A 57671-nucleotide genomic window follows, 5' to 3' on the forward strand; every position below is an offset into this window, starting at 1 on the left:
GCAAGAATACACAGTGTTGGCGCAAAAATACCCAAAGATGGCACAAAAATACACAGCGGAGGCGCAAGAATGCACAGCGATGGCGCAAAATATAATAAATTCTTTACAATCAACTCATCAACCTAAAAATATATCAATTAATTTAACTACAAAAACTATTCCTGATTATTTCACTGGAGGAACAAAATCAGTTCCATATTGTGAAGTCACTTATGATTTACAAGAATTAAAAGACTTTATTAACAAATTAGACTTATCAAACAATTCTCACTTACAAAAAATAAGACAATTTGTAAATGATTATACACAACCAGTGAGTAAACCCATAGAAGAAGGTGATAACGACATGATGTAATTAAAAAGACTAGATTTAAAACCTAGTCTTTTTTAATATGTAAAAAACGCATTTAAAAGGCCTTTAATGGCCTTGTAGATGATAATTAATATAAAATCTAAATTAAAAAAATAAAAGCGATAATTATTTGTAATTTTAAATTAATACCAAAAAAACTCCAAACTGTCAAAAAGAAAAATTAAATAACAAAACTTGACAAGAAAAGAGCAAGGAGTGACAAAAAAAACAAAGAAACTAAAAAAACTAAAACATTATTATAAATATGTAACAAATATTTTTTCTGATGATTGGTATATTGACGGACATACATGCGGGACTGTTTATTATAATTTTTTAGATACTACATCTCCACCAAAAAAACCCAAAGAATTAGAATAATTTTTAACTACAATGTCCTAAATGGTTACTCGAAGAAGACAAAGACTTTTTCATGGATGAAGTTAATTGCCCTACAAATAAAAAAAGATGAAGATAATCATGTTATATGTAAAACCTACTACCTCCACTTCAATCCCAAAAAAGCTATATAACCTTTTATACAGAAAAACACAACCTTAAAACATAAAAACCCACAATACACTTAAAACACATTATTTTACCCCTTAATGAGGTTTAAAAGAATTATTTGAAGTAAACATCAAACAACATTGTTACAAACAATTTAAAGACCAATATTTTGATTAAACAAATATTAAGCAAAACAAATCATAACCAGACTCTCCCCACGAGAGTCTTTTTTTTATACCCAAATTAAGAATCAAAGGAGCAATAAAATGAAATTAATTATCTTCGAAGGACTTGACGGCGGTGGAAAAACAAGTCTAATAAAAAGCGTTAAACGTGAATTAAAAAAACAAGGCAAAGAAGTGATTGTTATTCGCGGATTAGGAAGTTCTACAATCGGGAATTCTATACGTGAAACGTTTTTAACACACAACAAATTACACAATTTAACTAGATATTTTTTAAGTTTTGCCAACATGATTCAAACCCAAGAAGAACGCATCAAACCCCACTTAAAAACCCCTAAAATTATTTTAGTTGATCGTTGGTTAGGCTCTAATTTTGCATATCGTGTATATCCTAATCAAATTGATAAAAAATATTATCTTTTTAACAATTTAACTAAATTATTCATTAAACCTGATATCACCGTTTATCTAAAAATTCACCCCCAAATAGGTTTAAAACGTAAATTAAATCAAAACAACCACCAATTAGATGTTATTGAAACTAGTTCCTTAGCTTACTTTCATCAAGTAGAAAAGGGTTATCAGGAATTTTTAAAAAGAAAAAATCTAGGTCCTCAAATTGTTTTAAAAGCGATGGAAGCTAAAAATTCCAACTTCAACACAAAACAAATAATAAAAAAAATAGGAGAAATACCAAATGCCAATAGTCATTAAGAAAAAATGTCAAAACGGCAATTTATATATCCATTATAGTAACGGCAAAATCAAAACTATTAAAAAAGATGGAACTATTCAATGGCGTACTAAAAAAATAAAATTTTACCCCCCCGAAAAAGACTCTTTAATTAGAGTCTTTTTTTATTATAGAAAGGGAATTAATCAAATGAAACAATCAACCGATTTGCATTTCAAAAATATTGATATTTTGAAACATCAATCTTTGTGTGTTAACATCACTAAACAAATAAGGGCGCCAAAGATGCCTAAATATCGTGTTATCTAACCAATAACCAGTGCGATAAACACTGAATGGATATGGTCGGTCCGTTAAACGAAAGAATAAGGGATTACAGCAGACCATAAAAGCGGATTGAGACGAAGTAGTTAGTTAAGAGGATACCGCCACCAAATTGTCCCATGGATAAGCCTGAAATGGTCTAAGAAGGAAAGCAGATGTAATCTTAGAACCTAATACGCAAACTACTGAAGCCGTATAGTCCAGAGTCTAACAAGATATATTATTTGTCTTGGTTAGTTTATCTAATTAACAGAAAGCCTGGAATCTCACCGACAGTCAGGAAAGACGTTAAAACATAAGCGGTTACTTCACCTAAAGGACAAAGGTAGATATTTAGAGTAACTTGGAGAATCCTAAAAGCTAGTTATTTAATTAACAAGTCAAGGAATAAATGCCGAGACGCTCAAGGATAAAGAAGCTATTTAATAGTCGTGGATAATTCAAAGTTAACATTGGAATATGCTAACATGATGACCCACCAGGGCGAAGGTTAATAACCTTTACAAGGCGAAAGTAGCTAGTAATTTACTATTTATTCACTGTAATCAAGGAAGGAGTTGATAAATATGTCAACATCTGTTTCAGATGAAACTAAGCTTTCGCGAACATTGAGTAAGATTCTATATTGTTCTACAAATAACTATCCTCTAAAAAGAGAATTACAGCAAGGAATGAATAATCTACATAACACATTAATTGCATTTAACAAAATTGCAACCAACAAAGGCGCGGGTACACCTGGAATTGATGGTAATTCAATTGACAGACTCGATCTTAAAAAATTAGAAAGATATCACAAGGAATACATCAATAACAAGTACAAGCCAAAGCCTGTTAAAAGAATATTCATTCCCAAAGACAACGATAAGGTTAGACCTCTTGGAATACCTACCATAAAAGATAGAATAGTCCAAAAAAGCCTTGAACAACTCTTAACTCCTTATTTTGAAAATCAATTCTTAGAATGGAGTTTTGGATTTAGAACCAAAAAGTCCTGTCTTGATGCAATCAAACGCGTCAAACAGAGATTTCAGGGAATTGATTATATCATCAAAATTGACCTTAAAGGTTATTTTGACACAATCAATCATGAAACTCTTATGAAAACCTTGAGGAAGTTTATACGCAAGAATAAAACTCTTTCAACCATTAATAAGTGGTTAAAAGCTGGGTTCATGAAAGATGGCATCAAGTACGAATCTTTATCTGGTTCTCCACAAGGAGGAATCATTTCCCCATTACTTGCCAATGTATATTTACATTACATTGACATCAAAATGGATGAACTAATTAAAGAAGGGACACCAATAAGGAAAACAAACCCAGGATATAGAAAAGCATACCATCAAGGAATGCATCATAAACTGGGGATTGATAGTCGAATTAACCTAAATCCAAAAACAAGAGTTGAATATATCCGATATGCCGATGATTTTATCATAGGAATTAAAGGAAAATATGACAAAGCTGAAACTATTAAAAACCAAGTGACTCAATGGCTAGAACAAGATTTAAAACTAACAGTTAGTAAAGATAAATCAAAGATTGTAAAAGCCAATAAGAGCACAAGGTTTCTATCCTACATGGTTAAGGTAAATTCAACCAGTAGTAAACTCACCAAAAAAACCCACAAAAAATCCCTAAACGGTCGGGTACAAATCCAAGTTCCCAAAGCAAAAGCCAAGGAATATGGATATGAGTACAATTGGTTAAAAAGAGGAAGGATTAAACATGACGAAACATTAGCAAGTAGGGACGAATTAGAAATAATACGCACTTATAAAACAATCGTACGCGGAATCATCCAATACTTTTGCTTAGCTAACAATCTAAATGCATTAACCCATCTAACCTATCTAGCGGAATATAGTTGTTTGAAAACCTTAGCAAGGAAACGCAAAATGACAATTGCCAAAGTGCGGAAGAAGGTTAATCGTGGCGCAACTTGGTCAATTCCGTATTTAAACAAAGGGAAAACCAAGTATGAGTCATGGACTGTTTACCCTTGGGATAAGATCAAGAAAATGCGTAATTATAAGGAAAATCCCGATATCACCATCAATCCTTATCTATTCCAAGGTCGTACGAATCTAACAGACCGCCTTAAAGCGGAAATATGTGAGAAATGCGGCAAAACAACCCAACTTCAAATCCATCACAGTGGTACGGTTCGCAATGGAAACCGCAAAAGCGTGATGAATAAGAGTACAAAAGTGTTATGCATAGATTGTCATAGAAATATTACGAACCAACAAATGCATGATATCAGATTAAATAACAAAAGTAAAAGAACAAAAAAGGATAAATAGCTAATCAGCCGTAAGGCGAAATTAGTTCTCGAAAGAGAGTAAATTATGGAAAGCCGTATGCTTGGAAACTTGCTCGTACGGTTGGACGGGGGCTGATTGTAAATAAAACAGCAAACGCAAATCGCTGAATAAGACGCAATTAATCTATCCGTATTCCAACCATCTTTATTCAATAAACCATTTAACGAATACATGATAAAAACCCACAACCTCCTAAACGAATATCTAGATAAAAACCAACACAACTCCCAAAGTAAAAAAGTAATCCGCGGCAACATCAACGAATATTTCATTTTATTATATTTTCAAAACAAGGGAATCATCAATTTATACCCCCAGGCTTACTTGTTTTTCATCCCCGACATCAAATTCGATTTGGTTTTATTCACTAAAACCAAGCGCATAATCGCCTTCAATTTCAAAACATGTTTGCGAGATCGTTATAAACAAGCCATGGTAGAAGGGCAACAATTAAAAAAACTCGATACACGTTTTGAATTCTATTTATTAACTAACAATACCACGGAAACTCAAAGATTAAACAAGAAAATCCATCAAGGAAAAATTCCAGGAATTAACCAAGCTATCGATTGTTTTTCCCCTCAAGCAAATATCTTTTTAAAAACTTTACTGACTCATCGATTCCTCCCTTTTAGCGATATTAACATGATTAAAAATAAAAAATAAGGAGTTAATATAAAATGTTAACCAACGAACAAAAAGCGTGGGCGCCAAAGATGCCTAAATATCGTGTTATCTAACCAATAACCAGTGCGATAAACACTGAAAGGAGGTCGGTCCGTTAAACGAAAGAATCATGGGTTACAGCAGACTATCAAAGCGGGTTGAGACGAAGTTAGTTAGTCAAGATGATACCGCCACCAAATTGTCCCATGGATAAGCCTGCAATGGCCTAAGAAGAAAAGCAGATGTAATTTGTTAACCTAGTACGCAAACTACCGAAACCGTATAGTCCAGAGTCTATCAATATATAACGCTTGTATTGGATAGTTTATCAACAAAAACAACCTGGAATCTCACCGACAGTCAGGAAAGACATTAAAACATAAGCGGTTACTTCACCTAAAGGACAAAGGTAGATATTTAGAGTAACTTGGAGAATCCTAAAAGCAAGTTATTTAATTAACAGGTCAAGGAATAAATGCTAAGACGCTCAAGGATAAAGAGACTTTTTAGTAGTCGGAGAAGTAAAACTTAGTTTGGAATAACTAAGATAATCGACCTCCCAAGAAGAAGGTTAACAACCCTCATAGGGCAAAAGAAGTCAGTAATTTATTATTTATTCAATGTAATCAAGAGGGGAGTTGATAAATTATGTCAACAACTGTATCACTAGAAACTAAGCTTTCGCGAACATTGAATAAGATTCAATATTGTTCCACAAACAACTATCCTTTAAAAAGGGAATTACAGCAAGGAATGAATAACTTTCATAATACGTTAACGGCGTTCAACAGAATCGCCGCAAACAAAGGTGCGGGTACACCAGGAATTGACAATAAAACCATTGACGGTATCAATTTAGGAAAACTAGAAAGATACCACAAGGAATATGTCAATAACTGTTACAATCCGAACCCTGTTAAAAGAATACTCATTCCCAAAGACAACGATAAGGTTAGACCTCTTGGAATACCTACCATAAAAGATAGGTTGATACAAAAAGGTCTCGAACAACTCTTAAATCCATACTTTGAAAAAATCTTTTCAGAATGGAGCTTTGGATTTAGAACCAAAAAATCTTGTCACGACGCAATAAAACGCGTCAGACAAAGATTTACGGGAATTGATTACATTATCAAAATTGACCTGAAAGGTTATTTTGATACTATCAACCATGAAATTCTTATGAGAACTTTAAATCAGTTCATCAAAAAGAACAAAACCCTTGCAACCATTCATAAATGGTTAAAAGCTGGATTTATGAAAGACGGTATCAAATATGAATCTTTATCTGGTTCTCCCCAAGGAGGAATTATTTCCCCTTTGTTGGCGAATGTATATTTACATTACATTGACCTTAAAATGGATGAACTAATTAAAGAAGGAACACCAATAAGGAAAGCAAACCCAGAATATGGAAAAGCATACCATCAAGGAATGCATCATAAACTGGGGATTGATAGACAAATTAACCTAAATCCAAAAACAAGAGTTGAATATATCCGATATGCCGATGATTTTATCATAGGAATTAAAGGAAAATATGACAAAGCTGAAACTATTAAAAACCAAGTGACTCAATGGCTAGAACAAGATTTAAAACTAACAATTAGTAAAAATAAATCAAAAATTGTAAAAGCCAACAAGGGCACAAGGTTTCTATCCTACATGATTAAGGTAAAACCAACCAGTAGCAAACTCACCAAGAAAACCCACAAAAAATCCCTAAACGGTCGGGTACAAATCCAAGTTCCCAAAGCAAAAGCCAAAGAATATGGATATGAATACAATTGGTTAAAAAGAGAAAAGATTAAGCATGATGAAACATTAGCAAGTAGGGACGAATTAGAAATAATACGCACTTATAAAACAATCGTATGTGGAATCATCCAATACTTTTGCTTAGCTAACAATCTAAATGCATTAACCCATCTAACCTATCTAGCTGAATATAGTTGTTTGAAAACCTTGGCAAGAAAACGGAAAACGTCACTTGCCAGAGTTCGAAAGAAATTTAGTAGAGGCTCAACTTGGGCCATCCCTTATATTAATAAAGGGAAAACCAAGTATGAATCATGGATTGTTTACTCTTGGGATAAAATCAAGAAAATGCGTAGCTATAAGGAAAATCCTGATATTACCATCAACTCATTTATATTCCAAGGCCGTACGAATCTAACCGGACCGTCTTAAAGCGGAATGTTGTGAAAAGTGCGGCAAAACAACCCAACTCCACATTCATCATATTGGAACGGTCCGCAACGCGAATCGCAAAAGTATGGTGAATAAAAGTACAAAAGTGTTATGTATGGGTTGTCATCGTAAAATAACAAACCAACAAATGCATGACATCAGATTAAATAAAAAAAGTAAAAGAACAATAAGAATAAATAGCTAATCAGCCGCAAGGTGAAATTAGTTCTGGAAAGAGAGTAAATTATGGAAAGCCGTATGCTTGGAAACTTGCTCGTACGGTTTGGACGGGGGCGGATTGTAGTAGATATAATGGAAAAACAAATCCCATTATTGAGGCGCAATTCATCTATCCGTATTACAACAACTAATAGCTTATATCGAACAAGGCCAATGGGAAAAATTAAACCTTTACTGCCAAATAATTAACCCCAAAAATCTACTCGACCCCACAAATACCAAAATCTTTAACGCCTTAAAATATTTATTTTTCGAAAAACAAACAACGCATCCCTTTGATAAAATAAAGTCTCAACCCGAGATAATTAAAGAATTAATTACTTATCTTCAAAGCCATTTTTCCCAAGATAACTTTACTAAAGAATCATTATCTTTTTTAAGTAATGATGTTAATGTGGAAAATAATCTTGATTTCTTAGATAACTTAAAACACACCCATACCCAAGAAAAACTTTTCCAACAATTAATAAAAATTATTAGCCCCACATATGAAAACCATGACCCTTACTACAAAAATTTATATTACCAAGAAACATTTGATAAATTAAGAAATTTTATCTCTTCAATCCCCCACAAAAACGATAAAACACTCTTTAATTTAAACCAAATGGCCTCTTTGCATCCCGAATTTTTTGACACCGATAATCAAGCAAAACAAAAAATCCAAGAAGAATATTACCGCCTATCAGAAACTTTCAAAGGATTAAATCAAGCCACTAAGGGTTTTAAAAAAGGCCAAATCATTACCATCGGCGGTTATACAGGATTAGGAAAAACGACTTTTGTTTACAACCTTCTTTTAGATATAACCAAAACCAAACATCAAGAAAACTCCCATTATCCTCACATGTTAATTTTTTCTTATGAAATGACCTTAGAAGAAAATTTAAGTCGTTTATTAGCCCACCAAACTCAAATTCCTTTAGATATTATTTTAGATAAAAGTTTTGAAGACTCAAACATCACACACACACACTACACGGAAAGGATGAAATCCGCAAAAGAATTATTTGCCAACATAAATTTAACATTTAGCTATGATAAAAGCAAAAACATTGATTATGTAATTGATTTAGTTTATCGCCTCCATTTAGAAAAAAAGGCTGAAATTATCGTTATCGACCATCTCCAAATAACCAAAACAACAAATCACTTAGAAAATGACCGTCTAGCAATTGACGAAATCATGACTAAATTAAAACAATTAGCCATTGAATTAAACATCGTGATTATCATTTTATCTCAATTTTCAAGAGATACATACAGTAATTACCAAGGGAAATCACCTGAAATCACCGCTTTAAAAGGTTCAGGAGGAATTGAAACTAACTCAGATATCGTCTTAATAATGTCCGAATTCCAACCCAAACTATCCAAAGACAAAGAAAAACCATTAAATATCTATAATCAAAATTGTAATCAATTATATTTAGGATCAAAAAACAACGAATCTCAAAAAATCATCGAATTATCTATTAAAAAGAATCGAAGTGGTACCAAAAAGAACTTAGTTTATCACTTTGAGATGAATACACAAACCTTCCAAGAAATCGGTTATATTTTACCTTATCCATTAGAAAATTATTAAAACCCAATCAAAGGAGAAAAAAATGACAAACAAAATCAATCAAATTATAAAACACATTAAAAAAATCAAAAAACAATTAAAAATCATTCAAAAACATGTTAAACTATATAATATAAAGAATAGAGAGGAAACAAATATGAAAACATCTATAACCCCCATTAAAGAACAAATTAACGTTTTTGATGTTGCTAATTATATTATTACAAAATCAAAAAAACTTCCAAATAATAATTTAACCCATATGAAGTTACATAAAATTATTTATTATTCCTATATAAGTTATTTAATTAAAAACCAAACATCCAAAACAAAAAGATTAATTTTTGAAAAACCTAAAGCTTGGAAATATGGACCTGTTTTCGGACAATTATTTCATATTTTAAGAAATTATTATGAAAAAATAATAACAAAACCCCTTGAAGGTGGTAATATGTCTAAAATTGATAAAGAACGCGCTGAAGTAATTAATAATATTTTAGAAAAATCTAAAAACATGAATGCTGTTCAATTATCTGAAATTTCTCACAACCAACCCCCTTGGGATTATACTTTTTATTATTATTGGCCTAAAACAAAAAATAATACAATTTCTGATGATCTTTTATTAGAATTTTTTTCGAAAAATGAGCTTTTTACACAACCAAAAAATTTAGATGAAATGTTTCAAAATACTTTTCCAGATTTTTTTCTAAACGAATAAGGATATATTAGGATAAATGAGTTCTTTAAAAGATAAAATTAATTTAATAAAACAAAATATTTCAAATATTTGTTACAATGTTGAAAGATTTAGTTTAGATTTTGCTTTTTTGATAGAGCGTGGTTTTAGAAGTATTCTTGCTGTAGGATTAAATAATTTTTTTCAAACTTCAGAAGAATTTAAAAATACATATTTATTCACTGAACCTTTGATGAATGAAGGATATGCAGATATTTGTATACCTATTCATCATAAAAAAAGTCTTTATATTGAATGCAAGATATGGACGAACGCTTCAATAATTATTGAAGCGTTTTATCAACTTATCACTTATACTTCCTATCGTACAAACGATGATGAGCTTGCGATAATTCTTTTTCGTAACAAACATCTTATAAAACAATTAAAGAAAAAAACCTTTAATGAATATAAGGAAGCACTTGTTGAAGCAAGAAATGATAATGTTCTAAAAATTAGCAATAATATAAATGAATGGTTTTCAAAACAAAAAAGAGATAAAGTTATAAAAAATTTTAATCAAAAAAATAATTATGAATGGGAATTTGAAATTATTAATAAAAAAATAGAAAAACAAGTTAAAGTATCTTTATTTATGTGTCATTGCCCTGTTCAGAATTATTCCCAATGTAAAGATTGCAAAGAAATGTTTGAATTAAAAAAACCAAAAAGAGAAGTTTGTTTATCTTGTCATGATAAAAAAAATAAAACAATTAAATAAAATACAAATAAGACCTTCAAATCGGAGGTCTTTTTTTTATACCCATTTCTCCAGCCACTTTCAAGTGGCTCTTTTTTGTTTATAAACAACAATAATACATTAAATTAAGGAGCTCATTAATGAATTTTCAAGAACAAATAAAACATATTCAAACCAACTTCCCTATGTCAGTTTTATTAAAAAAACTAAACATTATACCGCCAAACTTCAACACCAAATATCGTTTCCCTTGTCCCATCCATCAAGGCCAAAACCCCACTTGTTGTCATTTAACTTCAGATAACAAAATTCATTGTTGGAAATGTTGTAAAGATTACGATATTGTTGATGTTTATAAGGAAATAAGAGGAACTAGTTCTTTTGAAGAAGCTATTAAAAGAATTTTGAATTTCATGAAAACCGAAGAGTTCAAAAAATTAACCCAGAAACAAAATTCAATAATTAATACATCATCAATCCCCCTCAAATACCAATACCAACCTAAAAAAACCAACATCATCATCAACGAAAAAGAAGTTGAAGCCAAAAAAACACGATTATTAAAAGAAATATCACCTTTATTCAACCAAATTAGAGATTATTATAATTATTTATTAACCACTAATCGCAATAACGCATCTCACCCAGGAATAGAATATTTAACGCAAAAAAGAAAATTAACCCTACAAACCATCAATGAATTTAAACTTGGTTACGCCCCACTATCTAATAAACCCTTATCTTTTCGATTTGTAAATTATTGCAAAAAGAAAAACATTGATACAACAAAACTAGTTGAATATGGCTTTATTAAAGAAAAAATCAATCAAAAAGGCACTAAATACTATCACGATACTTTCCATGGTTCCATAATTATCCCTATCGAAAACGGTTATAATAAAACATTCCATTTTTATCAAAACAACTTTCACGAAGTTTCTTATTTCCAACCAAAATACAAATCCCTAAATAATTTCAGTCAAACACCCACTTTTCATTTCAGCTATCGTTTTTTTGAAGCTTTACCATATATTAAAAAAGTTAAAATAATCATCATCCACGAAGGTTTTTTTGATGTCATTAGTTGTTGGCAAAACAATATTAAAAACACGGTCGGTCTAATTTGCGTCACTCAATTACTTTCTCAATCTCAACTAGAAATTCTCAAAAAAGAAAATATCAAAGTAGTTATCGCTTTAGATAATGATGAAACAGGACAAAAACGCAGCGAAGCCTTAGGAGAACAACTTAAAGAAGCAAATATTTTATATGAAATTAGACGCATTTTACCCCCTTATGACAAAACTTGTAAAGATGTTGATGATTTATTACGTCAATACGGAAAAGAAGCATATCAAAAATGTTTTTTAGCTCCATACATTACTTATGAAGAGGCCAAAAAGAAAATCATAGTCGATTTAGCCGTTCATTTCTTTGGAGAATACAAAGTTGAAGTAATTAATTAAATTATTACTTTTTTTCACCAACATATTACACTCGCACATATAAACCACATTAACATACCCTTATAAACACGTATATACCCCTAAATTTTGCGTTTTATTTTCGCAAATTAGGGGTTATTATTTTTATAGCCAACAAAACAATCTAAAAGGAGAAAAAAATGAAAAACGACACAAACCAAGAAATTAGAATCGGAGGTTGGGAAACAAAATCACTCCCCAACGACTTAGTTCAAATTAAAAACTTTTTACAAACGTTAAAACAAGATTTATTAAATATTACGATTGTTTCTCACTCTAAAAAGAAAAATTCCTATCAACAAGCAAATTACCGCCCAAAAAACCAAACCCTCTTTGTAGACCCTCAAATCTTAGAAGAAATCAAAAAGTATAGAATAGAAATAATCAAAAATCGTTCTCCTGAAAACGATAATAATAATATAACACTCACCAACCCCACAACGCCCCTTAAAAGCCAAAATAATACCCTTAAAACGCATTTCCCTATCTTCCAAATTAATTATCTTAACGAACAAAAAGACTACATTAAAGAATTGATAGGCAAAATAAATGTAGACAAACTAGACACTTTAAAATTATATAAATTAGATACCAAAAAACTAGATAAATACAATAACCCCATCAACACAAACTATAAAAAAGGATTAAATGTTATTTATTATCAGTTAGAAGATTTAAAATATATAAAATTATTTATTACCAAAAATAAACAAGGCTATCGTGTTAAAAAGCTTAGATCTGGATATTTATCAAATTTAAATAAAAAAGAAACAAAAATTAATAAATAATTATTACCACTTTATTACCTTTTGGTTACCACTTTGTTACCACTCAGTTACCACTTTGTTACCACTCAGTTACCACTTTGTTACCACTCAGTTACCACTTTGTTACCATTTGAATAGTTAAATTTCCTTGCCAAAACCAAACATTAAAGGGGGGGTGATATTTTATATATTATATCGATAATGATAATGATACTCGATATTTGATATTATCGTTATATCCTTTACCCATCATTATTATTATTCGATATAAAAATAATTCCCCATTTCCCCTTCCAATTATTAAAAGAGATTTTTTAAATCCAAAACCAACCAAAAGCCCTAAACGCGCTGAAGCGCTAACAAAATTTATAAGTATATATAATAAAAGAAAAAAGACGAAAAAGAAAGAGCCCCCCAAATTGCGCGTACCCCCCTTTTTTTTAAAAACAAATACAATTATTAGAGCTATAATAATTTATGTATATGATATAAAAAAAAGGAAAACGATATTTCAATCATGAAAAATATAAAATCAAAAGAAATATTAAAACAAAAAAATAAATTATTACAAACTCTAATGAAAACAACCCAAAAAACTAATAAAAAAACAGTTTTTAATTTAGTCAAAAAATTTAAAAATAGTTTAAATTTAACCACAATTTTAAAAACTATCAAAATCAAAAGAAGTACTTATTATTATTGGTTGAAAGTCGAAAATAAAATTAAAGAAAAAGAAGAAAAAAACCTTTTACAACAAAAAAGAATTAATGCTTTATGTTTAAATAATCAATATTTTTTCGGCCATCGGAAAATCACTAATTTATATCAACAAACCTTTAATGAAATAATTACCAAGAAAAAAGTTTATTCAATTATGAAAGAAAATGGCATTTGTTGTCGTTTAAGAATTAAAAAAAATAAATATAGTTATAAAAACAATTTAAAACCTAAATTAAAAGTAGTAGACAATCTAATCAATCAAGACTTTATATCAACTAATCCCATGCAAAAACTATTTACCGACATCACTTATTTTAAAACTTCCCAAGGGTTTTTATATTTTTCTTGTATTATCGATTCTTTTAACAACCAAATTATTTCTTGGCATACTTCAAAGTATCAAAATAAAGAATTAATTTTAAATACAATTAAAAAATTACCTAAATTAAAAAATCCATGCATCATTCACTCTGATCAGGGCACAGTTTATCAATCTCAAAAAATCCAACAAATAATTAGTATGTCGCGTAAAGCCAATCCAAGGGACAACGCAGTCATTGAAAACTTTTTTGGCCAAATGAAAAGCAAAAGCATTTTACAATATCAAAATCCATTTTTATTTCAAAAATCAACCGAAAAAGTTAAAAAAATAATCAATTATTTCCCTAAATTTTGGAATACTAAATGGTTTTTAGCTAAATTAAATTATTCATCTCCCTCTCAATATTCCTTAAATTTTAGATAATATTTTTTATTTAAATATTCAACCTTGAAAAAGGTTATCTTTTTGCACCTTTTTTTAAAAACAACATAATTGCGTAAAAAAATAATTTTAATTTCATTTTCTAGGGGGATTTTCCACTTTTTTTCCCTAGCTAGTTAGTGAAATGATATAATATTTAAAAAAAATATCTTTTGAAACTAGCAAATTTAAAAAAGTTTAGACATTTTTTATTTGTAATTTTAATAATTTGTTTGTTTGAAAAGATATGAAATTATCTACTTATTTTTAAGTCTTAAAGAGTAATTTTTAAATAAAAAAATGTCCAAAAAAACGGAACAGCGCAAAGATATCAAAAATGCTTAACACATCCCAGAAAATTATGAAAAACTATGTTGTTATATTTTTAAAAAAATGTTTATCCTTTTTCTTTTAAAAAATATTATAAAAATAGTTTTTGATGTTATTTTAACTTTATAAAAAAATAAAAAAAGACTAGCCTTGCAACCAGTCTTGGAAATTAAATTTTAAATGATGTTATTTTTAAATTTGTAAAATATCCATTTTATAGCATAATTTATAATCATTAATTAGATTTAAAATCCGTCCGATTAAATAACATATAGCCCCCAGAATACATGTGAAAAAGAGATTAATAATGTTTCCACTTGATAAAGCATAAATAGCTAAAGGTAACCAAACAAACTGAAAAATAAGGGAGATGATAAAACGATTATAAAAACCATTAGGAGTGATTTGTTGATTGCTTTCAAATTTATCTAAAAACTTATACATTAAACCTTCATTAATAATAATTAATAAATAACCAACTACAAAAGCTATTAATGCAATGAAAAGTATAGATGGGGTTTGTGGGAGGTTGGTCACTCCTATGTTTTCTAAAGAAACAGATATTGAATTTAAAAAATCCGATATTCTTACAATATATATTAATGAAAATAATACTGAAGAACCCATTAAAAAAATTGCAATCAACCATCTATTTAAAAAAGTTTTAAGATTTAAATGATATGTTTGGTGTGAAATTTTTCCTACTTTGACTAAAATTTTGTATGTATTGTAACAACAAATGATTACATAAGCAAAAAATACATATGGGATAAAAAAATTTAATGAAAAAAACAAACCAAAAATAATCCAAAAACGCATCACAAAGTAATTTTTTTGTATAATTGATTGATTATACATAGGATTTTGTGGTGGATAAGAAGGGTATTGATTTTGCATTTTAAATTCCTTTTCTATATTCTTTTTTTATTAATACCATGAATGAAAAAAATACTAACGTTCATATATTAATTATACATCTTTTACAGTATAATTTAAAAAAATTAAAACACTAATATTGTTATGAAGTTTTGTAAAAAATATTTTTTACAAAAAATAACCATTTTGTCTTAATTAATCAAAAAAAGAAAAAAATATTGATTGCTAAATGTGTTCTTAAAAAGTTTTTTTTTAGTATAATATAATTATATTAGAAAGTATTTTGATTTTATATTTGTAATTAATCAATTATATTAAAATGTGTTAAAAAAATACATTCCAATTTATTTATCCAATTATTTTATTTGAAAAAATTTATAGTTATTGATAAGATAATGCAATTTAAAAATATAAAAATTAGAAAAATGTTTTATTTTAATAAAATTTTAATAAAATAAAAAATAACTGTAAATAATAATCATTGAATTTAACTCGCGATCAAATTTAACATAAATGATATTTTTTCAAATAATATCCACAATTTTTAAAGGTTTGTTATTTTAATTAATGATGCTGATGTTTTTGAAATTTTATAAGTACGTATTTTTTTATTTTTTTCATCATCATTAGTTGGATTTTTTTATTGATTATTTTCTTACTTTAAAATTTACTTTTTTTAAATATTTGTTTTTGAATAAAAAATAAATAATTTTTGTAAACAATAAAAAAAATAAAAGTACAAATAATAATCTGGAGGTTACAAGTGAGCAACATTAAATTTTTTGCTTTAGGTGGTTTAGGTGAAAATGGTAAAAATTTTTATCTATTGCAAATTAATGAATCTTGTTTTATTATTGATGCTGGTTTAAAATATCCTGGCGTTTCTTTGTATGGGATAGATTCAATGATAGCAGATTACCATAAATTAGAAAGTATAAAAGATCAAATTAAAGGTATTTTTTTATCCTCTGCTTTTGAAACTCACTTAGGAGCTTTACCATATCTTATTAAAGATTTTAATTTACCCATTTATACTTCTTATTTTACCATGGAAGTCTTAAAAGTACATTTCGAAAATCATCAAATTAATTATCAAAATTTGAAATTAAACGTTATTAAACCTGATGAAGTACTTAATTTTGAAGATGTTGAAGTTTCTTTTTTTAGTACATCTCAATCTATACCAGAAACATTAGGTATTTCTTTTAAAACTGAAAGAGGAGCTATTGTTTATACTGGTGAATTAAAATCTTTAGAATCACAAAATCAATTTTTTCAAACTAATTTTACTCAATTAACCAAAATAGCTCAACAAAAAGTTTTAGCTTTTTTGCCAGCCTCACAAGGGGCTTTTAATTATTCTTATGATGATAACCAAAATAATTTTGATCACAAACTTAGTAATTATTTTATTAATTACACTTTAAAACCACAAGGAATTGTTGTTGTGGCTTCTTTAACTCCTGATTTGTTAAAAATACAAAAAGCAATTGATTTAGCTTGTAAATTAAATTTAAAAGTAGCTATTTTAGGGAATCAAAATGAAAAAATTATTGACGTGGCTTTAAAAAAAGATTTTTTAAAAATTCCTCCTTCCAATTTAGTCAAATTAAATACTTTTGAAGAACACACAAAACACAATCAATTAGTAGTTTTTCTTTTTGGAAAACATTTCGAAACTTTACAACGTTTGCAACAAATGGCAAACAAAGCAGATTCCAAAATTCATTTAACTCCTCAAGATTTACTTTTATTAATATCTCAAGAAATAGTAGGAATTACAAAGATGCAATCCCAAACTTTAGATATTTTATCACGCCATAACATTAAAACTCATCTTTTAATTAAAGATTTGTTAACCTCTGAAAACAATTATGAACAAAATTTCAAAATAATGTTGAATTTATTAAAACCCCATTATATTATTCCTGTCATCGGAGAATATCGCCACCAACATCAAGTCAAAAAAATAGCTCAAAAAACAGGTTTTAAAATTTCTCAAATATTTTTATTAGAAAACGGATCAGTTTGGCATTGTATTTCAAACAAAGAACCTTTTGTTGAACACAAAACTATTTTTTTAGGTGAAATTTTAATTGATGGAACACCTGTAGCGGATGGAAAAGATTTTATTATGAAAGACCGTGAACTTTTAGCTGCTGACGGAGTTGTGATTTTAGTTGCTAATGTTAACACCAAATATAAAAAAATCATTGGAGAACCGCAAATAGTTAGTAAAGGATTTTTAGGACAAACAGAAACTAATGATGTTTTTTCTAAATTAAAAGATGTTTTTTATGAAAAAAGTGCTTTTTTTTTGAAAAAAAAATATCTTAAATGGAATGATTTTAAAAAACACATTAGAGAATCTATAGTTAAATTTTTATTTAAAGAAACCAAAAAAAGACCAATTGTCATTCCTATTTTTATAAGTGTGAGAAATGAATAAAACGAAAAAAATAAGAAAAAAAGATTACACTTTGACAAAAACAGATAATTTATTATTTGTAAATTCAAAATAAGCTAATTATAATTTTAAAATATTGGATTTTTATTTATATTTTTGTTTTTATAATAATTATTTTATTAGCCAAATAAAAGGAGAATAATATGAAAATAAAAGTTGCTACAACTTCTACTAGTTGTCTTGATTATTATTCACACAATTATGATATTGATATTATTAGAATTAAAATCTTAATTGAAGATGTTGAATATCTTGATGGTGATACCATGAAATACGAACAATTTTATCAAATGTTTCAAAAAAATCCTGATTTTTTACCCAAAACTTCACAAATATCAGTTGGAGAAATGGTAGTTTATTTTAAAAAATTAATATCTCAAGGTTATAAAAAAGTTTTTATTACAACTTTATCTTCTGTTTTAAGTGGCACTTATAATGCTATTATTCAAGCTCAAAAAATGGTCGCTGATAAAATCGAAGTCTATTGTTATGATACCCAGACTGTTGGTTTTTGTGAAGGTTATTTTTCTCTACAAGCTTATCAATTATTTCAAAAAGGATATTCTTTAAAGGAAGTTATCGAAATTTTAGATTTAATTAAAAATAATAATACTATTTTTTTTATGACAGAAAAACTAACTCAATTAATCAAAAATGGTAGGCTTACTGGAACTAAAAGTTTTTTTGGTCGCCTTTTAGGTGTTAAATCTATTTTACAAGTGCAATCAACTGGCAAAATTGCTCTTATTAAAAAAACTCTTAGCACTTATAAAGCTTTTTTATTTATTGTTGAAAAAATGAAAAATTATACTCAGGGTCAAAACTATCAAGCACATTTAATTTTTTCTGGCTATCCCAAATTAAAAGATGATTTTAAAAAAGTGTTAGAAACAAAATTAGGTTTAAAAGATTTGCTAGAAATACCTTTGACTCCTGTGATTGGCTGTCATATTGGCAATAGTGCTGTTGGCATAGGGATTATTAAAAAAATAAATTCATGATTATTTCTCTTAATATTTTTAAATATATGTTTTAAATTTTTAAAAATCAAATGAAATCCATATATAATATTATTATTAACATTATGAAAAAATAAATCTTTTTACCTTGACTTTTATCATAAATCTTGATAAAATTTAGAAGTAATCTATTTTAATTAATTAATAATTATTTTGTTTTAATGATTCCTAAAGAAATTATTTTACTTATTATCTTTTTTAAAAATATATAATGAGTATAAAAATAGGCCCGTTGGAGAAACGGTTAACTCACATGCCTTTCACGCATGCATTCACGGGTTCAAATCCCGTACGGGTCACCAAATTAAAGCACCCATAGCTCAATTGGATAGAGCATTTGACTACGGATCAGAAGGTTAGGGGTTCGAATCCTCTTGGGTGTGCCATTAAAACAAAATAATTTTATGACGGGAAGTAGCTTAGCTTGGCATAGCGCCTGGTTTGGGACCAGGAGGTCGCGGGTTCAAATCCTGCCTTCCCGACCATTGTAAGCGGGCGTCGTATAATGGCTATTACCTTAGCCTTCCAAGCTAAAGACGTGGGTTCGATTCCCATCGCCCGCTCCAAATAATTATATTAATTTAATAAAAAAAAGTCAAACTAATTTATTTTAAATTAAATAGTTTGACTTTTTTTTATTAATAAATAAGTGTTTTAAATTTTAAATTAATCTTGCTTGCTCAAAAAATTCATAGATACGGTCTTCATCGATATGAGGACTAATAAAATTAGCGATTTTTTTCAATTTTTCTAATTTAGTGTTTCCCATAGTAATAGCAATATCTGCTAATTTTAACATTTCAAAATCATTTGGACCATCGCCTATACAAATTAATTGATGATTTGGATATAGCTTTTTAATTTTCTTAATGCCGTATGATTTATCAATTTTTTGATACATTATATCGACATAACCACATTCCCAAAAATAAGCTTTTAATTCTTTCATTTGAGCTAAAAAATTTTTAATTTTTAATTTTTGAAAATCTTTTTGGTACAACAAAGATATTTGATATATTTTATTTCGCAAATAAAAATCTTTTGTTAAAGTGATTGGACTTGCATTTTTAAAATCATTAACTTGTTTGTAATTGTTAAATGTAAAACCTTGTTCAAAACCAAAAAAATTCATTAAAATTTCAGATTTTGCAATTTCTTTTTGTACTGCTAATATAATTTCTTTAGTAAAACAAACTTCATTAATAATTTTATCACCAATCATAGTTAAAGCCCCATTAGATAACACCCAATACTTAAATAAATGTCTTATATCTTCTAAAACATCTAATCTTCCATAATTTCTTCCGGTGGCGATTCCTAATACTACATCAGGATTTTTTGATAACTGTTTAATTAATTTTTTGGTTTGATCTGGAATAGCTTTTTTTGCGTAACTTCTTAAAGTATTATCAATATCAAAAAAAATTAATTTTTTCATAAAATATTATCACCTATTTTCTTTAAATTATATAATTTTTTCATTTTTTATTTATAAAAGTTATATTATGAATAATTAATTATAATTATCGCTTATATTATACTATAATATAGGTAGTAATAATTGTCAAAATACGATTTTGATATGTTATTTCGAACAAAGGAGAATTTTTTTATGTATAATGTGACCTCAAATATAGATTCAACCAATTTAAATGTTTCTTTTTTTGCCTTGGGAGGTCTTGGTGAAGTTGGCAAAAATATGTATGTTTTTGAAATAGGAAAAGAAATTTTTATTGTTGATTCGGGTGTTTTATTTTCGGATAATTTTTTATTAGGGGTTAATTATGTTATTCCTGATTATCAGTATTTAAGAGAAAATGAAACAAGAATTGTAGGACTTTTTATTACTCACGGTCATGAAGATCATATCGGAGGAATTCCTTATTTATTAAAAAAAGTTTGTATTCCTAAAATTTTTGTTTCAGGGATTGCTTATCATTTGTTAGAGCATAAGTTATTAGAACACAAAGACATTGGCATTTTGCCTCCAATGGAAAATTATAATGCTGATTCTTGTTATCATTTTAAAAATGCTTCCATTTCTTTTATCAGACTTAATCACTCTATTCCTGATACTTTTGGTATTGTTATCAAAACCCAATATGGTAATATTTTTTACACTGGTGATTTTAAAATAGATTATACTCCTGTAGGGCCTGAAGCTGAATATGATAAATTAATTAAAATTAAGCAAGAAGGAGTTTTATGTTTGCTTTCTGATTCTACTAACTCTGAACAAGAAGGGGCAGTGAAATCAGAAAGTACCATTGGCAATTCCATTAATGAATTATTTGTCAAAATTTTTGATAGAATCATTATAGTTACTTTTGCTTCTAATTTTTATCGTATTAAACAAATTATAGAAGCTACTATTTTAACTAAAAGAAAAATTGCTATTTTTGGCCGTAGCATGGAAAAAGCTTTAGAAATCGGGCAAAAAAACGGTTATTTAAACATTCCCGAAGGAACTTTAATTCCTAGTCATAATATTTATAAATATCGCGACATAATTTTATTATGTACAGGTTCGCAAGGTGAACCACTCGCAGTTTTGAGTAGAATTGCTAATAACAGCCACAGACAAATTAAACTTAATTCTAAAGATACTATTATTTTTTCTTCTTCACCTATTCCTGGAAACCAAGAAAACATTAACAAAATTTTAGATCTTCTTTTAAAAAAAAATGTTAACGTTATCACCCATGGACCTTTAATCAACACTCATGTATCGGGTCATGGCAATCAAAATGAACTCAAATTAATGTTAACTTTTATTAAACCTAAATATTTTATTCCTGTACATGGGGAGCGTCGCATGTTAATAACTCACAAAAGTTTAGCGATAGAATGTAATATTCCAGAAGAAAATATTTTTGTTTTGGATAACGGTCAAATAGTTTCTTTATCCCCTGATAAAGCCCATATCACAAACACAACTATCCCTGCAGAAAATATTTTTATTGATGCTTCAGGAATCAATGATCTGGGTAATTCTATTTTAAAAGAACGTCGTCTTTTAAGTGAAGAAGGTTTATTTTCGGTTGTTATGAGTATAGATTTAAAAAGAAAAAAAGTCCTTAGTTTACCGACAATTGTGTCTCGTGGATTTATTTATATGAAAAGTAATCAAGAATTGATTCAACAAATTTCTTATGATGTTAAAAATAGTGTTGAAAAAGCTATTAGAAAAAATAAAATAGAAAAAGAAGTTTTAAACAAAATCATCATTGATTATCTTTCTGCTAAAATATACGAAATTACCTTTAGAAAGCCCATTATTATTCCTATTATTTTAATTATATAAAAAAAACATTTTACAAAACTCAATCATTTTTCATCTAGTTTATCAATACCATTTTTTTATTATAAAAATATATTTGTTTTAACAATAAATAAACATTTTTTTAAAAAAATGGTATTTTTTTATTATACATTTCTTAACTACTTCTAAACAATCAAAAAAAAGATTAATTTTTAAAAATTATTTTTTTAAATCAAAAAAACTAAATTATGTACTTATTTACAATTTATTCTTTTAAATTATTAACGATTAAAATTATTATCAAAATTTAAATTTTTAATTAATTATTGATATTTGCAAAATAAAAAAAATATAATTTCTTTTAATATAATGAATTCATTAAAGATAATTCTTTTAATAATTCTTCATTATTTTATACAAAAAAAGGTTTAAATAAATAATTATGGTAGTTATTTACACTAGTTTTAGTTGTTCGTCTTCTCGAAAAGCTAAAAAATGGTTAACACAACATAGAGTACAATTTATAAAATATAATTTATTTAGTAATAGGTTTCACCAAAAAGATCTAGATTTAATTTTAAAAAATTGTATTAATGGTTTTGATGACATCATTTCTAAACGTTCTAAAATTTTTAAAGAAGGTAATATAGAACTTGAAAATATGAATACAACATTAATGAAAAGCATGATTATGGAAAATCGAGGGATTTTAAAAAGTCCTATTATTATCGAGGATCAAAAAATTCAAATAGGATATAATGAAGAAGGAATTCGTATTTTTCTCCCAAAAAAAATACGTGATTATTTCCTACAAAACAATATTACCTTTTGTAAAGATAATAAAAAATATGAAGTTTTATTGCAAAACTTTTTTAAATTCAACAAATAAAAATTAACTTTAAAAAATAATAATTATAAAATTGGCTCATTTTAATAAAGATTTACTTAAGAAAATAATTTAAAACATTTTATACTATTTTTTTAAAATAGTTTTTTAAAATATAAAACTAATTATTTTTTTGACACTCATTTTATTATTTTTATTTTGTGAGATAAGAAAAGCTGAAATATTTATTTCCAAAGATAATTAATGTTATAATAAAATTGTAATATAAAAATTAAATGGAGGCAAAAAGATGTTTATAATACCAGTTGGAATTTCTGGAAGACATGTTCATTTATCACAAAAAACTTTAGATGTTTTATTTGGGGGAAAAAATTTTCAATTAACCTTTTTTAAACATTTAAAACAAACAGGACAATTTGCAGCACAAGAAAAAATCGATATTTTAAGTCCAACAGGTAAAATACTTTCCCAAGTGCGCATTTTAGGACCAGTGCGTTCCTTAGATCAAGTAGAAATTAGTCAAAGCGATGCTTTAAGACATGGATTTAATGCTCCCGTTAGAGAATCAGGTGATATTAAAGATTCAGAAAGAGCTACTTTAATAGGCCCCAAAGGACAAGTTGATATTAAAGAAGGGGTGATTATTGCTAATAGACACATTCATTTGTCTACCCAAGATGCCAAAGATTTTGGATTGGAAGATAAACAAATAGTTAATATTAAAATTAAAGGAATTAAATCTGGTACGTTAGAAGGGGTTTTATGTCGGGTTCATCCTGATTTTAAGTTGGAGTGTCATTTAGATACTGATGATGCTAGTGCTTTTTTATTAAAAAGTGGCGATCAAGTAACTTTAATTAAAAAAAACTACTAATCCTTTTGTTTTACCTAAAAACCTCTCAAAAGATCTTTTAAGAAAAACTATTTTAAACCAAGAAAAAACAAATTTATTAGGAATTGATGCTGGTTTTAGTCAATTAAACTCAGCTAGTCTTGATTTTCAATCTGGTAATTTAATAATATTAGCAGCTCGTCCAGGAATGAGTAAAAGTACACTTATGATAAACTTAGCAATTAATATTACTAAAAAATCTAAAATTGTTGCCATATTTAGTTTAGGGACGACAAACAACCAATTCACTTTTAAAATGTTATAGTGCTGTATCGCAAGTAGATTTAAGAAAAATCCAATTAAGTACAGTATCAAAAAACGAAAAAATTAAAGTAACAGTTGCGAGCGATAAAATAGAGATAACTTAGATTTATTTTTAGATGATAAAACCACTTATCAAATTAACGAAATTAAATCTAAATGTAGTTCTTTAAAAAAATAAATTAGGTCTTGATGTTGTTTTATTGATTATTAGCAAATTATTGCAAGATGAATCAAAGTTTAATCGCTATGAGTAAATTTCTAAAATCTCACGTGAGTTAAAAAAATTAGCAGGTGAACTAAACATTTGTATTGTGTGTTTAGCACATACTAAACCGAAACTTCGAACAAAGAGAAGACAAACGACCTAAATTATCTGATTTAAGAGATTCGGTTACTATAGAACAAGATGCGGATATAGTAATGTTTTTATATCCGGTCAAGTTTATGATAAAGATAACCCAAATAACCCCAAAACTGAGCTTATTATTGCTAAAAATCGAAAGAGATTGAATGCAGTTTGTCATTTTAATTTTTTATCAAATATTAAGTTGTTTCAAAAAGTAGACCAATCAATATCATTTTAGTTAAAAAGGATTAAAATAAAAACATTGAATTAAAAAAAATTTTTAATTAACTTTTATTTTTTTGCTGTTAAAAAAAATATTTCATTACAAATAATTTTACAAAGAAATATTTTTTTATTGAATGAAAGACGTTAATATATTTATTTGTGTCTTTCATTCAATAAAAACTTTATTAAGAAAGTTTTAAATATAAATACAAGGAGGAAAAGGATAAAGACAAAAAAATATTAAATAATCATAAAATTCATAAGATTATCCCAAAAAAATAATGAATCAAACACAAAATAATTATCCTAAATTTCTAAGATCTGAAGTTTTTCGTGATCCTATTTATGGTTATATTTACCTAGAATATCGCATAATTGAAACATTAATTAACACTTCTGCTTTTCAAAGGTTACGAAGAATTAAACAATTAAGTGGCGCTAACATTATTTTTCATAATGCTGAACATTCACGTTTTACGCACAGTTTAGGAGTTTATGAACTCGCAAGACGTTTTTTAAAAATTAAAAATCTTGCAATACATTTTTCTGAAAAAGAAAAATTACTTTTGTTAATTTCTGCTTTATTACATGATATTGGACATGGTGCATATTCTCATACTTTTGAAACAATATTTAATGTTAATCACGAAATACAAAGTGCTCGCATTATTAAAGAAGATCAAGAAATTGTTTTTGTGTTAGATCAAATTGAATCTAATTTTAAAGATGATGTAGCTAGTATCATTGAAAAAACCAATAAATTTCCTCTAATAGAACAAATTTTAAGTAGTCAAATTGATGTTGATAGGTTAGATTATTTAGAAAGAGATTCTTATTTTACTGGTGCTGTTTACGGTCATATTGATACAGAACGTTTAATGAGGAGTATGATTATCGAAGTTAACCCTAAAACACAACTAAAATGTGTTGCTTTTAGACAAAGCGGAGTTTTTGCTATTGAAAATTATTTAATCAACCGTTATCATATGTTTTGGCAAGTTTATTACCATCCAAAAGCAAGAGCATATATTGCTATTTTAGAAAAAATTTTTAAACGTCTTGAAGATTTATTACAACTCAATTTCTCTTTCGATTCTTATATCAATATTTTAGCTACTTTTCTTAAAGATAAAACAAATTTAAAAAATTATTTAGCAATTGATGATTATTATATTAATGGTTTGATTTTGCAATTAAAAGATAGTTCTGACGAGATTTTAAAAAATTTATGTCTTGATTTTTTAAATCGTTCTATTTGGAATATTTTAGATAACAACGAAGAAAACCAAGCAAAAATAATAAATATTAAAAATCAATACCAAACTCAAAATGAAAAATTTCTTGATTATTATACTTCTTTTAATACTGTAGATAAAAGAGCTTATTATGAAAATAACAAAATTTTTGGTGAAAATATTTTAATCCAATCCCACAACCAACTTAAGAATCTTAAAGAAGAATCACCTATTATTAAAAACTTGATTAAAAATAGTTTAAAAAGAGATAAGAAATTTTTTTATCGTCCTATTTCAAATCCAATGTTTAAGTTTGATTAAGGGAAAATTTTAATGAAACATCAAACTAAAAAAAAATATGGTCAAAATTTTTTAAAAGATAATAATTTATTAAAAAAAATTGTTGCCAAAGCAACTTTAAAAGATAAAAATGTTATAGAAATTGGCCCTGGAAAAGGGGCATTAACTCGGTTGATTATTAATGAAGCAAAACATCTTTTAGCTTATGAAATAGATCCTACTTTAAAACCTTTTTTAGTTTTTAATGAACCCAATATTAAAATCATTTATGATGATTTCTTAAAAAGAGATTTATTAAAAGATTTTCTTCTTTATTTTCCTATCAACCCTCAATTGAGCTTAATTAGTAATTTACCTTATTATATTACAACTCCAATTATTTTTAAAATAATTGAAACACCACAAATTAATGATGCAACCATTATGATTCAAAAAGAAGTAGGATTGCGTTTAATGGCTCAACCAAACAATAAAAATTATAATGCTTTATCTGTTATAATCCAATTTTTTTTTAATATTTACAAAATACAAGAAGTAAAAAGACATATGTTTTTTCCTCAACCTAAAGTTGATAGTTTTGTTTTAAAATTAGAAAAGAAAAAAGACCATGATGATTTTTCTTCTAGTTTTTGCCAGCAAAAATTTATCAAATTTGTTAAAGCCGCCTTTAAACAAAAAAGAAAAATTTTATTAAATAATTTATCAAACTCATTTTTGCTATCCAAAGAAAAAATTACTCTTTTTTTTGAACAACAAAAAATTTATATTAAAATTAGAGCTGAAGAAATAACACTAAAAGATTTTAAAAAAATAAGCATTCAATGGTTTGTTTTTTTAAAAAAACAAAAAAAAGAATAAATTAAATAATTGTATTAATAACTTTTTTATAAAAAAATTTATAATTATTATTAATTTATGTTAAAATAACTAGTAGTTTTAAGTATTTTATTTCTACTAAATTATTAAAAAAATAAAAACAATTTCAGAAAATAAATCAAAATATATGGAGGCTTAAGAAATGAACGTTACTGACGTAAAAATTAGAATAATTAATGGAGAAAGTAGATTAAGGGGGGTTGCTTCCATTACTTTTGATAATAGTTTTGTGGTTAATGATATTAGAATTATAGAAGGCGAAAAGGGAATATTTATTGCTATGCCAAGTAGAAAAACTTCGAAAGGTACTTTTAGAGATATTGCACACCCTGTCAACACAGAAACTCGTCAAATAATCGAAAATTTTATTAAAACAAAATATCAATATATCTTAGATAACCCAATCAAAGAAAAACATGAATAAGATAATTTTTAAAAGTTTTTAATTTGATTATTGTTCCTAAACATTATATTTTTTAGTTTTTATAATGATTTTACACATTCAAATATCAAAAATTACAAATAATCAATTGAAAGGTGTTATAATTTGAGTTGCTCTTGCCAATCTTTAATTCTCAACAAAAAAAAAACATATCAAAAACCATTAATTTGTTTTTGTATAGGTATCTTTTCATATTTAGCATTTTTATTTTTAAAAAAATTTGGGATAGTTGAAAAACAGTTGTTGTTGCCTATTTCTCTTATTATTTTATTTTTGCTAGGTTATCATGTTATTTTAGAAGGTGTTATAGAAACTTATAAAAATTCTAAACAAAATAAAAAATTTACCCCTAATATCGATATTTTAATGACTTTAGCAGCCTTAGGTTCTTTGTTTTTAAAAGATTATGATGAGGCTATCTTATTAATTTTAATTTTTTCTGGAGCTTCTTTTTTGGAGAAATACGTAGAAAATAAAAGTCAAAAAGAAATCAAAAATCTTTTACAATTACGTCCTTTAGAAGCTCGTTTATTGAAAGAAGATGGCATTACTGAAATTATTTCTTCTAACAATTTAAAAATAAAAGATTTACTTTTAATTTTGCAAGGAGATGCAATTCCTACAGATGGTATTATTGTGTCGGGAAACCCTTATATTGATGAATCTAACATCACAGGAGAAGCTATTCCTTGTGAAAAAAAACCTGGCGATTTAGTTTACGGAAGCACTATTAATGGTAACAATACTTTTGTTATGCGTGTACTAACCACTAATGAAAAAACTGTTTTTGCTCAAATTGTTAAATTAGTTACTCAAACTAATAATAATTTTTCAAAAACTGCTACTTTTATCAAAAAAATAGAACCCATTTATGTTAAAATTATTATGGTTATAGTGGCTTTAGTTTTAACTATAGGAGGAATAAATTACTTTTTTGACAGTAGGGATTTATCGTCGTTTAAAAAATTGTTTGTCTCAACAATGGTTTTTTTAACAGTTTCTTCTCCTTGTGCTTTAGCTGCTTCTGATATCCCTTCAACTCTAGCTGCAATTTCAAATTTAGCTAAAAAAGGAGTTTTATTCAAAAACGTTAAATCTTTAGAAATTATAGCAGATACAAAAGCTTTTGCTTGCGATAAAACAGGGACTTTAACAGAAGGAAAACCAGAAGTTACCGATGTTTACGTTGATCCTAATATTTCTCAAGAAAATTATGAGAATTATTTAGAAATATTATTGGGAATGGAACAAAAATCTAACCATCCTTTAGCTTCAGCTATTAACAATTATTTTAACCCAACTTCTTATTTACCATTAGAAATTACTAATTTAGTTGGTATTGGAATAGAAACTTTTTATCAAAATAATTATTATCGCATTTCTAAGGCTGTTATTGTGGAAACAGTTTCAAAAGATTTGGAAAACCAAACAAAAATATTTTTATCACAAGGCAAAACAGTTATTTATTTTAGTAGTAATAATCAAGTTATTATTGCTTTAGCTTTTTTAGATAAAGTTCGTTTGCAAGCTATCCACCTAATCGATTATTTCAATAAAAAAAATATTTATACTGCAGTTATTTCAGGAGATAATCATCAAAGTTCTCTCTTTTTAAAACAGCAACTTAATTTAAAAAAAGCTTGGGGCAATAATTTACCTGTGCAAAAAGTAAAAAAAATTCAAGAATTGCAAAAAAAATATGGAACAACAATCATGGTAGGAGATGGAGTCAATGATGCTCCAGCCTTGAGAGCTGCTAATATTGGTATTGCAATGCAAAATGGAACTGATGTTTCTATTGATGTTGCAGACGCTATTTTAATGAAAAATGATTTATCTAAAATTATTTACACTCATAAAATAGCTCTCAAATTAAACAAAATAATTTGGCAAAATATTATTTTTGCTATGAGTGTTGTTTTAATTCTTAATTTAATAAATTTGGTTAGACCAATTCCTTTGCCTTTGCCTTGGGCAGTTTTTTGTCATGAAGGAAGCACTTTGTTGGTTATTTTAAATGGTTTAAGACTTTTAAAAAGTGACAAGGATTTTATTAAAAATTAATCCACTTAAAAAATAGAGACCTTGAAAAAACTATGAACTTTCTATTTTTAATTTATTTTTTTGTAATTATACCTTAGTTTTATACGTTAAATTTTTTAATTTTTTGGTATTGTTTGTTTTAGTCAAAATTTTGTAAAAACATTAATTTTTAATTAATATTTTCTTATTATTATTTATTATAAAAAATAAAACAATAACATAAAAAAAAGACCCTAATTAATTAGGGTCTTTTTTTTATGTTATAAAGCACTTTGGATTATATTTTAAATTTTGTATAATCTTGTAATTATCAATGTTTAATTATCATATAAGACAATTTTATCCGTCTCTTATTTAGTTAACATTGGATCAATATATATTCCTTTTTCATCTTTTTATTTTTTATCAATTTTAAAAAAGTCTATAAAAAACCAATTAAAAAGTAAGTCTATTGTTTGGTTAAAATGTAAAAAATTTTAAAAAATAAAACAAGCTTACTTCTCCATTGCTTACTGATTTCATAGAAAATTTTTCTAATTTTTAAAAACAATTATTATATTTATATATCATAAAAAATAATTAATTAAAATATTTTAGCTTTATATAATTTTATTAAAAAAAATTTCAAAAGATTCTTTTTTTAATTTTGTAGGAATTAAAGTAAAATAACCTTCTTTTTTTTACTAATGCTTTTAATTTTTTTTAATAAAAGTCATTAACCAAATTTAGAACTTCTTTTTTGATTTTTTGCAAATAAATTTCATTATCCCTATTGTTGATTGCTTGATCAATTAAATCAGCTACTTTAATAAAATCTATTTCTTTGAAACCCCTTGTTGTCATAGCAGGTGTCCCTAATCTAATACCGCTAGTTAAAATTGGTTTTTCTTGGTCAAAAGGGATAGTGTTTTTATTGACAATTATATTTACTTTTTCTAAAATATTAGCTATTTGTTTTCCAGTAAAAGTGGAGTTTTTCTTTTTCAAATTAATTAAAAATAAGTGATTATCAGTTCCCTGACTAACAACATGATAACCTTTTTGTTGAAAAGCCCGAGAAAAAGCTTGAGCATTTTTAATCACTTGTTGTTGATATATCATAAATTCAGGGTTTAGAGCTTCCTGAAAAGCAACAGCTTTAGCTGCAATAATATGCATTAAAGGTCCACCTTGAATTCCTGGAAAAACTGATTTATTAATTTTTTTAATAATGTCTTCTTTATTTGTTAAAATCAAACCTCCTCTAGGACCTCGCAAGGTTTTGTGAGTAGTTGAAGTAACTACATCCGCTTGTGCTTCCAAAGGACAAGGATGCAGGCCGCAAGCAACTAAACCTGCAATATGAGCGATATCAGCCATTAAATAAGCATTAATTTCATTAGCAATAGTACGAAATTTTTTAAAATCAATATTTCTTGAATAAGCAGAATATCCTGTAATAATTAATTTTGGTTTAATTTCTAAAGCTATTTTTTTAATCTCATCGTAATCAAGCATTTCAGTTTCCTGATCTACGTTATAAAAATAAGAGTCATAATAACTACCTGAAAAACTTAATTTATGTCCATGAGTCAAATGTCCACCATCATTTAATGATAAACCCAAAATTTTATCATTCGGATGTAATAAAGCTTGTAAAACAGCCATATTAGCTTGAGATCCTGAGTGTGGTTGAACATTAGCATAATGAGCATTAAATAATTTTTTAGCTCTTGTGATTGCGATATTTTCAATATGGTCTATATGGTTACAACCATGATAATATCTTTTGTTAGGATAACCTTCAGCATATTTATTAGTTAAAATACTTCCTTGAGCTTCTAAAATAGCTTTTGAGACAAAATTTTCGGATGCAATCAACAATATATTTTCTTTTTGTCTTTCTTTTTCTTTTTCAATGAGTTCCAAGATTTCTTGATCTTGGTCCACTAAAGTTAATTTTGATTTCATGAAATAATACAATCTTTTTATTTTTTATATATTTAAATTCTTTTATATTTTTGATCCAAGGTCATCTTTGATCAATAAAAAATAAGTTTCAACTAATTACTTTAAAAGTATAACTTTAAAAAAAAACAGCATTAAAATAGTTAGTATTAAAAAAAAATCTTTTTTTTGAAGGTGATAAATGATCATTTTAGTTCTTTTAGCTCCCAAAACATAACCTCTAATTTCCATAGCATTTGAAAGCACTATTGATCTTTTGAAAACTAAAACAAAAATAGGAACTAACAAAGATAAAAGATGATTTATTTTTTTAAAAATGTTTTTTTTATTTAAATCCATCCCTCTTGACATTTGAGCTTTTAAGATTTTATTAGTTTCTTGCAATAAAAAAGAATGAGCCATAAAAATCAAAGATAGCATTAAAGTTAAAGTTTGAGTAGGGATTTTAAGTTTTTTTAAAGGAGATAAAATAATTTCTAAACCATCATTAATTTCATTAAAAGAAGTGATATTGTTAAATAAAAAAAAGAGCATGATAATCATGATTAGTCTTATCATGATTAAAAAAATTTTCAAAAAAGAGGACAGCTTTAAACAATATGTTGTTTGTGCTAGTGTTGAATTATTGAATAAAGTAGGAAAAACAAAAAATAAAAATAAGATGATTAACAAATAAGACAATTTAAAATATATTTTTTTTTGGGTTAAATAATAAAAAAACAAACAAGCCAAAAAGATGGCAAAATTAAAAGGTTGATAATCAACAACCTTCAAACTTAAAGAGTTTTCGGTGTTATTGTTATTAAGTTGCAATAACAAAGAAATAAAAAAGAAAAATCTCAAATGTTTAATTTTAGAGTAAAAAGAGCAAAAAGAAAGGCCGAAAGAAAAACAAATTAAAACTAAAGAATAAAAAAAACTTGCATAAAGGGCCCAAATTTTTAAATTTGAAGTTTCAAATACTTTATCTTTAAGTTCAATTGGTAACTGCAAAATAAAGAACAATAGTAGTAAAAAAGACATAATTTTGATAGAAGGATGATTATGTCTTAAAGATTGTCCTAAATCTTTTTTTTTCATAACAAATACCTTTTTAATCATAAAATTTTTTTAAATATTTTAATAAATTTTTAAAACAATATTGAGGTTTGAAAGGAATTCCTAAAGAGTTGTGTAAATGATTTAAAATTTTAAAAGTTTCTGGTAAATCTAAATTAAAACTAGGGAATTTAGGATTTTCAAAAAAAGATTCTTTGGAACCATCAAAAATAATTTTTCCTTGAGTTAAAGCTACCACTCTTTTAGCGTAATTTGCTACTAAATTCATATCATGAGTGATTACAATAATAGTCTTGCCAAAAAACATATTTAAATTTTGCAAGAAATGCATAATATTAATTTGACTTATTGAATCAAGCCCTCTTGTTGGTTCATCTAAAATTAAAATATCTGGCTCCATAGCAACAACACCTGCAAGAGCCACTTTTCTTTGTTGTCCATCGCTAATTTGGAAAGGAGATTTGTGATATAAATTTTGTTGTATTCCTATTTTTGCTAAAGTTTCTTTTGCTTTTTTTTGAGCTGATTCTTTATTGTTTAAAAAATTTTCTGGAGCAAACATAACATCTTTTAAAATAGTAGCTTCAAAAAGTTGATATTCGGGGAATTGAAAAACTAAACCTACTTTTTTTCTTAAAGCGGTTAATAAGTTTTTTGAAGTTTTGTTATTGGTTGTTTGACCGAAAATAGTTATTTTTCCGGTATTAGTCGTTAGTAAAGTATTCATTAATTGCACTAAAGTAGATTTTCCAGAACCTGTTTGACCCACTAAAGCAATAAATTCATTTTTTGATTCTATTTTTAAATTAATATCTTTTAAAGCTTGAGTTTCTTGATTTTGATTGTTTTTTGGATAACAAAAATTTACTTTTTCAAATTGTATTCCCATAAAAGATCCTTTAATTTTTGCAACATCGGAGTTTGTTTTAATTGACTATCTTTTAATAATTGATAATAAAGTTTTAAAGCCAAAGGTGGTTTTAAATGATGTTGAGATAAAAAATTTTGATTTTTAAAAAAATTTTGAGGAGTGGTTTTTTTTATTAATTTACCTTCACATAAAACAATAATTTGATCACTTTTAGCAGCTAATTGTAGATCATGAGTAATAGTTATCAAAGTTTTGTTTTTAATTTTTGTAATAATGTTTTCAACCTCTAAAGCACCTTGAGGATCTAAAAAAGCAGTGACTTCATCAAAAACAATAATGTCTGTTTCCATTGCTAAAACAGAAGCAATTGCAACACGTTGTTTTTGTCCTCCCGAAAGATCGGCAACATTTTTATCTAATAAATGATCTATTTTTACTATTTGAGCATATTTTAAAATTTTTTCAATAATTTCATTTCTTGGCAAGTTATAATTTTCTAAACCAAAAGCAATATCTTCTCTTACAGTAAGCCCTGTAAATTGATAATCAGGATTTTGAAAAATCATCCCTATTTGAGGACGAATCAAAGGTAAATTTTTTTCATTCATCGTAATTTTATTAATAACAAGATAACCCTTTTGTGGTTTTAATAAACCTAACAAAATTTTAGCTAAAGTTGATTTACCAGAACCATTATGTCCAACAACAGAAACCCATGAATTTTTTTCAATATTTAAATTTAAATTTTGGAGAACAGGGTAATTTTGATAATAAAAACTTAAATCTTTAATTTCTATCATATTTTAAAATTAATTCCTTTGTTATTTATATACTTAATCTTTTTTTCTTTTTTCGGTTTTGTTTATATTTAAGAATTTAATATTTTGTATCGTCTATTTTTTGAAGATAATTAGAGACAATAGAAACGATATTTTTTAAATGATCTTCATCCAAAGGGCTTTGTAATCCTGTTTTCGCTAAAAGAGTTAAAAAACTTTGTGATCCACCCATTTGACATAATTTAAAATAAATTTGCCAAGCGTTTTGATAATCTTTTTGACTTAATGACCAAATTTCAAAAGCGCAAACTTGTGCTAAAGTATAATCAATATAGTAAAAAGGGTTGACAAAAATATGACTTTGACGCAACCAAAAATTACCTTTTTCCAAAAAAGGATCATTTGTGTAATTTTCTATCAGTAAATATTTTTTTTCTAAATGACGCCATATTTTTTTGCGCTCTTGAGAACTTATTTGAGGATTTTGATAAATTTTTTCTTGAAAATGATCAACTAAAGCACCATAAAGCAAAAATTTAAGTCCTTCTGATAAGTGTAAAAATTTATATTTTTCTTCATTTGAGCCAAAAAAAAATTTGACCCAAGGCCAAGCTAAAAATTCCATTCCCATAGAATTAATTTCAGCAGCTTCTAAAGTAGGGAAACGATATTCAGGAATAAAATGACGACTTTGATAAACTTGGAAAGCATGTCCAAATTCATGAGTTAAAACATCTATATCATGACTAGTTCCATTGAAATTAGCAAAAATAAAAGGAGTTTGAAATGATGGTAAATAAGTGCAATATCCTCCACCAGTTTTATTAGGTTTACTTTCTAAATCTAAGAGTTTTTTTTCTAATAAAAAATCAAAAAAAATCTTGGTATGAGGTGACATTTGATAATACATTTGTTGAGCATGTAATATTTTTGTTTTTGTATCTCCTTGGGGTTTTGGATTTCCAGTTAAAAAATGAAAATTTTTATCATAACTTTCTAGTTTAGCAATCTTTAAGCGATGGCTTTTTTTTTGTTGCATCATTTTATAAAAAGGCAAAACATGTTTTAAAATATTTTTTCGATAAGTTTTTATTTGTTGGAATGAATAATCTGTTCTTCCTAAAAGGTCATAACCTAATTGAACAAAATTATCATAACCTAATAAATGAGCTATTTTAGTTCTTTTAGCTACTAATTTGTCATAAATACGATCATAATTGGTTTCATTTTGGGCAAAAAAATTAGAAATAGCTAATTGAGCTTCTTTTCTAATGGTTCTTTGTTTTGATTCTAAAAAAGGACCCATTTGACTTAAGTTATATATCTTTTTGCAAAAGATAACACCAGGTTGAGAAATTAAATTTTCATATTCTGTTACTAAGACATTTTCCTCTTGTAATAAAGGGATTATTTGAGAATTAAAAGTTTTTAATACTAAATGATTTTGTTTAAACAAAAATAAACCAAAATATGATACTAATTGATCATAATGTTGGCTTTTCATCATTTTATTTAAAAATTGATATTGTAATTCTTTTATTAAAGGTGCATTTTGATCACAAAAAGCTTTTTCTTCTTGGTAAAATTTATCTTTAACATTTAAACTATTTCTAATACTTACTAGAGTAAACATGGAATTGATTTGATCCATAATTTGGTTGTTTTGATTAATAATTGTGATTTGTTCTTCTAAAGAAGAAGATAAAAATAATTCAATCATAGGTAAAACTTTTTGTTTGATTTTTTCAATATTAACTCTTTGATATTTAAAATCTTTAAATTGCATTTGACACTCCTTTGGTGAAATAATGTAAAATTTAAATATTGAAAATATTTGATATATTAATTTTCTTTATTGTTTTTCTTGAAAAAAATCTAATTTTTGAAATAATTTTTTAAGGATTACAACTAGTATAAATGCAATTATTATAACAACTGGCAACCTCATCACAAAAAGATATTGCAATTTTTTATTGAGATTTGGGATATCCGAAAAAGATATTTTAAAACGATACTTTAATACATTATACCAACTTAAAATTTGAAATAAAATTGTTGAAAAAAGAATTACACAATAAAATTTATAAAAACTATCTTCTTTTTTTAAAAAACAACTAGGAATTAAGACAAAACAAAGAACACAAAAAAGACTAGTGATAGGACTATAACAGTATTTCTTTTGAGCTCTTAAAAAAAACATTAATGTTTCTGATAAAAAAGCACCAATACAAGCTAAAGTTTTAGGAACGTAAAAAGACATGATAATTAAAGGTAAAAAAATAAAATAAGGGGTAAAAGATTTGATTGAAAAAACACCAATAGATATATTGGTTAATCCCTTTAAAAAGTAATCTAATGCAACAGGTAAATATGATAAAAAAGAAGCAAGAATTATTTGTCTTAAAAGTTTGTTTTTATGATAAATATTTTGATTTACCATTAAAGGCTTTCCTTTATCTTTTTGTGTCTTTCTGATGTAAAAATAATAATTTTTTATAATTTTATTTTTTTAAAAAAATAAAGTTGATGCTCATTTTTGTTATTTATTTTGTAAATATATTTTAATTCTGGGGTTTAAAAAGCAAAATGAAAATCCTGTTATCAAAAAATTAATTAAGACAGGAATTATGTTAAAAGATAAACACGAACATAAAAGAATAAAATTTGTGTTGTTTGGTAAGTATTTCGCCCAAAGAAAATATGAAGCTAAACATTTAACAAGAAAAACCAAAGAAAAAATCATTAATAAATTAGTCCAAATTTTTTTATAATTATCCAAATATAAAAAATTAGGAAGGTATAACAAACCTGAAAGACTATAAAGCATATCAACTAAAAAATAATCTAAAAGTAAAGACGATAATTTATAAACCAAATTAAAATTCATGCTTTCCATATATCCCCAATAGCCTTTTAATAAAAAAGCTTTTAATACATGAAAACAAGCATATAACAAAGAAAAAATAAGACTGTATTTGAACCCCAGTAAAAAACCGATTAAAATTAAAGGTATAAGAGAAATTTTAAAGAAAGAGCCAATTTTTACTTCAGTCATTATTTTTGGAAGCCCTATATTATCAAAAGTTAACTCTAAAATTATAGTTAAACTTAATAAAGTGGAAGCTATAACGTATTTTTGTAAAGAGGAAATAAAAAAAATAGATTCTTTATTGTTATTTTTGGACATAATTGAATTTATTTTCCTTTCTGTAAAAATATCATTATTATTATTTCGAAAAAACATTAATTTTTAAAAATTTCTTTTAATTATTTTAGAAATATTTTACTTTTAAAAATTTCGTTTTTTGTATAATGATTTTCTTTCAAAAAAAAAATTAGTAAAAAGATTAATCATAGATATTTTAACCATTATTATTATAACTTAATTTAAGATTTATGATGGTAAAAAAATAAAAGAAAGTATTTTTATCAAAACTTTTTTAGTTGTTTTTATCCTCTTTATCTTTTTTCAAAATGAGTATAACTATCTTCTAATTTTTTTCTTTAAAAAAAATAAAATCTATCTTTTTGTTTAATCATAAAGGAAATCACTTTTTACAATTAACCAAATAATACCTATTATGATAAACAAAAGTATAGTCTGCTAATGTTTTTATAATTTTTGTTATTTTGATTAACGATAATTATTGTAATTGAAAGTAATGTTTATAAATAGAATAAGTTCAATATAAATTTAAATTGGTTTTGTAATGGGCATAATTATTTATTTTTGCTTATTTTTTTGGTATTTGGATTCATCTGTAGGAAAATCAAGAGCTAAATTTACTATTTTATAATTTTCAAAGATTCTTTTTGGAGTAAAAATAATTTCACTTAAAAAAATTGTTTGTAACATGGTACTAAAAATAAAAATTATTGTTAAAAAAATATATTTATTATTGAAAAAAGTTTTAAATTATAATAAAGGGGTTGTTTTTTTTTGCCAAAATACGTACAAATTAAATATTACCACAAACTTATTTGAAGAATTACCACAAAAAATAAAACCATTATTAATATATAAATTAAAAAATGAAAACTCCAATAAAGAAATTATTTAAAGTGAGTCGTAGTTATTGAATTAAAATTCTTTTTTAATAAAAAGAGACTATCAACTAAGATAGCCTTTATTAAAGTCAAACAAAAGGTAAATTTTTTAGTTTTTTTAAATTAAACCCAACACGCTTCGCATTCATCAACTTTTAACTTTTGCGTTCGAGTGTAGTAAAGTGTTTTAATTCCTTTATGATGGGCATAAAGATAATATCTTTGTAATTCGCGAGTAGTAATATCAGATGTAATCCCCAATTCAAAAGAAATTCCTTGATCAACGTGTTTTTGAGCGATGGCAATGACATCAATTAAATGATATTTGTTCATTTTATAAGCAGTAGTATACATAAAGGCTGCTTCTTTTAAACCAGGCATCGGACAATAAGTTTTGGAATTACCATAAGTTCGTTCTTCCACTAATTGTTTTACTGGTGTTAAGGATGGAGTAGTACCCATAATATAGCCAATCGAACCATTGGGCGCAACCGCTAAGCGATGAGAATTAAAAAGTCCAAATTGTTTAACATTTTGTTCTAATTGTTGCCAGTCTTTTTGGGTTGGTAAAACAATTTTTTCAAACATTTTTTTAATTTTCTCAGTTTTAGGTAAAATTTCACCTCGATTTTGAAAATAAGAGCCATCTGCATAATGAGATTTTTCAAAACGATAAAATTTTTGTCCGGTTTCGCGCGCTTTATCACAAGAATGCAACAAACTATAATAATTAATTGTATTAAAAAAGACGTCAAGTAAATCTTTGTTTTCTTCACTACCAAAAGTAATATAATTTTGAACTAAAAAGCCATGATGTCCCATGATACCAAAACCAACACTCCGATTAAGTCTATTAGCTTTAGCCACTGCAGGAACATAATTAATGTTTGTTTTATTAGCAACTGTATTCATTACTTCCATAGCCAAAAAAACAGTTTCTTGAATGGTGTTGTTATCAATCATATTGCCCATATGACCTGATGCCAAATTACAAGATACATCTAAGCCAATTTGATCTTCTTTAGTACGATTGTAATCAGCATAATGAGAAGTGACAGTGGGTTGAAGAATTTCAGTACATAAATTAGAAAACTTAATTTTTAAATCAAGAGGATTACTTCGATTAACGTTATCACAAAACATTAAATAAGGATAGCCTGATTCTCCTTGCATATGAGCGATTAATTCTAATAATTTACGGGGGTTAATTGTTTTTTTTCGTACTTTAGGGTTTTTAACTAAAATATCATACCAATATTCCATATCAACGGCAATATCAGTAAAATTTTTACCATATTCTAAAAAAACAGTGTGGGGATAAAAGGTATACATAATTTCGTTTTTGCGCGCTAGTTCAATCATTTTATCAGGAACTATCACCCCCAAAGATAAAGTTTTGACACGAACATCTTCGTCAGCGTTTAGTTTTTTAGTACTTAAAAAATTTTCAATATCAGCATGAAAAACATTTAAATAGACTGCTCCTGCACCAGTTCTTTGGCCCATTTGATCGGCATAACGAAAACTATGGTCTAATAATTTACAAACACCAACTACACCTTTACAAACACCTTCAATTCCTTTAATAGATTCGCTTTTAGCGCGTAAATTAGTGATATTAATGGAAACACCACCACCAATTTTAGAAAGTTGCATCGAAAATTCATTAATCCGAGCAATATCATTCAAAGAATCGCCAGCTTCTAATAAAAAACAAGAAACAAATTCACCACGATGTTTTTTGCCTGCATTTAATAAAGTAGGTGTTGCTGGTGTAAAGTCTTGATTGATTAAAGATTTGATTAACCTTTTAGCAATCTCAAAATTACCTTGAGCGTGGTACAAAGCATTAACTGATAAGCGGTCTTCATAAGTTTCTAAATAATACTTTTTATCTCTGGTTTTTAAGGCGTAATCATGATAAAACTTGAAAGCCCCCATGAAAGTAGAAAAACGAAACTTTTTTTGATAAGCAAGTTGATAAATTTCTTTAATTTGTTGATCTTTGTATTTGCTTAGAAAATCAGTTTCATAGTATTCGTTAGTTTGTAAAAAAATTAATTTATCTTTTAAAGTGGTAAAATGTTTTAATTTTGGTTTTATTTCTTTTGACAAAAAACTTGTTAAAGCTTCTTGATCTTTATTTAAATCTTTAATATTGCCGTTTTCATCAATAATTTGATTGTTAAGGATGATCCAAGGTGGTAAAATTTTTTGGTTTATTTTTGTTGCATTATCATTTTTTTCAGTAAAAATATCTGAAGTATTAAAAATAAGTTTTTTGGGTTTTTCTAAGGGTAAAGATGATAAGAAGATTTTTTGTGTTTGATAAGTAATAAGCCATTTTTTTAAAAAGAGTCTTTCTTCTTTATTTCCTGAACCTTCAAATTTTAAAACTAAAGGAATGTTGTAAGTAGCCGCAATAATATCACCAGCTTTGCCATAATTTTTACCCCAATTTTTGTTTCCGGAAACAGCAACGCCAATTACTTTATCATGATTTTTAACTAAAAAATTTTGAGATTCTTGAGAAACTTCACCAAATTTTACGCTCCGGGTTAATAAAAAAAACTTATCATTTAGATCATTATTTGTTTGATATTCACTAATATGGCTTAAATCAAAATCAAGATTTTGAGCCATTTGATGAACTCGACCGTTCTCAAGGCCATCATAAATTATTTTAATTTTTTTTTCTAACATGATAAACACTCTCCTTTTTTTATTTAACAATATTTTAATATTTTCTTTTATAAAAGATTATAAGAAATTAAAAAAACTTTTGATTTTATAAACTTTATCAAAACCCTAATAAAAAACTATTTTGAGTTTTTTTTGCAATAACATAATTGAATAATTATCTTTTTTATTTTTATAATAATTATTTCCTTTATGTTGTTTAAAAAAGTTTTTTTAATTTCTTAACTTGATTAAAAAATATTAATACATAATTGCATACTAATATTATATCTATAATGACATCATTTTTTACAATTTAATCAAACAAGAGAATCACTTTTTAAATGGGGTTATTTTTATAATATACTTTCTTAAAATTAAGAAATAAGTTAAAAAATGAAAATATTATTTCAAGAAACAATCGTTATTCCTTCATTAAAAAACCAAAAATTAATAAAAGTGAAATTTTAGAAGGTCACCGTCCCAAGAATAGCAATAACCCAAAAACAAAAAAAATATTAAAAATATTAAAAATATTAAAGTTAAATTGTTTATTAAAAATAAACAGTTTAACTTTTTTTGTTTTTCTAAAATATGAGAAAAAAATTAACCTTTAAAGAGTTTTAATTTAAAAAAGAAATAGTTTATCTTAAAAAGATTAACGGAATGCAACAAAGTAAAAATATTAAAAGTATAATTTGGATAGCAAATTATAAAAATAAAAGTATAAAATATAAAAGGATGATTATTTTTTATTAATCACAATCATTCTAAAAAAATCCAAAAAGGAATTTAAAAAAATGAATTTAAAAGAAAAAGCATTACAATTACATGAAAAAAATAAAGGAAAGATTGCTATTGTTAGTAAAGTAAAAGTACAAAATCTTGATGATTTATCTTTGGCTTATACACCTGGAGTAGCAGAGCCTTGTTTAAAAATTAAAGAAAATAAAGATAATGTTTATCGTTACACCATGAAAGGCAATATGGTAGGTGTTGTTACCAATGGAACTGCGGTTTTAGGTTTAGGTGATATTGGTGCAAAAGCTTCTTTGCCGGTGATGGAAGGAAAAGCCATTCTTTTTAAAGAATTAGCTGGAGTTGATGCTTTCCCAATTTGTATTGATTCTAAAGATACTGAAGAAATTATTAATATTGTTGAAAAAATCTCTCCTGTTTTTGGAGCCATCAACTTAGAAGATATTAAATCCCCTGAATGTATTGAAATTGAAGATGCTCTAAAAACAAAACTTGATATTCCCGTTTTTCATGATGATCAACATGGAACTGCAATTGTTGTTGCTGCAGGGGTTCTTAATGCTTTAAAAGTGGTTGGTAAGCCCATTGAAATTGCTGAAATTGTTATCAGTGGTGCTGGTTCAGCCGGGATGGCAGTAGCTAAAATGTTACTTTTATTAAATCCTAAAAATATTGTTTTAGTTGATAAAAAAGGTGCTTTACATAAAGATGACTTGACATTAAATAAAGAACAACATAAATTAGCACAAATAACTAATATCCACCAAGAAAAAGGACTTTTAAAAGAAATTATTAAAGGTAAAGATATTTTTATTGGTGTTTCTGCGCCTGGTATTGTGACTAGTCAAATGGTAGCTACTATGAATAAAGATTCGATTGTCTTTGCTATGGCTAATCCAATTCCAGAAATTATGCCTGATGAAGCTAAAAAAGGTGGTGCTAGAATAGTTGCAACTGGTAGATCTGATTTTCCAAATCAAGTTAATAATTGCTTGGCTTTCCCAGGAATTTTCCGTGGTACTTTAGATGCAAAAGCAACTCAAATTAACGAAGAAATGAAAAAAGCAGCTGTTTATGCTCTTAAAGAAATTATTAAAGAAACAGATTTAAACGAACAAAATATTTTACCAAGTACATTCAATAAAGAAGTAGTTCCACAAATATCTTTGGCAGTAGCTAAAGCAGCTAAAAAAACTGGAGTAATTCGTCAATGAATTTTTTAAAAAATTCAATAGATGACAAAAAAATTAACATTGTGAATAAAAAAACTATTTTAGGTTTTAGCTTTCCTGTTTTTGGTTTAATTGTTTTACTTGTTGTAATACAACTTTGTAGTTTACAATGGCTACCCAAAAGCAAAAATGAAATCCATCCATCTATCCATCCCTTCATAAATCCTTTATTAATTGCGATTCTTTTATCTGCCTTTTTGCAATTTATTGGAAAAAATACTCCTCTTTTAAAAGATATTGGGGGAGGAGCTATTTTATGCATTATTATACCTTCTATTTTGTTTACAGTTCCTATATTTAAAGGAAGCGATTTGTTAGTAAAAACACAAGAATACATATCAGAAAGTTTTAAACATTTAAGTGGACAAAAGAACGCTGTTGGTTTTACTTCTTTTTTTATTTCAGTTTTAATTATTGGTAGTTTTTTGGGGATGGACAAACAATTATTAAAAAATTCTTTTAAAAAATTTATTCCTTTAATGTTAATTTCAATGATAACAGGATTACTAGTGGTAGGAGTTTTAGGGTTCTTTTTAACTCCTATTAAAGGAATTTCAGACTCAACCACTAAAAATCATTGGTTAGATGCTATTTTTTATATTTTTGCCCCTTTAGCAAGTGGTGGTCTTACAGCAGGAATCATCCCTTTAAGTGATGCTTATAGTAATGTTAAACAAATAGAACAAGTAGAAAATATGAAAAGTCATATATTCCCAGCTTTACTTTTGGGAGGTATTTTTAGTATTTTAGTATCTGGGATTATTAAAAAAACGTTTGGCAAAAGTAAATTAAGTGGTAATGGAAAACTAGAAATTATTGATACATTAACAAAAGAAAATCAAGCGCCCACGATCAATAAAGATTTCACTTCAGCTCAATTTAGCACTGGGTTAGTAGGTATTTTTAGTTTATATATTTTTAGTGTTTTAATTAAAGATGTATTAAAACGGATTTTTCCTGATGCTCAACGATTTTTACCTGATACTATTGTTTTTTTAGTTTTAGTTGTTATTTTGGTTAAATTATTTAATTTTATTTCTCAACATTATATTAATTGTATTGTTCAAACATCCAAATTGATTACTGTTAATTTTACTTCCGCTCTATTAGTTATTTTAGGATCTACATTGCAAATTACTAAAGCATGGGTACATTTAAAAAACCCTACTTTTATTATTACATGTTTTGCTTGTGTGCTTACAGTTGCTTTAGTGGCTGGATATTTTGGTAAAAAATTAGGTTATTATCCTTTGGAAGCCTCTATTACAGCAGGACTTTGCACTAATAGCATCGGAGGAGCAGGTAATATCGCAATTTTATCAGCTGCTGATCTAATAGGGTTAATGCCATTTGCTCAAATAGCTACTCGTATCGGAGGCGCTTTTATTGTTATTGTTGCAAGTATTGCTTATCCTTGGATATATACATAATATTTTATAATTATTTTTTTCAAATTAAAATAAAAAAAGACTATCATAAAAAGATAGCTTTTTTTATTGTTTTTATGGAGTTTTATACAAATGACAAATTTTTTATGATCAAAAATTTAATAATTACATCTTTGAATTTGATAAATTTGAGGAATTTTTTGTAAATTAGCTATTAAATTATTTAATTCTTTGATGTTAGTTGTTAAAATCCTTAATTTAATTATTGTTTCTAATTTTTGATTATTAAGAACTTTTAATTCTAAAATACTAATTTTAAAACCATTAACTTTGTTAATTACTTGTTGGGTTAAATTATTTTTACTAATTGCAATCAAACTAATCCAAGCAGAATATTTAAAATTGGTTTCTAAAGCCCAAGAAGCTGCAATTATTCTTTGTGTATCACAATTTTTTAAATTAATGCAGTCTTTGCGATGAATGATAATTCCGCGTCCTTTAGTTAAAAAACCCGATATTTTATCTCCTGCAACCGGAGAACAACAATTAGCTAATTTTAATTTAGGATTTTTAAGTCCTTCGATTAAAACTCCAGTTTCATTTTGATGGGTTAGTTTTTGTTGAGATTTTGCCATTTGCTTTTCTAAATTAGTTTGATTGATGGCTTGTGTTGTTAAAGAAATTATTTTATTAATGACTGTTTTGATATTTAATTGTTTTTTGCTGATTTCTTCATAAAATTCATTTAAAGATAAAATATTATAACGTTCAAAATGTTTTTGAATAAAATTTTGATCTAAAACTACTTCAATTTTATGAAAAGCTAACTCTTTTTCAATAAGATCTTTGCCTTTTTGAATCGCTAATACATCTTCTTCTTTTTGATCTTTTTTGAAAAAAGACTTAATTTTTCTTTTAGCGTGGGTAGTTTTGACAATTCTAAGCCAATCTTTATTAACTGATAAAATATTTTTATTAGTTTTAATTTCAATAATATCACCATTTTTAAGTTGATATTCAAGAGCAACAATTTTACCATTAACAATAGCTGCAATCATTTTACTCCCTACTTCAGTATGTATTCGGAAAGCAAAATCAATTGGAGTTGATCCTTTAGGCATTTCAAAAACTTCTTGTTTGGGAGTAAAAACATAAACATTATCACTTAAAATATCGTTTTTAATAGCATCAACAAAATCTTTGGAAGTTTCTTCTGGGTGATTTTTTGAATCGTTAGTTATTTTAACCAATTCTTGATACCATCTTAGTTTTTTGACGATTTCAATTTGTTTGTCTTCTTGTGAATAAGTTTTATTTTCTTTATAAGCCCAATGAGCGGCAATTCCTTGTTCAGCTATTTGATCCATTTCTTTGGTTCTAATTTGAAATTCAAACAAAGATCCATTTTTAGTTAAAACGGTCGTATGAAGTGATTGATAAAGGTTTGGTTTTGGAACAGCAATATAATCTTTAAATCTTAAAGGTAAGGGAGAAAAATATCCATGAATAATTCCTAAAGACTGATAGCATAAATTAACATTTGAAACAATAATCCGAATGGCTAAAAGATCAAATATTTCTTCAAATTTCACTTTACGCTGATGTATCTTTTTATAAATACTATAAATGTTTTTGATCCGCCCTTTAATAATGGCTTCTTGTAAATGATGTTTTTTAAAAAGGATTTCAATATCCTTAATCACGTTGGTAACTGATTCTTCGCGTTGTTGTTTTTTTAACTTAATTAAATGAGAAATATGATAATATTCTTGAGGCAAAGTATATCTTAAAGATAAATCTTCTAGTTGTGATTTCATTTGGAAAAGTCCTAAACGATGAGCCAAAGGAGCATGTATTTCTAAAGTTTCTTGAGCGATTCTTGTTTGTTTTTCAGAAGGTATCGCCCCTAAAGTTCGCATATTATGTAATCTATCGGCAATTTTAAGAATCACTACTCGAATATCTTTTGCCATCGCTAAAAACATTTTTTGTTGGTTGTCAATTTGTCTTTGATTTTGATAAAAAGAAATTTTAGTTAATTTAGTGGCACAATAAACCAAATAAGTAACATCTTGACCAAAAAGAGCAGTTAATTCTTCGATTTTAGTGGGTGTATCTTCTAAAACATCATGCAATAAGCTAGCAATTAAAGTATTAGGCTCACTATTAAGAAGTGCTAAAGTTTTGGTAACTTCACAAGGATGAATTAAATAAGGTTCTCCTGTTAAACGGAATTGTCCTAAGTGTTTTTCTTTAGCAAAAAAATAAGCTTGAGTTATTTTAGCCAAAATTTGTTCATCATGAATATTTTGAGTAATAATATCCATTAAATCTTTTAGTAAATCATCTTTTTTTAAAATAGAAGTCATTTATATCACCTTCTTTTTGGAACATTAAAAAAGTATCTTTGATAAAACTAAAAATTAAGTATATAATCGTTTTTTATTTTCAAAATAAACTTCTTTAATTACACCTGCTCCACAACAAATATCATTATCATAAAAAGCACATATTTGTCCTGGAGTAACAGCTTTAATTGTTTGAGGATAACCAATTTTTAAAGTGTTATCGTTAATCCAAGTTAAAAACACTTCTTGATTAGGTTGACGATAACGCATTTTAGCTTGTAGTTTAGTTTTTGATTTTTGCCCGCGCCAAACAAGATCAATAATTAAAGCTGCATCGCTGTATAAATGAGGATGTTTTGAGTTAGGTTCGACATATAAAGTATTTGTTTTTAAATCTTTACCAACAACAAAAAAAGGTTCTTTTTCGCCAGAAAACTCTCCTAAACCTAAATTTTTTCGTTGTCCAATTGTATAATACATCACTCCTTTATGTTTAGTTAAAAAAGTACCATCTAATTTTTTTATATTTCCAATTTGTGCTGGTAAATAATTACTTAAAAATTCCTGAAATTTTCTTTCGCCAATAAAACAAATACCAGTAGAATCTTTTTTAGTGGCGTTAATTAATCCTTTTTTTAAAGCAATTTTTCTGACTTCTATTTTGGTTAGGTTGGCTAAAGGAAAAATAATATTTTGTAATTGAGAAGTTTGTAATTGAGATAAAAAATAAGTTTGGTCTTTTGTTTGGTCGTAAGGACATGCAAGCAAAGGAGTTTTGTTTTTGTCGTAAATAATTCGAGCATAATGACCCATAGCAATATATTGTGGTTTGTATTTGAAAGTAACATATTGAATAAAAGTTTTAAATTTTATTTCGTTGTTACATAAAATATCAGGATTAGGAGTGAAATTATTTTTCAAATCGTTAATAAACGAAAGAAAAACTTTTTTCCAATAATCTTCAACAAAATCAACACGATGCAATTTAATTCCTAATTGCAAAGAAACTTTTAAAGCGTCAGAATAATCTAGTTCTTGTGGACAAAGGTCATTTAAAGTTGTGTTTCCTTGTAAATCATAATTAAGTTGACTGTCCCAATTACGCATAAAAACAGCTTCAACTTGGTAACCTTCTTCTTTTAAAAGTAAGGCAGCAACTGCACTATCAACCCCCCCCGACAAGCCAACAACTACTTTTTTCATTTTTGACCTCATTTCTTGTCTCAATTGTATTTTTTAAATTTTTTTATTATTCAAAGAAATTTCAAAAAACCATCTTGAAATTATTAATTTTTGGTTTCTTGTCTTTCTAAATGAATTGGTAAACGAAATTCACCTCTTGGTGAAAAACTGTTTTCTAAAATTTTAGGACCTGGAGCCATATTTTGTCTTTTGAATTGATTTTGAAAAAAACGTTTTAAATATGAAAAGACAAGTTCTTTGCTTTTATAAAAATCATAATTAAAAGATTTTTGCAATAACCAAGCGATTTTATTTGGCTCAAACCCGTTTTTAATATGATGAAAAAGAATAAAATCTTCAATAATTATTTGGATAGTTATTAAATCTTTTACTTTTTTTTGATAAAGTGATTTTAAGGGTTGATGATTATTAAAAAGATCTTTTTTTAGGTGATAAAGTATTATTTCTTTGACTAAAAGATTAGGTAATCCTGAATTAACATTATAAAGATTATCATAATAACCACGAAAACTCATTTTACCTAAAGCAATATCAGAAAAATTATTATTTTCTAAAAGTAATACTTTTTGAGTTTGCAAAGCAGGTTCTTTAAAAAAATCATTGTTATTACTTTTTTCTTCTGGCCTTTTTGAGGTTTTGTTTTTTTCTAAAAAAGATAAAAATTGACTTTGATTTAAAAAACTACTTTCACAAAGATTGACAATGCCGTAATCTTTTACAAAAAATTTTAAAAGTTGATAATGGTTTGATTCCTTAAAAGAATTTGGATTTAAAATAATGATTAAATCTGCAAATGGTTTTTTCAAAAGGTAAAAAGTTTGACAAACAACCATCAAAGTTAAAAAATCATTTATACTATCTGTTATTTCTAAAACAACTTTAACATCTAGATTGTTTAATTTGGTTTTTAAAGCTAATTTTTGAATTTCATTAGCTAATTTCAAGTTTTTTTCAAATTCACCTTCATTAATGAAGGGAGTTTGACTAACTGGGTTTTCAAAATGATAATCATGGCTTTCTTGGATTTTGAAAAAAGATTTTAAAAAAGGAAATATTTGTCCAATTCTTTGATCACCATAAGTAGTATCAATTCTTCTTTGATATTTTATAAAATCAAGGTCAACATCAACTACTAAATTAATATCTTGGTTAAATAAATCTTTTTCGCCAATAATTTGTCCTAATAAAGCTGCAATTTTATGGTTTGAAAATAAATTAGATTCAGTGCTTTCAGTGATACCACTGCTTGTGTAAAAATAACCACCTATTTGCTTGCGAGAATGATCCAAAACTGCTATTTTACGAGGATTAATTTTGTTAATGTGTTCAGTTGATGAAGAAAGATTAAAAATTAAATGGGCTCCATTTAAAGCCATTAAGTCACTTGGAGCAAAGACGGTCCATAAATCTTGACAAATTTCAACTCCAAAAATAATGTTATATTTTTGATTAACAAATAAAATATTACCAAAGGGAACTTCTTGTTCTAAAATAGTAATTTGTTGCGTTTCACAAGTTTTACCTGATTGAAACCATCTTTTTTCCATAAATTCTTTATAATTGGGAATGGTTTTTTTTGGCACTATCCCTAAAATTTTATTTTTTTGAATAACAACTGCAACATTAAATAAAACTTCATCCAAAGCCAAAGGCATCCCTAAAATAAAAACCCCTTCAAAAGTATTATTTTTTAAAAGCCAATTAAGAGCTTCAAAATTTTCGTTTAAAAAGTTAGTTTCAAAAAAAAGATCTCCTGCAGTATAGCTACTTAAACAAAGTTCAGGAAAAAGAACAAAACTAGCTTTACTTTCTTTAAGTATTTCGTTTATGCTGTAAGCATTTGCTAAGGGATTGCCTATTTTTAAATTAGGACTTGATAATTGAACTTTAATTAAACCGTTTTTGTACATTTTTTTCTGATTTCTTTATTTATTTTCAAAGTATGAATATTTTTTTACGTGTATTATAATAAAAAAACAATTGCTTTAATTTTATTTCAAGGTTAAATTTGAAGATAATTTTTCTGATTTTAATTTTTTTGATTAAAAAAATAAAACCATTATATATATTATATAAATTTTTTGAAGGTGTTTTAAATAAAATCAAAAAAGTTATGTTTTACTTTTATCTAAAAATAAATTATAAAAGTGTTTAATAGTTTATTTTTAGATAAAGGTTAATTAGTTATAATTTTAAAGAAAAGAAAAAAGCTAGATTAAAAACCTAGCTTTTTTAAAAACATATTAAAATTTAATTATTTTTTTATTATGCTTGTTGTCTTTTTTTAACAAAGTAAAAAGAAACACCACCGACAATTGCAAGAGCGATTACAACATATATTATAATAGCTGTAGTTGATGTCCAGAAACTAGTAGTTTTGCGTTTGATTGTTACTGTGCCATCTTTGTAATCTTTGCTTTCAGCAGCTTTAAGACTTATTGTTTTTTTATCTCCTGATAAAATAGCAGAACTAAAATTTTCTTCTTTTTCGTTTTCCCATGCTTTGATTTTTCTCAATTCAGTTATAACTTTTGAAACATCTTTTGCGTCTTCTTCAGAAATATTAATTTCTTCAGTTGGATCCTTTGGTAAATCTTTTGTACCATAAGCGCCAAAAACCGAAGAAGATCCTAAAAATAAAGCAACAATAGTAACAGTAAATAAAGCAAATAACTTAGAAACTAAAGAATTTTTAGTATTTGTGTTTTGCATTTTTCTTTCCTTTCTTTTAAGTTTTTAAATTTGTTTTGATGTTTTTTTAATAAACAACCAAAACCTATTATTATTTTAACATATAAAACAAGAAAAAAGAAAAATTTTCAATTATTAAAAATTATTTTTATTCTTGCATTCCCATATTCATATCATTATTAACTTTATCATCTTTAACACTAACAACAGCGGCTTCAGTAGTAATCATCAAAGCAGAAATCGAAGCAGCATTAAGAATAGCTTGACGGGTTACTTTAGTAGGGTCAATAATACCTTCTTGCGATAAGTCAACATATTTCCCACTTTTAGCGTTAAAACCAAAATTGCGTGGTTGATTTAATTGTTGTCTTACGATGTGATCACCATCAAAGCCAGCATTTTCAGCAATTTGATAAGTTGGAGTTAAAAGACTTTCGATAACTACATTAATTCCTTTTTGAATTTCTTTGTTTTCGTCGGATAAAGCATCTTTTAATTCTTGATAAACTTCAACTAATGCTTTACCACCACCAACTACAGTTCCTTCAGTAATGGCAGCTTTAGTAGCGTTTAGAGCATCTTCTAAACGTAATTTTTTATCTTTTAATTCGGTGTCAGTTGTCGCCCCTACTTTAATTAAAGCAATTCCACCAGTTAATTTAGCTAATCTTTCTTGTAAAGTTTTAGTTTCATAATCCAGAGTTGAGTTTTTAATTTGGGTTTGTAATAATTGAATTCGTTTTTCTAAAGCTTGGTTTGTAGCAGCCCCTACTAAAGTAGTGTTATCTTTTTTAATAATAACTTTATTAATGCTACCTAAATCATCAGTTTTTACATCTGCAAGTTTCATATTTAGATCTTTGGAAATAAAAGTTGTTTTAGTTAAAACAGCAATATCTTGTAAGATTTCTTTTTGATTATCACCAAAACCAGGGGCATTAGTAACAACTACATTAAAAGTACCTCTTAATTTATTAGCCACTAAAACACCTAACACTTCATTTTCAACTGATTCTGCAATAATCAATAAAGCTTTTGATTCTTTAACTACACTTTCTAAAATAGGTAAAATTTCTTGAACAGTACTAATTTTGTGGTCAGTTACTAAAACTAAAGGCTGGTTTAATTCAACTGTCATACTTTCGCGATCAGAGACAAAATACGGCGAAGCGTAACCTTTATCATATTGTAAACCTTGGACTACTTCTAATTCTGTTTCAAAACCTTTAGATTCATCAACATTAATAACGCCATTTTTACCTACTTTTTCCATTGCTTGAGCAATAATTTTACCAATTTCTTGACTGCCTGAAGAAATAGCGGCAATATTTTGAATATCAGCTTGAAGAGCCACTTTTTGTGATTTAGCTAAAAGTTTTTGGGAAACCATTTTAGCAGCCAGTTGGATTCCTTCTTTAATTAACATCGGATTTGCCCCTGAATCAATTGCTTTAAAGCCACGATGAATCATACTTTGCGCCAAAACAGTGGCTGTAGTTGTTCCATCACCTGCTAAATCATTAGTTTTAGCAGCAACTTCATAAACTAATTTAGCCCCCATGTTTTGGTAAGAATTTTTTAATTCGATTTCTTTAGCAATAGAAACTCCATCATTAACAATCATAGGAGATTCATAAGATTTTTCTAAAATAACATTACGTCCTTTTGGTCCTAAAGTTACTTTGACAGTATCAGCAATGGCATCTACACCTTGCAACAAAGCTTTTCTTGCGTCTTTACCATAAAGTATTTTTTTACTCATTTGATTTTGCTCCTTTTATTTTTTTATTTTTTAAACAATCTTTTTAATTTTATGAATATTTTTTAAAACTTATTTTTTATTTAATTTGAGCCAAAATATCTTTAACAGCCACAATTAAATATTCTTCCTGGTTTAAAGTAATTTTACTACCAGAATAACTTTTATAAACTACTTCATCATCTTTTTTTAGTCCTTCAACTTTAAGACCAACAGCAACAATAATGCCTACAGAAGATTTTTCTTTTTCCGATAAAGCCAAAAGAATACCACTTTGTGTTTTGGTTTCTTCCATTTTTAATTTTAAAACGACATTATCATGCAGAGGGATAATTGTTTTTTTTTGCATTTTGGTTTCTCCTTTTAAATTTAAATGTTTAAGATAAAATATCTTTAAATCTTTAAGATAAAATATCGTAGTCAAAAAATGAACTTAGCACTTACATGAAGTGAATGCCAAATCAACTTTATTATATCTAAAAATAAAATAATTGTCAAGTGTTGAAAATAGTAACAGTATGTTTTATTAGTTTATTGTTTTCCAAGATATTTATTTTAAATAGACTGCCAAAATTTATAAATTTAACTTTGCTTTTTTTAGATTTTTTTGCAGTATAGTTTTAAATTTTTCAACTACATATAAAAAAATAAGAGTTTTTTTTGTTTATGTTTTAAAAATTATAAGAAAAATATTATCTCATTTTTTTTGATTAAAAATGACATTTTAGAAAAAAAATATGATAATTAAATTAATTTTTTTGTTTTTAGGCGTTTGCTGTTTTTGGTCCGATATCTATCCTATATTTTGGAATAAAAATGGATTTTAAACAAACTAAACACTTCAACACCGCAACAATATTTACAAAACCTTAAATAAACATTTTTTCAATTCAACAATATACGCCATTCCAAAAAATGACATAATTGTTTAAAAAAATAACTTTGTTTTTATTTTGTAGACCTGTTTTTAACTTTTTTTCTAGTTATATAGTGAGGGGGTAAAATTTTTTTGAAAAATATCTTTTGAAACTAACGAATTATCAAAAAAGTTTAGACGCTTTTTAAATCAAAAAAAATATTTCTTTAGTTTGAAAAGATGTGAAATTATCTACTTAATTTTAAGTTTTAAAGATTGATTTTAAAATAAAAAAATGTCCAAAAAAACGGAACAGCGCAATTTGTCAATAACCAAATTCAACACTTGTAAACAGATAGAAGTTAATGTTTGTTTTTTGCATTACTAATAAGAGTTATAATGGGAAATGACTTTTGAAAAAATTATAATATATTTTTTAAATCATTAAAAACTTTTTTAATGTTTTTATATTTATTATTTGTTTATAATAATAAAGTAGTTAAAATATTATTTTTTACACTCCATTAAAAATTTTTACAATTAATTCAATTTTATTTTATAACAAACAATAAGGAATAATGAAAAATGAAATTCATCAAAAATATTAAAATTGCAAGTCCGATGCAATCTGTTCTTAACACCTTAAATAAAGCCAAAAAAAAATTTCAAAAAGATAACATTAACCTTGAAGTTATTAAAGTTGATTATCAAAATTTTGAAGCTTTTGAAATGTTATTAAATGAAAAAATAGACGGTCTTATTTATACCAATATTCATGTTTTGAATTCTGTTAATAGTATTTTAAAGGCCAACAATAAAGAAATTTTGGAATTTGTACAACCGTTTTATCATTCCAAATACGGTTTATATATCAATCAAAAAAGGAATCCTACTTTTACAAATTTAGAAGATGTTAAAAAACATTCTCGTTTAAAAGTTTTATTAGCAACTGGATTTTCCTATATTGGACCTTGCGATATTCCTCGCTCTTTAATTTTATTAAATAACTTAGGTTTAATTAAAATATCCCAAGAAACCCTAAGAAAAAAGAAGTTTGATCTTTCTTTGTCGGATATTCAAAATATTTATCAATTAGAATTTTTTAAAAACTCTCAAATACCTGAAAAATTTTTGAATCATCCAGAAAAATATGATTTAATGGCTAACTGGCCTGCTTTTATGAATCCTTATGCAGATTTTAAAAGAATTGGATCCAACATTGAAGGAAACGAAGAACCAACAGATGATTTTGTAATTTCTTATGCCATCGGTTTAGCTTGTAAAAAAAGTCACAAAGATAACGAAAAAACTAAATTAATCCAAACTATTTTAAACCATACACAAACAAAAGAATTTCATTTTCAAGAAGGTGGTAAAAATAAAGACTACATTATGCTTCAAAATCCTGAAAAAACAGGACAAAGAATTAAACAACTATGGTTAAAAACATAATACATTATTATATTTAAAAATGTTATTTTTTTAATTAAAAGTAAGAATAAAAAGGAATTCATAATTTATGAAACAAATAATCAAACTAGCAACTCCTTTTGAACGAGTGTTAAATGCTTTAAAAGAAATTAAAAATGATTTTTTAAAATATAACGTTCAATTGGAATTTTTAAGTGAAAACGAAGTTATAGAAAAATATCAAATATCTAGCAATGATGCCTTAAAAGCAAACTTAATTGATGCTAATATTAGTAATAATTTTCATACAATGCAATCTTATAACAGTATAAATTCAAATGAAACTCCTTTGGTGATGGTAAATCCTTTATTTCACCCTAAATATGGTTTATACATTCATAAAAATAATTCTTTAGGAATAAAAACATTAAAAGATGTTAAAAAATATACAAAACTGCGTCTTTTATTTGCTCCTTTTAATGAATTATATATCGCCCCTTGTGACTTATCACGTTCACTTTTCTTATTAAAAAAATTAGGTCTTGTAGAAATTGATGAAAAAAGAATTCAAGAAAAAGGTTTTAATTTAAATTTAAAAGATATTAAAAACATTTATGATTTTGAATTTATTAAAACTTCGCATCTTTTAGAAATACCAAAAAAATTTCAAGATCAACAAAAATATGATTTAGCCATTAATTGTCCTGGTATGATGAGAGATCCTAATTTTATCAGAATCGGTTCTATTGGGCAAGGCGAAAAAGAAAATATCGAACCTAAAGAAGATGTTTTGTTATCTTATGCTGTTATATTAGCTGCTAAAAAAGGAACAGAAAAAAATGAAAAAATCACTATTTTGAAAAAAGTTTTAAATAGTTTTAATTATAAAACTGTTCAATTTAAATATGGTGGAATTACTCAAGATTATATTATGGTAGAAGATCAAAAATCTTTAAAAGAACGAATAGAAACAAATTATGAACAAATATAATGAAAATTAGAAATAAAAATAAATGTTAAACAACAACAAACATCAATTAATTTTAAAACATTGTCAAAATCCACAAAATCAAACCGAAAAACCTTTAAAAGGATATCAAACATTCAAAAAAGAAATTTCTTGTTGTGGCGATCAAGTGATTATTCAATTAAAATTAGATCCAAAAAAAACCATTTTAGATCTTAAATATGAAGCTAATGCTTGTTCTATTTGTGTTGCTTCTGCTAGTTTAATGTCAGTAAACATGAAAAATTTAGATAAAAAATCATCTTTAAACAAAATCAACCATTTCATTGCTATGATTAACAAAGAATCTTATGACCAACATCAACTTAATTCAGATTTACAAGTTTTAGATATAGTACATCAATTGCCTCACAAAACCAATTGTGTTTTGTTGCCTTGGAAAACTTTACAAGCTTTTTGGCTAAATTAACTTTTTTTCAGTTTACAAATAGTTGGTTCAAATAATTTTAGTTTGATTGTTAAACCAAATAGAAAAATGGAAAAACTAGCACTAAAAAGAAAAGCACTAACACCTCTTTTCAAAATATTTAAAAGGATCGATAAAAAAGATAACTTTTTAATGTTTGTAATAAATGTTGTTTGGTGATTTGGTATCAGACTCAAAACACTACCACTTGAAAACAAAAAAAATCACAACTAGAGCTAAAAAAATAAAAACCAGCAAAAAGAAAAAAACTAAAAGCTAAACTCAACAATTTAGCTTTTTTTATATTTTAATATTTATAATGCCAATAAAGGGATAATCCAAAACAAGAAATAGTTAAAAGAGTGAACAGTAAATTAAGAAAAAAGTGTTCTCCTTTAATTTTGCGATTTTGTTTTTGACTAAAAGAACTACCACTAAAAGAAACTAAATCATTACTATCAGACAATAATAAAATACTTAAAATAATTAAAATAGAAATTACAATCGCAATAATCTTAGGGTTAACCATAAATAATCCTCCTTTTGTTTTTTTATTAAATCTTAAAATTATATTTTTTTAAGATATTTGGTAGAATTTTCAAATTGTTTAATTTTTTGCGGATGTAAAAATTCAACAACTATTATATTTTCTTGTAATTCTAAGACTATTCCTAAACCAAAAAGATGATGTTTTACTTGATCGCCTTTTTGAAATGGTTTTTGTTTTTGTAAAAAATAGTTTGTCTTTATTGTGCCAAATCCCATTTCTTTAAAAAATATTGATGGTTTATGAAAAAAGTTTTGTTCAAATAATATTCTTTGAGTAACTCCGGTTAAAAATAATTTTTCTTGGGCCCTTGTAACAGCTACATAAGTAAGACGTCTTGATTCTTCTAAATTTTGCAAATCATCAAAAATTTCTTTTTCTAGGCCGACAACAAACACAACTTTAAATTCTAAACCTTTAACTTTGTGAATAGTTGATAATTTAACATAATTATTCATTTCCTTGTTAGAAGAAAAATTTTGGTTAGTTGTTTCATTGTATAAAGGTATTTGTTCTAAAAAATTAGTTATTTTGAGTAAATCATCGCCTTGATAAGTTTTTTCTACTTGCGATAAAATCAATTTTAATTCTTCCACAGCAGACAAAGATGTTTGATGATAATCATCTTTTTTAGATTGCTTTTTGGCTATTAGAAACATTTGATAAGAATATTGAATTTTATCATCAACATAAGTAATTATATCACTAAGACTTTCAAATTGGTTATTTATTGTTTGATTATTAAGTTTTTTGATAAAATTATAAAATTGATGGAGTTGTTTTTTAGTTGTTTCATTAACGGGGACTTCATTTGAATTCTTTAAAACTTCAAAAAGCGATATTTTTTTTTCTTGGGCTATTTTTTCTAAATGTGATAAAGTAATTTTGCCAATTTGTCTTTTGGGAACATTAATAATCCGTCTGAAATAAAAATCTTGTAAAGGGTTTACAGCTAAATGCAAATAAGATAAAAAATCTTTAACTATTTTACTTTGATAAAAAGATAAATTTCCTAAAATAACGTAAGGA

The 57671-nt window shown here is 26.3% G+C and carries 48 protein-coding genes, 4 tRNA genes and 2 pseudogenes (2 of these 54 cut by a window edge); 35 read left to right on the forward strand and 19 right to left on the reverse strand.

Going from position 1 to position 57671, the window contains the following annotated elements; translation table 11 throughout:
- From PSOL_RS00365 to PSOL_RS00430, 14 genes and pseudogenes are all read left to right on the forward strand, one after another.
- Positions 1-355, forward strand: the 3' portion of a protein-coding gene (locus PSOL_RS00365; RefSeq protein ID WP_349401997.1) for a hypothetical protein. Its footprint begins 2219 nt before the window's first position; only the last 355 of its 2574 coding nucleotides appear in the window; the start codon falls outside the window, past its left edge; the stop codon is at positions 353-355.
- 213 nt (positions 356-568) lie between these two features.
- Positions 569-733, forward strand: coding sequence for a hypothetical protein (locus PSOL_RS00370; protein WP_349401998.1), 165 nt, complete (start codon positions 569-571; stop codon positions 731-733).
- Between the two features lie 395 nt (positions 734-1128).
- A complete protein-coding gene (gene tmk, locus PSOL_RS00375) occupies positions 1129-1761 on the forward strand; it encodes a dTMP kinase (RefSeq protein ID WP_349401999.1) in 633 nt (210 codons plus the stop codon).
- Positions 1745-2050, forward strand: a complete 306-nt coding sequence (locus tag PSOL_RS00380) for a hypothetical protein (protein ID WP_349402000.1) — start codon at positions 1745-1747, stop codon at positions 2048-2050. Before tmk ends, PSOL_RS00380 begins: the two co-directional genes overlap by 17 nt.
- A 581-nt stretch (positions 2051-2631) precedes the next feature.
- On the forward strand, positions 2632-4374 hold the full coding sequence (gene ltrA / locus PSOL_RS00385) for a group II intron reverse transcriptase/maturase (RefSeq protein WP_349401933.1): 1743 nt from the start codon (positions 2632-2634) through the stop codon (positions 4372-4374).
- Positions 4375-4512: 138 nt separating this feature from the next.
- Positions 4513-5061, forward strand: a pseudogene (locus PSOL_RS00390) (hypothetical protein); the annotation flags it as partial.
- A gap of 648 nt (positions 5062-5709) precedes the next feature.
- Positions 5710-7456 (forward strand): annotated as a pseudogene (gene ltrA / locus PSOL_RS00395) (group II intron reverse transcriptase/maturase).
- Between the two features lie 41 nt (positions 7457-7497).
- Positions 7498-7680: a hypothetical protein gene (locus PSOL_RS00400; RefSeq protein WP_349402001.1), complete on the forward strand. Its 183-nt coding sequence runs from the start codon at positions 7498-7500 to the stop codon at positions 7678-7680.
- Positions 7595-9079, forward strand: a complete 1485-nt coding sequence (locus PSOL_RS00405) for a replicative DNA helicase (protein ID WP_349402207.1) — start codon at positions 7595-7597, stop codon at positions 9077-9079. Before PSOL_RS00400 ends, PSOL_RS00405 begins: the two co-directional genes overlap by 86 nt.
- A 22-nt stretch (positions 9080-9101) precedes the next feature.
- Positions 9102-9779 (forward strand): Panacea domain-containing protein, encoded by a 678-nt coding sequence (locus tag PSOL_RS00410; protein ID WP_349402002.1) that lies wholly within the window; start codon positions 9102-9104, stop codon positions 9777-9779.
- A gap of 16 nt (positions 9780-9795) precedes the next feature.
- Positions 9796-10518 (forward strand): hypothetical protein, encoded by a 723-nt coding sequence (locus PSOL_RS00415; protein ID WP_349402003.1) that lies wholly within the window; start codon positions 9796-9798, stop codon positions 10516-10518.
- Positions 10519-10637: 119 nt separating this feature from the next.
- A complete protein-coding gene (locus PSOL_RS00420; protein ID WP_349401935.1) occupies positions 10638-11963 on the forward strand; it encodes a toprim domain-containing protein in 1326 nt (441 codons plus the stop codon).
- A gap of 158 nt (positions 11964-12121) precedes the next feature.
- Complete coding sequence (locus PSOL_RS00425) at positions 12122-12769, forward strand: hypothetical protein (protein ID WP_349401927.1); 648 nt, start codon at positions 12122-12124, stop codon at positions 12767-12769.
- Between the two features lie 496 nt (positions 12770-13265).
- Positions 13266-14213: an IS3 family transposase gene (locus PSOL_RS00430; protein ID WP_349402004.1), complete on the forward strand. Its 948-nt coding sequence runs from the start codon at positions 13266-13268 to the stop codon at positions 14211-14213.
- Between the two features lie 519 nt (positions 14214-14732).
- Here the strand turns inward: PSOL_RS00430 and PSOL_RS00435 are convergent.
- On the reverse strand, positions 14733-15437 hold the full coding sequence (locus tag PSOL_RS00435) for a hypothetical protein (RefSeq protein ID WP_349402005.1): 705 nt from the start codon (positions 15435-15437) through the stop codon (positions 14733-14735).
- A 742-nt stretch (positions 15438-16179) separates the two neighbouring features.
- Between PSOL_RS00435 and PSOL_RS00440 the strand changes: the two genes are divergently transcribed.
- The 6 genes from PSOL_RS00440 to PSOL_RS00465 all read left to right on the forward strand — a co-directional run bounded on the left by PSOL_RS00440 (position 16180) and on the right by PSOL_RS00465 (position 19468).
- Positions 16180-17865, forward strand: a complete 1686-nt coding sequence (locus tag PSOL_RS00440) for a ribonuclease J (protein ID WP_349402006.1) — start codon at positions 16180-16182, stop codon at positions 17863-17865.
- A 161-nt stretch (positions 17866-18026) separates the two neighbouring features.
- The gene (locus PSOL_RS00445; RefSeq protein ID WP_349402007.1) at positions 18027-18884 is read left to right on the forward strand and encodes a DegV family protein; all 858 of its coding nucleotides are present in this window, start codon (positions 18027-18029) and stop codon (positions 18882-18884) included.
- A 244-nt stretch (positions 18885-19128) separates the two neighbouring features.
- Positions 19129-19204 (forward strand) — tRNA-Glu (locus PSOL_RS00450).
- Between the two features lie 7 nt (positions 19205-19211).
- A tRNA-Arg gene (locus tag PSOL_RS00455) sits at positions 19212-19288 on the forward strand.
- A gap of 22 nt (positions 19289-19310) precedes the next feature.
- Positions 19311-19387 (forward strand) — tRNA-Pro (locus tag PSOL_RS00460).
- 6 nt (positions 19388-19393) lie between these two features.
- Positions 19394-19468: transfer RNA gene (locus PSOL_RS00465), tRNA-Gly, on the forward strand.
- Positions 19469-19563: 95 nt separating this feature from the next.
- Here the strand turns inward: PSOL_RS00465 and PSOL_RS00470 are convergent.
- Positions 19564-20340 (reverse strand): HAD-IIB family hydrolase, encoded by a 777-nt coding sequence (locus tag PSOL_RS00470; protein WP_349402008.1) that lies wholly within the window; start codon positions 20338-20340, stop codon positions 19564-19566.
- A 174-nt stretch (positions 20341-20514) separates the two neighbouring features.
- Between PSOL_RS00470 and PSOL_RS00475 the strand changes: the two genes are divergently transcribed.
- The 9 genes from PSOL_RS00475 (at position 20515) to PSOL_RS00510 (ending at position 29655) form a co-directional block, all read left to right on the forward strand.
- On the forward strand, positions 20515-22206 hold the full coding sequence (locus tag PSOL_RS00475) for a ribonuclease J (RefSeq protein ID WP_349402009.1): 1692 nt from the start codon (positions 20515-20517) through the stop codon (positions 22204-22206).
- A gap of 400 nt (positions 22207-22606) precedes the next feature.
- Complete coding sequence (spx, locus tag PSOL_RS00480) at positions 22607-23053, forward strand: transcriptional regulator Spx (RefSeq protein WP_349402010.1); 447 nt, start codon at positions 22607-22609, stop codon at positions 23051-23053.
- 247 nt (positions 23054-23300) lie between these two features.
- Positions 23301-23885, forward strand: a complete 585-nt coding sequence (gene pduL, locus PSOL_RS00485) for a phosphate propanoyltransferase (protein WP_349402011.1) — start codon at positions 23301-23303, stop codon at positions 23883-23885.
- 82 nt (positions 23886-23967) lie between these two features.
- Positions 23968-24168 carry a DnaB-like helicase C-terminal domain-containing protein gene (locus PSOL_RS03405; protein WP_350340399.1) on the forward strand — a complete coding sequence of 67 codons (201 nt, stop codon included), beginning with the start codon at positions 23968-23970 and terminating at the stop codon, positions 24166-24168.
- Between the two features lie 323 nt (positions 24169-24491).
- Positions 24492-24677, forward strand: a complete 186-nt coding sequence (locus PSOL_RS00490) for a DnaB-like helicase C-terminal domain-containing protein (protein WP_349402208.1) — start codon at positions 24492-24494, stop codon at positions 24675-24677.
- A gap of 342 nt (positions 24678-25019) precedes the next feature.
- A complete protein-coding gene (locus PSOL_RS00495; protein ID WP_349402012.1) occupies positions 25020-26294 on the forward strand; it encodes an HD domain-containing protein in 1275 nt (424 codons plus the stop codon).
- 12 nt (positions 26295-26306) lie between these two features.
- The gene (rsmA, locus tag PSOL_RS00500; RefSeq protein ID WP_349402013.1) at positions 26307-27131 is read left to right on the forward strand and encodes a 16S rRNA (adenine(1518)-N(6)/adenine(1519)-N(6))-dimethyltransferase RsmA; all 825 of its coding nucleotides are present in this window, start codon (positions 26307-26309) and stop codon (positions 27129-27131) included.
- 160 nt (positions 27132-27291) lie between these two features.
- On the forward strand, positions 27292-27573 hold the full coding sequence (gene spoVG, locus PSOL_RS00505) for a septation regulator SpoVG (RefSeq protein WP_349402014.1): 282 nt from the start codon (positions 27292-27294) through the stop codon (positions 27571-27573).
- Between the two features lie 123 nt (positions 27574-27696).
- On the forward strand, positions 27697-29655 hold the full coding sequence (locus tag PSOL_RS00510; RefSeq protein ID WP_349402015.1) for a heavy metal translocating P-type ATPase: 1959 nt from the start codon (positions 27697-27699) through the stop codon (positions 29653-29655).
- A gap of 681 nt (positions 29656-30336) precedes the next feature.
- Here the strand turns inward: PSOL_RS00510 and glyA are convergent.
- From glyA to PSOL_RS00550, 8 genes are all read right to left on the reverse strand, one after another.
- Positions 30337-31584 (reverse strand): serine hydroxymethyltransferase, encoded by a 1248-nt coding sequence (glyA, locus tag PSOL_RS00515; RefSeq protein ID WP_349402016.1) that lies wholly within the window; start codon positions 31582-31584, stop codon positions 30337-30339.
- 96 nt (positions 31585-31680) lie between these two features.
- Positions 31681-32661 (reverse strand): energy-coupling factor transporter transmembrane component T, encoded by a 981-nt coding sequence (locus tag PSOL_RS00520; protein WP_349402017.1) that lies wholly within the window; start codon positions 32659-32661, stop codon positions 31681-31683.
- 13 nt (positions 32662-32674) lie between these two features.
- A complete protein-coding gene (locus PSOL_RS00525; RefSeq protein WP_349402018.1) occupies positions 32675-33529 on the reverse strand; it encodes an ATP-binding cassette domain-containing protein in 855 nt (284 codons plus the stop codon).
- Positions 33505-34311, reverse strand: a complete 807-nt coding sequence (locus PSOL_RS00530; RefSeq protein WP_349402019.1) for an ATP-binding cassette domain-containing protein — start codon at positions 34309-34311, stop codon at positions 33505-33507. The genes PSOL_RS00525 and PSOL_RS00530 overlap by 25 nt, the downstream gene beginning before the upstream one ends.
- A gap of 76 nt (positions 34312-34387) precedes the next feature.
- Positions 34388-36076, reverse strand: a complete 1689-nt coding sequence (locus PSOL_RS00535; RefSeq protein ID WP_349402020.1) for a M3 family oligoendopeptidase — start codon at positions 36074-36076, stop codon at positions 34388-34390.
- Positions 36077-36142: 66 nt separating this feature from the next.
- A complete protein-coding gene (locus tag PSOL_RS00540) occupies positions 36143-36730 on the reverse strand; it encodes a hypothetical protein (RefSeq protein WP_349402021.1) in 588 nt (195 codons plus the stop codon).
- A gap of 99 nt (positions 36731-36829) precedes the next feature.
- Positions 36830-37477 carry a hypothetical protein gene (locus PSOL_RS00545; RefSeq protein WP_349402022.1) on the reverse strand — a complete coding sequence of 216 codons (648 nt, stop codon included), beginning with the start codon at positions 37475-37477 and terminating at the stop codon, positions 36830-36832.
- 537 nt (positions 37478-38014) lie between these two features.
- Positions 38015-38146, reverse strand: coding sequence for a hypothetical protein (locus PSOL_RS00550; protein WP_349402023.1), 132 nt, complete (start codon positions 38144-38146; stop codon positions 38015-38017).
- Positions 38147-38189: 43 nt separating this feature from the next.
- Between PSOL_RS00550 and PSOL_RS00555 the strand changes: the two genes are divergently transcribed.
- Positions 38190-38351, forward strand: coding sequence for a hypothetical protein (locus PSOL_RS00555; protein WP_349402024.1), 162 nt, complete (start codon positions 38190-38192; stop codon positions 38349-38351).
- A gap of 109 nt (positions 38352-38460) precedes the next feature.
- Here PSOL_RS00555 and nrdE read toward each other — a convergent pair whose 3' ends face one another.
- Complete coding sequence (gene nrdE / locus PSOL_RS00560) at positions 38461-41040, reverse strand: class 1b ribonucleoside-diphosphate reductase subunit alpha (protein ID WP_349402025.1); 2580 nt, start codon at positions 41038-41040, stop codon at positions 38461-38463.
- A 776-nt stretch (positions 41041-41816) separates the two neighbouring features.
- Between nrdE and PSOL_RS00565 the strand changes: the two genes are divergently transcribed.
- Positions 41817-42989, forward strand: a complete 1173-nt coding sequence (locus PSOL_RS00565; protein WP_349402026.1) for an NAD(P)-dependent malic enzyme — start codon at positions 41817-41819, stop codon at positions 42987-42989.
- Positions 42986-44437: a 2-hydroxycarboxylate transporter family protein gene (locus PSOL_RS00570; RefSeq protein WP_349402027.1), complete on the forward strand. Its 1452-nt coding sequence runs from the start codon at positions 42986-42988 to the stop codon at positions 44435-44437. The genes PSOL_RS00565 and PSOL_RS00570 overlap by 4 nt, the downstream gene beginning before the upstream one ends.
- Positions 44438-44553: 116 nt before the next feature.
- On the opposite strand, the gene PSOL_RS00575 is transcribed toward PSOL_RS00570, so the two are convergent.
- The 6 genes from PSOL_RS00575 to PSOL_RS00600 all read right to left on the reverse strand — a co-directional run bounded on the left by PSOL_RS00575 (position 44554) and on the right by PSOL_RS00600 (position 52745).
- A complete protein-coding gene (locus PSOL_RS00575; RefSeq protein ID WP_349402028.1) occupies positions 44554-46764 on the reverse strand; it encodes a RelA/SpoT family protein in 2211 nt (736 codons plus the stop codon).
- Positions 46765-46818: 54 nt separating this feature from the next.
- Complete coding sequence (gene mnmA / locus PSOL_RS00580; RefSeq protein ID WP_349402029.1) at positions 46819-47946, reverse strand: tRNA 2-thiouridine(34) synthase MnmA; 1128 nt, start codon at positions 47944-47946, stop codon at positions 46819-46821.
- Between the two features lie 83 nt (positions 47947-48029).
- Entirely contained in the window at positions 48030-49856 is a 1827-nt protein-coding gene (locus PSOL_RS00585; RefSeq protein WP_349402030.1) for a nitrilase-related carbon-nitrogen hydrolase, read from the reverse strand.
- Positions 49857-50211: 355 nt separating this feature from the next.
- A complete protein-coding gene (locus tag PSOL_RS00590) occupies positions 50212-50658 on the reverse strand; it encodes a hypothetical protein (protein WP_349402031.1) in 447 nt (148 codons plus the stop codon).
- 127 nt (positions 50659-50785) lie between these two features.
- Complete coding sequence (gene groL / locus PSOL_RS00595) at positions 50786-52399, reverse strand: chaperonin GroEL (protein WP_349402032.1); 1614 nt, start codon at positions 52397-52399, stop codon at positions 50786-50788.
- Positions 52400-52475: 76 nt separating this feature from the next.
- Positions 52476-52745: a GroES family chaperonin gene (locus PSOL_RS00600; protein WP_349402033.1), complete on the reverse strand. Its 270-nt coding sequence runs from the start codon at positions 52743-52745 to the stop codon at positions 52476-52478.
- A 1092-nt stretch (positions 52746-53837) separates the two neighbouring features.
- On the opposite strand from PSOL_RS00600, the gene PSOL_RS00605 reads away from it, so the two are divergent.
- The 3 genes from PSOL_RS00605 (at position 53838) to PSOL_RS00615 (ending at position 56098) form a co-directional block, all read left to right on the forward strand.
- Positions 53838-54704, forward strand: a complete 867-nt coding sequence (locus PSOL_RS00605; RefSeq protein WP_349402034.1) for an ABC transporter substrate-binding protein — start codon at positions 53838-53840, stop codon at positions 54702-54704.
- Between the two features lie 67 nt (positions 54705-54771).
- Positions 54772-55653: a metal ABC transporter substrate-binding protein gene (locus tag PSOL_RS00610; RefSeq protein WP_349402035.1), complete on the forward strand. Its 882-nt coding sequence runs from the start codon at positions 54772-54774 to the stop codon at positions 55651-55653.
- Between the two features lie 22 nt (positions 55654-55675).
- Positions 55676-56098, forward strand: a complete 423-nt coding sequence (locus PSOL_RS00615; RefSeq protein ID WP_349402036.1) for an iron-sulfur cluster assembly scaffold protein — start codon at positions 55676-55678, stop codon at positions 56096-56098.
- A 304-nt stretch (positions 56099-56402) separates the two neighbouring features.
- Here PSOL_RS00615 and PSOL_RS00620 read toward each other — a convergent pair whose 3' ends face one another.
- Both PSOL_RS00620 and PSOL_RS00625 read right to left on the reverse strand, forming a co-directional pair.
- Positions 56403-56624, reverse strand: coding sequence for a hypothetical protein (locus PSOL_RS00620; protein WP_349402037.1), 222 nt, complete (start codon positions 56622-56624; stop codon positions 56403-56405).
- A 38-nt stretch (positions 56625-56662) separates the two neighbouring features.
- A protein-coding gene (locus tag PSOL_RS00625; protein ID WP_349402038.1) for an ATP-dependent helicase crosses the window boundary here: on the reverse strand, positions 56663-57671 show its end. 1163 nt of this gene lie beyond the right edge of the window; 1009 of the gene's 2172 nt are visible here — the last part of the coding sequence; its start codon lies off the right edge, out of view; it ends in the stop codon at positions 56663-56665.

It is taken from the genome of Candidatus Phytoplasma solani (assembly GCF_040126175.1).
GTDB classification, from domain to species: domain Bacteria; phylum Bacillota_I; class Bacilli_A; order Acholeplasmatales; family Acholeplasmataceae; genus Phytoplasma; species Phytoplasma solani_A.

Bases quoted from the DNA above. Each gene is read 5' to 3' on its own strand.
- tmk (WP_349401999.1), top strand. From the start codon at position 1,129: ATGAAATTAATTATCTTCGAAGGACTTGACGGCGGTGGAAAAACAAGT.
- PSOL_RS00380 (WP_349402000.1), top strand. From the start codon at position 1,745: ATGCCAATAGTCATTAAGAAAAAATGTCAAAACGGCAATTTATATATC.
- ltrA (WP_349401933.1), top strand. From the start codon at position 2,632: ATGTCAACATCTGTTTCAGATGAAACTAAGCTTTCGCGAACATTGAGT.
- PSOL_RS00400 (WP_349402001.1), top strand. From the start codon at position 7,498: ATGGAAAGCCGTATGCTTGGAAACTTGCTCGTACGGTTTGGACGGGGG.
- PSOL_RS00410 (WP_349402002.1), top strand. From the start codon at position 9,102: ATGACAAACAAAATCAATCAAATTATAAAACACATTAAAAAAATCAAA.
- PSOL_RS00415 (WP_349402003.1), top strand. From the start codon at position 9,796: ATGAGTTCTTTAAAAGATAAAATTAATTTAATAAAACAAAATATTTCA.
- PSOL_RS00420 (WP_349401935.1), top strand. From the start codon at position 10,638: ATGAATTTTCAAGAACAAATAAAACATATTCAAACCAACTTCCCTATG.
- PSOL_RS00425 (WP_349401927.1), top strand. From the start codon at position 12,122: ATGAAAAACGACACAAACCAAGAAATTAGAATCGGAGGTTGGGAAACA.
- PSOL_RS00430 (WP_349402004.1), top strand. From the start codon at position 13,266: ATGAAAAATATAAAATCAAAAGAAATATTAAAACAAAAAAATAAATTA.
- PSOL_RS00435 (WP_349402005.1), bottom strand. From the start codon at position 15,437: ATGCAAAATCAATACCCTTCTTATCCACCACAAAATCCTATGTATAAT.
- PSOL_RS00445 (WP_349402007.1), top strand. From the start codon at position 18,027: ATGAAAATAAAAGTTGCTACAACTTCTACTAGTTGTCTTGATTATTAT.
- PSOL_RS00470 (WP_349402008.1), bottom strand. From the start codon at position 20,340: ATGAAAAAATTAATTTTTTTTGATATTGATAATACTTTAAGAAGTTAC.
- PSOL_RS00475 (WP_349402009.1), top strand. From the start codon at position 20,515: ATGTATAATGTGACCTCAAATATAGATTCAACCAATTTAAATGTTTCT.
- spx (WP_349402010.1), top strand. From the start codon at position 22,607: ATGGTAGTTATTTACACTAGTTTTAGTTGTTCGTCTTCTCGAAAAGCT.
- pduL (WP_349402011.1), top strand. From the start codon at position 23,301: ATGTTTATAATACCAGTTGGAATTTCTGGAAGACATGTTCATTTATCA.
- PSOL_RS00495 (WP_349402012.1), top strand. From the start codon at position 25,020: ATGAATCAAACACAAAATAATTATCCTAAATTTCTAAGATCTGAAGTT.
- rsmA (WP_349402013.1), top strand. From the start codon at position 26,307: ATGAAACATCAAACTAAAAAAAAATATGGTCAAAATTTTTTAAAAGAT.
- spoVG (WP_349402014.1), top strand. From the start codon at position 27,292: ATGAACGTTACTGACGTAAAAATTAGAATAATTAATGGAGAAAGTAGA.
- glyA (WP_349402016.1), bottom strand. From the start codon at position 31,584: ATGAAATCAAAATTAACTTTAGTGGACCAAGATCAAGAAATCTTGGAA.
- PSOL_RS00520 (WP_349402017.1), bottom strand. From the start codon at position 32,661: ATGAAAAAAAAAGATTTAGGACAATCTTTAAGACATAATCATCCTTCT.
- PSOL_RS00525 (WP_349402018.1), bottom strand. From the start codon at position 33,529: ATGGGAATACAATTTGAAAAAGTAAATTTTTGTTATCCAAAAAACAAT.
- PSOL_RS00530 (WP_349402019.1), bottom strand. From the start codon at position 34,311: ATGATAGAAATTAAAGATTTAAGTTTTTATTATCAAAATTACCCTGTT.
- PSOL_RS00535 (WP_349402020.1), bottom strand. From the start codon at position 36,076: ATGCAATTTAAAGATTTTAAATATCAAAGAGTTAATATTGAAAAAATC.
- PSOL_RS00540 (WP_349402021.1), bottom strand. From the start codon at position 36,730: ATGGTAAATCAAAATATTTATCATAAAAACAAACTTTTAAGACAAATA.
- PSOL_RS00545 (WP_349402022.1), bottom strand. From the start codon at position 37,477: ATGTCCAAAAATAACAATAAAGAATCTATTTTTTTTATTTCCTCTTTA.
- PSOL_RS00550 (WP_349402023.1), bottom strand. From the start codon at position 38,146: ATGTTACAAACAATTTTTTTAAGTGAAATTATTTTTACTCCAAAAAGA.
- nrdE (WP_349402025.1), bottom strand. From the start codon at position 41,040: ATGTTAGAAAAAAAAATTAAAATAATTTATGATGGCCTTGAGAACGGT.
- PSOL_RS00565 (WP_349402026.1), top strand. From the start codon at position 41,817: ATGAATTTAAAAGAAAAAGCATTACAATTACATGAAAAAAATAAAGGA.
- PSOL_RS00570 (WP_349402027.1), top strand. From the start codon at position 42,986: ATGAATTTTTTAAAAAATTCAATAGATGACAAAAAAATTAACATTGTG.
- PSOL_RS00575 (WP_349402028.1), bottom strand. From the start codon at position 46,764: ATGACTTCTATTTTAAAAAAAGATGATTTACTAAAAGATTTAATGGAT.
- mnmA (WP_349402029.1), bottom strand. From the start codon at position 47,946: ATGAAAAAAGTAGTTGTTGGCTTGTCGGGGGGGGTTGATAGTGCAGTT.
- PSOL_RS00585 (WP_349402030.1), bottom strand. From the start codon at position 49,856: ATGTACAAAAACGGTTTAATTAAAGTTCAATTATCAAGTCCTAATTTA.
- PSOL_RS00590 (WP_349402031.1), bottom strand. From the start codon at position 50,658: ATGCAAAACACAAATACTAAAAATTCTTTAGTTTCTAAGTTATTTGCT.
- groL (WP_349402032.1), bottom strand. From the start codon at position 52,399: ATGAGTAAAAAAATACTTTATGGTAAAGACGCAAGAAAAGCTTTGTTG.
- PSOL_RS00600 (WP_349402033.1), bottom strand. From the start codon at position 52,745: ATGCAAAAAAAAACAATTATCCCTCTGCATGATAATGTCGTTTTAAAA.
- PSOL_RS00605 (WP_349402034.1), top strand. From the start codon at position 53,838: ATGAAATTCATCAAAAATATTAAAATTGCAAGTCCGATGCAATCTGTT.
- PSOL_RS00610 (WP_349402035.1), top strand. From the start codon at position 54,772: ATGAAACAAATAATCAAACTAGCAACTCCTTTTGAACGAGTGTTAAAT.
- PSOL_RS00615 (WP_349402036.1), top strand. From the start codon at position 55,676: ATGTTAAACAACAACAAACATCAATTAATTTTAAAACATTGTCAAAAT.
- PSOL_RS00620 (WP_349402037.1), bottom strand. From the start codon at position 56,624: ATGGTTAACCCTAAGATTATTGCGATTGTAATTTCTATTTTAATTATT.